49 protein-coding genes and 8 pseudogenes (2 of these 57 cut by a window edge) are annotated in these 57,671 nt (G+C 34.9%); 40 read left to right on the forward strand and 17 right to left on the reverse strand.

The genetic code is table 11. The features are described 5' to 3' along the window. Positions 1-2,020, forward strand: partial view of a S8 family peptidase gene (locus tag C8269_RS09710; protein ID WP_106461523.1) — the 3' portion only. It extends 530 nt beyond the left edge of the window; the window shows 2,020 of its 2,550 coding nt (coding positions 531-2,550); the start codon falls outside the window, past its left edge; its stop codon occupies positions 2,018-2,020. Positions 2,021-2,422: 402 nt separating this feature from the next. Then, positions 2,423-2,590: pseudogene (gene mobC, locus C8269_RS09715) on the forward strand (plasmid mobilization relaxosome protein MobC); the annotation flags it as partial. A gap of 142 nt (positions 2,591-2,732) precedes the next feature. On the opposite strand, the gene C8269_RS09720 reads toward mobC (C8269_RS09715), so the two are convergent. From C8269_RS09720 to C8269_RS09740, 5 genes are read right to left on the reverse strand one after another with little or no spacing between them, the layout of a single operon-like run. Beyond that, positions 2,733-4,112, reverse strand: coding sequence for a sensor histidine kinase (locus C8269_RS09720; protein ID WP_106461525.1), 1,380 nt, complete (start codon positions 4,110-4,112; stop codon positions 2,733-2,735). Beyond that, on the reverse strand, positions 4,103-4,762 hold the full coding sequence (locus C8269_RS09725) for a response regulator transcription factor (RefSeq protein WP_106461527.1): 660 nt from the start codon (positions 4,760-4,762) through the stop codon (positions 4,103-4,105). Before C8269_RS09725 ends, C8269_RS09720 begins: the two co-directional genes overlap by 10 nt. A 32-nt stretch (positions 4,763-4,794) precedes the next feature. After that, a complete protein-coding gene (locus C8269_RS09730) occupies positions 4,795-5,535 on the reverse strand; it encodes a lantibiotic immunity ABC transporter MutG family permease subunit (protein WP_106461529.1) in 741 nt (246 codons plus the stop codon). Beyond that, positions 5,535-6,275, reverse strand: a complete 741-nt coding sequence (locus tag C8269_RS09735; RefSeq protein ID WP_106461531.1) for a lantibiotic immunity ABC transporter MutE/EpiE family permease subunit — start codon at positions 6,273-6,275, stop codon at positions 5,535-5,537. The genes C8269_RS09730 and C8269_RS09735 overlap by 1 nt, the downstream gene beginning before the upstream one ends. 3 nt (positions 6,276-6,278) lie before the next feature. Next, entirely contained in the window at positions 6,279-6,980 is a 702-nt protein-coding gene (locus C8269_RS09740; protein ID WP_106461532.1) for a lantibiotic protection ABC transporter ATP-binding protein, read from the reverse strand. A 256-nt stretch (positions 6,981-7,236) separates the two neighbouring features. Here C8269_RS09740 and mobC (C8269_RS09745) point away from each other — a divergent pair. The 6 genes and pseudogenes from mobC (C8269_RS09745) to C8269_RS09755 form a co-directional block, all read left to right on the forward strand. Next, a pseudogene (gene mobC / locus C8269_RS09745) lies at positions 7,237-7,425 on the forward strand (plasmid mobilization relaxosome protein MobC); the annotation flags it as partial. Positions 7,426-7,435: 10 nt separating this feature from the next. Further along, a pseudogene (locus C8269_RS10925) lies at positions 7,436-7,549 on the forward strand (relaxase); the annotation flags it as partial. Between the two features lie 78 nt (positions 7,550-7,627). Further along, the gene (locus tag C8269_RS11095) at positions 7,628-7,756 is read left to right on the forward strand and encodes an LDCC motif putative metal-binding protein (protein WP_008901864.1); all 129 of its coding nucleotides are present in this window, start codon (positions 7,628-7,630) and stop codon (positions 7,754-7,756) included. Positions 7,757-8,399: 643 nt separating this feature from the next. Then, positions 8,400-8,495 (forward strand): annotated as a pseudogene (locus C8269_RS11160) (relaxase); the annotation flags it as partial. A 114-nt stretch (positions 8,496-8,609) separates the two neighbouring features. After that, positions 8,610-9,059: a CopY/TcrY family copper transport repressor gene (locus tag C8269_RS09750; RefSeq protein WP_106461534.1), complete on the forward strand. Its 450-nt coding sequence runs from the start codon at positions 8,610-8,612 to the stop codon at positions 9,057-9,059. Positions 9,060-9,078: 19 nt separating this feature from the next. After that, positions 9,079-11,199, forward strand: a complete 2,121-nt coding sequence (locus C8269_RS09755) for a heavy metal translocating P-type ATPase (protein ID WP_106461536.1) — start codon at positions 9,079-9,081, stop codon at positions 11,197-11,199. Positions 11,200-11,336: 137 nt separating this feature from the next. Here the strand turns inward: C8269_RS09755 and C8269_RS09760 are convergent, their stop codons facing one another. The 4 genes and pseudogenes from C8269_RS09760 to C8269_RS10830 form a co-directional block, all read right to left on the reverse strand. Then, positions 11,337-11,597: a hypothetical protein gene (locus tag C8269_RS09760; RefSeq protein WP_234025878.1), complete on the reverse strand. Its 261-nt coding sequence runs from the start codon at positions 11,595-11,597 to the stop codon at positions 11,337-11,339. Beyond that, the gene (locus tag C8269_RS11165) at positions 11,581-11,673 is read right to left on the reverse strand and encodes a helix-turn-helix domain-containing protein (RefSeq protein WP_442778142.1); all 93 of its coding nucleotides are present in this window, start codon (positions 11,671-11,673) and stop codon (positions 11,581-11,583) included. The genes C8269_RS09760 and C8269_RS11165 overlap by 17 nt, the downstream gene beginning before the upstream one ends. A 3-nt stretch (positions 11,674-11,676) precedes the next feature. After that, positions 11,677-11,808 (reverse strand): annotated as a pseudogene (locus C8269_RS11170) (helix-turn-helix domain-containing protein); the annotation flags it as partial. A 20-nt stretch (positions 11,809-11,828) separates the two neighbouring features. After that, positions 11,829-11,936, reverse strand: a pseudogene (locus C8269_RS10830) (DNA-binding protein); the annotation flags it as partial. A gap of 594 nt (positions 11,937-12,530) precedes the next feature. Between C8269_RS10830 and C8269_RS09770 the strand changes: the two are divergent. The 29 genes and pseudogenes from C8269_RS09770 to C8269_RS09910 all read left to right on the forward strand — a co-directional run bounded on the left by C8269_RS09770 (position 12,531) and on the right by C8269_RS09910 (position 46,460). Continuing rightward, positions 12,531-13,379, forward strand: coding sequence for a MerR family transcriptional regulator (locus C8269_RS09770; protein ID WP_106461538.1), 849 nt, complete (start codon positions 12,531-12,533; stop codon positions 13,377-13,379). A gap of 413 nt (positions 13,380-13,792) precedes the next feature. Then, complete coding sequence (locus tag C8269_RS09775; RefSeq protein WP_106461540.1) at positions 13,793-14,011, forward strand: helix-turn-helix domain-containing protein; 219 nt, start codon at positions 13,793-13,795, stop codon at positions 14,009-14,011. Between the two features lie 14 nt (positions 14,012-14,025). Then, positions 14,026-14,262 (forward strand): DNA cytosine methyltransferase, encoded by a 237-nt coding sequence (locus C8269_RS11020; RefSeq protein WP_267895203.1) that lies wholly within the window; start codon positions 14,026-14,028, stop codon positions 14,260-14,262. Between the two features lie 152 nt (positions 14,263-14,414). Beyond that, positions 14,415-15,038 carry an HNH endonuclease gene (locus tag C8269_RS09785; protein ID WP_199792199.1) on the forward strand — a complete coding sequence of 208 codons (624 nt, stop codon included), beginning with the start codon at positions 14,415-14,417 and terminating at the stop codon, positions 15,036-15,038. Between the two features lie 239 nt (positions 15,039-15,277). Next, a pseudogene (locus C8269_RS11025) lies at positions 15,278-16,060 on the forward strand (HpaII family restriction endonuclease). Between the two features lie 44 nt (positions 16,061-16,104). After that, entirely contained in the window at positions 16,105-17,715 is a 1,611-nt protein-coding gene (locus C8269_RS09795; RefSeq protein WP_106461543.1) for a DUF4435 domain-containing protein, read from the forward strand. 215 nt (positions 17,716-17,930) lie between these two features. Continuing rightward, a pseudogene (locus tag C8269_RS09800) lies at positions 17,931-18,404 on the forward strand (cation-transporting P-type ATPase); the annotation flags it as partial. Between the two features lie 136 nt (positions 18,405-18,540). Then, complete coding sequence (locus C8269_RS09805; protein WP_106461544.1) at positions 18,541-19,848, forward strand: aspartate kinase; 1,308 nt, start codon at positions 18,541-18,543, stop codon at positions 19,846-19,848. Positions 19,849-20,024: 176 nt separating this feature from the next. After that, positions 20,025-20,363, forward strand: a complete 339-nt coding sequence (locus C8269_RS09810) for an ArsR/SmtB family transcription factor (protein WP_106461546.1) — start codon at positions 20,025-20,027, stop codon at positions 20,361-20,363. Positions 20,364-20,376: 13 nt separating this feature from the next. After that, positions 20,377-20,601: a cation transporter gene (locus C8269_RS09815; protein ID WP_106461547.1), complete on the forward strand. Its 225-nt coding sequence runs from the start codon at positions 20,377-20,379 to the stop codon at positions 20,599-20,601. Continuing rightward, the gene (locus C8269_RS09820; protein WP_106461548.1) at positions 20,602-22,464 is read left to right on the forward strand and encodes a heavy metal translocating P-type ATPase; all 1,863 of its coding nucleotides are present in this window, start codon (positions 20,602-20,604) and stop codon (positions 22,462-22,464) included. It begins immediately after the preceding gene. A 136-nt stretch (positions 22,465-22,600) separates the two neighbouring features. Next, positions 22,601-24,559, forward strand: coding sequence for an excinuclease ABC subunit UvrB (gene uvrB, locus C8269_RS09825; RefSeq protein WP_106461550.1), 1,959 nt, complete (start codon positions 22,601-22,603; stop codon positions 24,557-24,559). Between the two features lie 1,035 nt (positions 24,560-25,594). Further along, positions 25,595-28,411, forward strand: a complete 2,817-nt coding sequence (gene uvrA, locus C8269_RS09830; protein WP_106461552.1) for an excinuclease ABC subunit UvrA — start codon at positions 25,595-25,597, stop codon at positions 28,409-28,411. A 139-nt stretch (positions 28,412-28,550) separates the two neighbouring features. Next, positions 28,551-29,585 carry a hypothetical protein gene (locus C8269_RS09835; RefSeq protein WP_106461554.1) on the forward strand — a complete coding sequence of 345 codons (1,035 nt, stop codon included), beginning with the start codon at positions 28,551-28,553 and terminating at the stop codon, positions 29,583-29,585. Between the two features lie 4 nt (positions 29,586-29,589). Continuing rightward, positions 29,590-30,126, forward strand: a complete 537-nt coding sequence (locus tag C8269_RS09840; protein ID WP_106461556.1) for an FIVAR domain-containing protein — start codon at positions 29,590-29,592, stop codon at positions 30,124-30,126. A 73-nt stretch (positions 30,127-30,199) separates the two neighbouring features. Beyond that, positions 30,200-31,288, forward strand: a complete 1,089-nt coding sequence (locus C8269_RS09845; RefSeq protein ID WP_106461557.1) for a transglutaminase domain-containing protein — start codon at positions 30,200-30,202, stop codon at positions 31,286-31,288. A 130-nt stretch (positions 31,289-31,418) separates the two neighbouring features. Beyond that, positions 31,419-31,691, forward strand: coding sequence for a hypothetical protein (locus tag C8269_RS09850; RefSeq protein ID WP_106461559.1), 273 nt, complete (start codon positions 31,419-31,421; stop codon positions 31,689-31,691). Continuing rightward, complete coding sequence (locus C8269_RS09855; protein WP_106461561.1) at positions 31,681-31,986, forward strand: nitrous oxide-stimulated promoter family protein; 306 nt, start codon at positions 31,681-31,683, stop codon at positions 31,984-31,986. Before C8269_RS09850 ends, C8269_RS09855 begins: the two co-directional genes overlap by 11 nt. A gap of 12 nt (positions 31,987-31,998) precedes the next feature. After that, positions 31,999-32,538 (forward strand): DUF4256 domain-containing protein, encoded by a 540-nt coding sequence (locus tag C8269_RS09860; protein WP_106461563.1) that lies wholly within the window; start codon positions 31,999-32,001, stop codon positions 32,536-32,538. After that, positions 32,523-33,158, forward strand: a complete 636-nt coding sequence (locus tag C8269_RS09865) for a hypothetical protein (protein ID WP_158698407.1) — start codon at positions 32,523-32,525, stop codon at positions 33,156-33,158. The genes C8269_RS09860 and C8269_RS09865 overlap by 16 nt, the downstream gene beginning before the upstream one ends. 63 nt (positions 33,159-33,221) lie before the next feature. Beyond that, positions 33,222-34,004, forward strand: a complete 783-nt coding sequence (locus tag C8269_RS09870) for a hypothetical protein (RefSeq protein WP_106461566.1) — start codon at positions 33,222-33,224, stop codon at positions 34,002-34,004. Positions 34,005-34,112: 108 nt separating this feature from the next. After that, complete coding sequence (locus C8269_RS09875; RefSeq protein ID WP_158698408.1) at positions 34,113-36,782, forward strand: FIVAR domain-containing protein; 2,670 nt, start codon at positions 34,113-34,115, stop codon at positions 36,780-36,782. Continuing rightward, complete coding sequence (locus tag C8269_RS09880) at positions 36,766-37,227, forward strand: hypothetical protein (RefSeq protein WP_106461570.1); 462 nt, start codon at positions 36,766-36,768, stop codon at positions 37,225-37,227. Before C8269_RS09875 ends, C8269_RS09880 begins: the two co-directional genes overlap by 17 nt. Positions 37,228-37,354: 127 nt before the next feature. After that, entirely contained in the window at positions 37,355-39,454 is a 2,100-nt protein-coding gene (locus C8269_RS10835) for a hypothetical protein (protein ID WP_158698409.1), read from the forward strand. 184 nt (positions 39,455-39,638) lie between these two features. Beyond that, entirely contained in the window at positions 39,639-42,095 is a 2,457-nt protein-coding gene (locus C8269_RS09890) for a hypothetical protein (RefSeq protein ID WP_106461572.1), read from the forward strand. A 170-nt stretch (positions 42,096-42,265) separates the two neighbouring features. Beyond that, on the forward strand, positions 42,266-42,667 hold the full coding sequence (locus tag C8269_RS09895; RefSeq protein WP_106461574.1) for a DUF2752 domain-containing protein: 402 nt from the start codon (positions 42,266-42,268) through the stop codon (positions 42,665-42,667). Positions 42,668-42,679: 12 nt separating this feature from the next. Next, positions 42,680-43,318 carry a zinc ribbon domain-containing protein gene (locus C8269_RS09900; RefSeq protein WP_106461575.1) on the forward strand — a complete coding sequence of 213 codons (639 nt, stop codon included), beginning with the start codon at positions 42,680-42,682 and terminating at the stop codon, positions 43,316-43,318. Then, on the forward strand, positions 43,318-44,247 hold the full coding sequence (locus tag C8269_RS09905) for a DUF4234 domain-containing protein (RefSeq protein ID WP_106461577.1): 930 nt from the start codon (positions 43,318-43,320) through the stop codon (positions 44,245-44,247). Before C8269_RS09900 ends, C8269_RS09905 begins: the two co-directional genes overlap by 1 nt. Before the next feature lie 152 nt (positions 44,248-44,399). Further along, on the forward strand, positions 44,400-46,460 hold the full coding sequence (locus C8269_RS09910; protein WP_267895202.1) for a glutamine synthetase III: 2,061 nt from the start codon (positions 44,400-44,402) through the stop codon (positions 46,458-46,460). A gap of 34 nt (positions 46,461-46,494) precedes the next feature. Here the strand turns inward: C8269_RS09910 and brnQ are convergent, their stop codons facing one another. From brnQ to C8269_RS09940, 6 genes are all read right to left on the reverse strand, one after another. Then, positions 46,495-47,802, reverse strand: a complete 1,308-nt coding sequence (brnQ, locus tag C8269_RS09915) for a branched-chain amino acid transport system II carrier protein (RefSeq protein WP_106461579.1) — start codon at positions 47,800-47,802, stop codon at positions 46,495-46,497. A 678-nt stretch (positions 47,803-48,480) separates the two neighbouring features. Then, on the reverse strand, positions 48,481-49,701 hold the full coding sequence (locus tag C8269_RS09920) for a diphosphate--fructose-6-phosphate 1-phosphotransferase (protein WP_106461581.1): 1,221 nt from the start codon (positions 49,699-49,701) through the stop codon (positions 48,481-48,483). 10 nt (positions 49,702-49,711) lie between these two features. Continuing rightward, the gene (locus C8269_RS09925) at positions 49,712-50,515 is read right to left on the reverse strand and encodes a Cof-type HAD-IIB family hydrolase (RefSeq protein ID WP_106461583.1); all 804 of its coding nucleotides are present in this window, start codon (positions 50,513-50,515) and stop codon (positions 49,712-49,714) included. An 18-nt stretch (positions 50,516-50,533) separates the two neighbouring features. Then, on the reverse strand, positions 50,534-51,340 hold the full coding sequence (locus tag C8269_RS09930) for a Cof-type HAD-IIB family hydrolase (protein ID WP_106461584.1): 807 nt from the start codon (positions 51,338-51,340) through the stop codon (positions 50,534-50,536). 1 nt (position 51,341) lies between these two features. Next, positions 51,342-51,827, reverse strand: a complete 486-nt coding sequence (locus tag C8269_RS09935; protein ID WP_234025879.1) for a PTS sugar transporter subunit IIA — start codon at positions 51,825-51,827, stop codon at positions 51,342-51,344. A gap of 126 nt (positions 51,828-51,953) precedes the next feature. Further along, complete coding sequence (locus tag C8269_RS09940; RefSeq protein WP_106461586.1) at positions 51,954-52,523, reverse strand: DUF3783 domain-containing protein; 570 nt, start codon at positions 52,521-52,523, stop codon at positions 51,954-51,956. 106 nt (positions 52,524-52,629) lie between these two features. Here C8269_RS09940 and C8269_RS09945 point away from each other — a divergent pair, with 106 nt between their 5' ends. After that, a complete protein-coding gene (locus C8269_RS09945; protein WP_106461588.1) occupies positions 52,630-53,121 on the forward strand; it encodes a hypothetical protein in 492 nt (163 codons plus the stop codon). A gap of 43 nt (positions 53,122-53,164) precedes the next feature. On the opposite strand, the gene C8269_RS09950 is transcribed toward C8269_RS09945, so the two are convergent. Then, complete coding sequence (locus C8269_RS09950; protein ID WP_106461589.1) at positions 53,165-53,992, reverse strand: Cof-type HAD-IIB family hydrolase; 828 nt, start codon at positions 53,990-53,992, stop codon at positions 53,165-53,167. Between the two features lie 17 nt (positions 53,993-54,009). Beyond that, positions 54,010-55,392, reverse strand: coding sequence for an alanine/glycine:cation symporter family protein (locus tag C8269_RS09955; RefSeq protein ID WP_106461591.1), 1,383 nt, complete (start codon positions 55,390-55,392; stop codon positions 54,010-54,012). 250 nt (positions 55,393-55,642) lie between these two features. Between C8269_RS09955 and ald the strand changes: the two genes are divergently transcribed. After that, positions 55,643-56,752 carry an alanine dehydrogenase gene (gene ald / locus C8269_RS09960; protein ID WP_106461593.1) on the forward strand — a complete coding sequence of 370 codons (1,110 nt, stop codon included), beginning with the start codon at positions 55,643-55,645 and terminating at the stop codon, positions 56,750-56,752. A 143-nt stretch (positions 56,753-56,895) separates the two neighbouring features. After that, positions 56,896-57,671 carry the 5' portion of a metal ABC transporter solute-binding protein, Zn/Mn family gene (locus C8269_RS09965; RefSeq protein ID WP_106461595.1) on the forward strand. The gene runs 199 nt beyond the window's last position, so only the first 776 of its 975 coding nucleotides appear in the window; its start codon is at positions 56,896-56,898; the stop codon falls past the right edge of the window.

Consider the following 57,671-nt stretch of genomic DNA (forward strand, 5'->3'; position numbering starts at 1 on the left):
AACAGAAAAAGTAGTTGAAGAATTTTTTAACTTATGCAATCAACTTGAAGTTAAATATTACAAAAAATTTGTGGAATTTCCTGAACGTGTTGTAGTATCTATAATGGCAGATATTGGAATTCTAAAAACTATCTTAATGCATAGCGATCATATTGCGGAATTTAGGAAAAAAACTACTCCTGCGAGTTTTTTTATAAAAGAAAATACTAGACAGGAACAAAAAGAATGGGTGGATGAGCTTTTAAAAAGAGCATATTTTAAGGATTCGGATTTGTCTATTTGTATATTAGATAATGGTGTTAATAATGGGCATCCTTTAATAAGTCCAGTTTTAGATGATGGAGATATGCACACAACTTTTGACGATCGTATTTTACAAGATAATAGCTCGAATGGTCACGGGACAGGAATGGCTGGTATATCAACATATTTTAATTTAGAAGAAGCTTTAGAAAGTAATAATAATATAGAAATAAATCATAAATTAGAATCAGTTAGGTTTGTAGATGAAAATATAAAAAATGATGTTGATTTATATGCAGATGTAACATCTAGAGCTATTTCTCTAGTTGAAATAAGTAAGCCTAATAATAAAAGAGTAATTGCTATGCCAGTTACTGCGGGTTTTGATCCTAATGCTGACAAAAAAGACAAAAAATATTTTAGAGGGGATGGCAAACCCACTTCTTGGTCAGCAGGAATAGATAATTTAGCATTAGGAAATTATGGCGCTGAAAATACTGATTCAAGATTAATTATTATCTCAGCCGGAAATACAGAATGTTCTGAAATTGAAGAAGTTGATGATTATAAAGTAGCTGTAGCAACACACTCTGTAGAAGATCCTGCCCAGTCATGGAACGCTTTAACTGTAGGTGCTTTTACAAACAAATTTGGAATGATTGAGGATCCTTCATATAAATCTTTTATACCTTTAGTTGAAAAGGGAAGCTATTCTCCAGTTACCTCTTCTTCATTGATGTGGGAACACAAATGGCCGATTAAGCCTGAGATTGTATTAGAAGGTGGAAACGTAGGTTATAACAAAGACTCTGAAGACTTCAAATATGATAATTTTGAAGATTTAGAACTTCTTACAACTAATAAAAGCTATCATCTTGGAAAGTTATTTACAACGATGAATGGAACAAGCTCAGCCACAGCTCAAGCAGCTAACTTGGCAATAAGAATTATGAATGAATATCCTAATATATGGCCTCAAACTGTAAAAGCTATTATGGTACATTCTGCTAGATGGACCGATTCAATGATAAGACAAGCTTTCGGAGATAAGGAAATTAATAAGCTTACAAAGACAGAGTTAAGAGAATTGCTTCGAATTGTAGGATATGGTAGGCCTAATTTAAATCAAGCTTTATACAGCTTAAATAACTCAGTTAATTTAATTATTGAAGATGAACTTCAGCCTTTTAAAAAAAGTAAAAGTGTGGTAACAATAAATGAAATGAGTTTACATGAAATTCCATGGCCTAGTGAAGTTTTAATTGGTCTAGGAGAAACCCCTGTTAAGATGAGGGTTACATTATCATATTTTATAGATCCATCTCCTGGAGAGATTGGATGGGAGGATAAATATAGGTATCCAGGATGTAGATTATTTTTTGATGTTAATAATACAAATGAAGATAAAGAACATTTTTTATATAGAATAAATAATATAATTAAAGATGAAGAAAAAAGTAAGGGTATATCATACGACAATAAAAACGATAGTAATAGATGGTTATTAGGCACGAATAATAGGAATGTAGGCTCAATACATTCAGATATTTGGGAAGATACTGCAGCAAATCTTGCTGAAAACAGATATATAGCTGTATATCCAGGGGGAGGTTGGTGGAAAGAAAGAGGCTATCTAAAAAAATACGATTCAAAAATTAAATATTCGCTAATTGTAAGTATTTCTACACCTGAAGAAACTATAGACCTATATTCATCAATAGAAAATAAAATAAATATAGCCAATAAACTTAAAGTAGAAACACCTATTAATTTTTAAATAATATACCTTTGAATTGATTAAACAAATAACATGCACACCTAAAGAAAATAAAAACTTTAGGTGTATTTTTTGCCTTAACAAGTAGAGTTGTACGAAAACATATCATGAACGAGACTCTCATTAAAAAAATAAATAGTTATAGTACCAGGACATAGGGAGCATCTTTTTTATTTTGTCGCTGAATGGTCTTGAAAATCACGAAGTGATTTTCAAGTAATCTAAAGTCCAACTAAGACGAAGCAAAGCTGAGTCCGAAAAACTAAGCGAGAAAACTCAGGAGAGTTTTCGAGAGGAAAGTTGTAAAAAAATGGCTATTGATACTCAAATGGTACTGGAAGCGAAAAAGAATAAATTGAATAATAGTTCCAAGTACTTTACATGAGGATAAAAAATTAGACCGTACTTTCAAATGTAACAAATAACATAAACCAGATCGCAAAGGCAACTAATATAACTGGCCTTATTTACAAGAAAGATATTGATTATACGAGAGAAAAAATAGAAAAATTATCAAAAGAAATATGGCAGATTCATTCTTTACTGCTTAATAAATCAAAAGAAAGTTAAAGTAATTAGTATGGCAATTATAAAAATATATCCTATAAAATCAACTCTAAATTTAGCAATAGATTACATTATTAAGAGTAAAAAAACTGATACAAAAACATAGTATTATCATATATAATTTATGAATACAAAAAAGAATACCCTATATAAGAGTATTCAAGACAGGTAATAATATGGTGACTTTTGCGCCTATTGTATCAGTCCTATTTTCTAAAACAAGATTTCCTCCATGCATCTTAATAATTTGTTCGGCAACAAATAATCCGATACCATAGTTTTCTTTTGAATGCCTACTTTTGTCTCCTTGATAGAATTGATCTGTTGCATATAATAGGTCTTCACCTGTAAATCCATGCCCTTGGTCTAATATTGATATTTGAAGCTTATCAGCTTTTGAACATATAACTAACTCAATGGTTGAGCTTTTGGGACTTTGCTCCTCGGCATTACTTAAAATATTTAGAAAGGCTCGTTCAAAATTTTTTAAATCTACTATTAAAATACCATTCTCATAGTTAATATCTTCTAAAAGATTTAACTTATAAGTTGATGTGAATTCTTTAGCTAGTTTTTCAATGTTTTCTACAAATTCTTTTGCTCTAATTTGGGTAAAGTTTAATTCATTTGCTTGATTAGATTTATTAACAAGCATTAAAGTTTGGATATATTTATCAATACGGCTTGTGTTTTTTCTAATATAATTTAGATATGTTTGCTGTTCTTCTGTTAGGTCTGTTTCTCCTAATAATTCTGAGTTTCCCTTTATAATTGAAAGAGGAGTCTTTATATCATGGCTTAATGCTGAAATCTGATTTCTTTTTTTCTCTTCCTCTCTCCAATTTGTTCTTAAAGATTCACTTAACCCTAACTTTATTTTTTCTAAACTTTCTAATATGACATTAAATTCCTGAACATTTGATTTTTTAACTTGGAAATCTAAGTTTTGTTTCCTGATTTCTTCCGAAGCTTCTAGCAAAGGATTTAATTCTCTCGATATTTTCTTTGCCCAAATTAATGTGATAGTAATAATACTAATAAAACAAAATATTATCAGTAAGATTAGTAATAAAGTATTTATTTGTGGTAGATTTTTTTGCATCCAAGGACTTTTATAAAAAGGCTTTAAGTCATAAGCTACAAGGACATATCCATCTAATCTTTGTATTTCCATAAAGGATAAGTTGGAATTAGAATTACCAGACCCCTTATGATAGCTAAAGGCTATATCTTGGATATTCTTATTCATATTTGTTTCTACAACTTTTTCGTCTTTTGATAAAAATAGATAAGATGTATTATTTGGTAGCAATGATTTATCGAAATTTTTTGAAGTGGCAATATCTGTCCTTTTTTCAAGAATTAAACTCTCAGTATAATTTGCTGGAAATATCCACTCAAACTTATAAGAAGCAGATATAAAAGCTAGGATTAGTCCGACGGAGAGTACTAGCCCTAGTCCAATACTTAACAAATATTTAAAAAGTATATTTTTAAGAGATTGACCTTTTGTTTTTAATTCCATTTATATCCGATCCCCCATACTGTTTCAATTGGATTTTCCCCATATTTTTGAAATTTTGCCCTAATATTTTTTATATGTTCTGATATTGCAGATGCATCTCCTATACCATCAAATCCAAAGATAAGCTCATATATTTGCTCTCTTGAAAATACTTGTCCTTTTCTTTTGGCTAGTAATTCTGAAATTTGATACTCAGATTTTGTCAAATGAACTTTTTCATCTCCTACAAAGACTTCATTGGAAGATAAATCAAAACGAATCTCGCCGAGATTTAAGCTAGTGTGTCGTTCTCTTTTTTCTCGTCTTAAATGTGCCTCTATACGAGCTAGGAGTTCTGCTGCACCGAATGGTTTTGTGATGTAATCATCACCACCAATTAATAAGCCTTCAACTATATTTTCTTCCATGGTTTTTGCTGTTAGAAAAAGAATAGGGCAGTCTACTTTAGCTCGAATATCCTTACAGAAACTGATTCCGTCAATACCTGGCATCATAATATCAAGTAGAATCAAATCATATTTACTAAGTTTACTATTATCAACGTCTAAAGGATTTTGATATACATCGACTTGATGGTTGTTCTTTTTCAAAATGTTTTTTATTAGATCAAGCATATCTAGCTCATCATCAACTGCAAGAATTAAAGACATTTTATCACCTCCTAATTTTAAATTAAAAACTTTTATTCACTAACAGATTTCCCATCCCACTTATTAAACCAAATAATTGAGGAAATAAATAAGATTAAGATAATAAACAAGGATACAAAACTCCAAATTCTAAACTCTTTATAAAAATAGGAAGGATCCGAAACTTTGCTCATCGTTATATACATTGCAGGAAGCCTGGAGCCCCAAGTACAAGGTATAAAATACCAAATACTATCACCGATGGCAGTCATTGAAAGTAAAGCAATCATTGTTTCTAGAAAACCCAATCCTATAGAAGCACCACTACTTAATTCAATTGATACCCAAAGATGAATCATGTATAGAGAAAGGCTGCTAATAAGAATTAAGAAAAATTCAATAAGCCAATCTAAGATGTGTTGATATCCTGTTAATAATGCAAAAATCACAACAGATAAAGATAGCGAAATAACAAATCCCAATTCTAGCACAAGGAGTTTTCCTAAATAAGCTTTAGTTCTAGATTTTGTAGTAGATAAGAGCACTTGAAATTTCCCAGCACCTATTTCCATATCAACAACTTTTGAACTTATAAAACTTAATATTATTGGGATTACCGCTCCTAAAAGTACAAAATAAGTTTGTACTATATCACTTTCTTCAAAATTTTCTAGTCCAGTGGTTTTTGATGCCAGATAAAATAATAAAGAATAGGCTGTAGGTAAAACTATGTGAATCCAAGGAAGCCATGTGCCTTTGATTTTATATATTTCGGATTTTATTATCTTTATCATTATTTTACCTCTTGATTTGAAAACCATTTTGCACTTATAATTGTCAGTAATATAAATATACATATAGATAAAATACAAGGAATAAGTAACGATGTGTTTGATATCATTGGATTTGATGATTCAATTAAAACACCACTTGGTAGAATATGCATAACAGGAATCATTAATCTAATTCCCCAAGAATATGGACAATAAATCCAAAAAGCACTATCAGATATCAAGATTCCTAAGGCTAGACCTAATACTGCATTTATTGTAATACTAGCTATAAAGCCAAATTTTTTTGCCAAGAAAAAGCATAGAGGGACTTGCCAAATGTTGGTAATTATTAGTAAGAAACTTGCAAATACCAATGTTGAAAATCCATAGTTTGGTGCTAATTGCCCTCCAATTAAAAATTGAAAAATATACACTCCTAGCATATGAATTATAGCAGCAATACTCATATAAATAAATGCTGTAATTATTTTTGAAACCCATAACTTTTCAAGCTTAATATTTAGAGGAAAAACTGCTCTGTAGTTTAATTTTCTACTTTCTTTTCTATCCATCATTGCTGGGATTAAGGCAAAAGTTGCAGGCATTATTATGACGTACCACCAGTTATAGGAATTAGTAGTGAAATAACTTGGCATAAGAAATAATGACAATAAGATTAAAGTTATTGGCATAATAACTAATAACTTCTTCAAGAAAGTGCCCTTATGTTTTAAATTTTCTGCAAGAATATAAGATATCATTTTTTACACTCCCATTCCACTTTTTATAACATTCATAAAAAGTTCTTCTAAATTGTCATCATGATTAATAATGTTTTGATATTGCAATTTTCCATTATTAATAATCCCAATATGATCAGCAGTTTGTTCAACTTCTGCTAAAATATGACTAGACAAAATAACGGTTATTCCTTTTTCTGGGAAAGATCTTATTAAATCACGTAATTCTTGAATTCCAAGAGGATCAAGTCCGTTTGTTGGTTCATCTAAAATCAAAAGCTTAGGATTATTTAACAAGGCAATGGCGATACCTAACCTTTGTTTCATTCCTAAAGAAAACTGACCACTTTTCTTTTTTCCAGTATCTTTTAAACTAACTATTTCCAAAACTTCATCAATCCTAGAATCTGGTAACCCTAGTAGGAGTGTCCTTACTTTTAAATTTTCCCTAGCCGATAAGTTCTCATACAAGGCAGGCATTTCTATTAAGGCACCAATATCCGACAAATCATCACGACTCCACCCATGACCTTCAAAAAAGATTTGACCAGATGTTTTATGAATCATTCCAGTAATCATCTTCAATGTAGTCGATTTACCAGCCCCATTAGGTCCTAGCAATCCATAGATAGAATTTTCTTTTATTTTTAAAGAAATATTATCTACAGCTTTTTGATTACCAAAGGTTTTAGTAAGATTTTTTGTTTCTAATATCAATTTGTCCATAAATGAACCTCCTCTTCATTTTATAAACTTAGTATAAAATACAAATTTAAGGATTCCATAAGGAAGATAAGTTTCTTTAAAGTTAATAGATTACTTTTACCTTTATTGTCCGGTACTGGTACTCAAATGGTACTGGAAGTAAAAAAGAATATTTAAAATAATAGTTCCAAGTGGTTTAAATTTGGACAAAAAATTAGACCGTAGTTTCAAGCTGCGGTCTTTTTGCCTACATATTATGAGTATTAATTTATTTTGACATCTCCAATGGCTACTTTCAAATGCAACAAATAACATAAACCAGATTGCAAAAGCTACTAATACAACTGGTGTCATTTACAAGAAAGATATAGATTATATGAAAGAAAAAATAGAAAAATTGGCAAAAGAAATATGGCAGATTCATTCCCTACTTCTTAATAAATCAAAAGAAAGTTCTGGTGATTAGTATGGTAATTACAAAAAAGAATACCCTTATGCAAGAGTATTCTCTGAATAAAGAACAATTTTCTGACCTTGTTCAGTATAGGAAAAACTATAAAAATTATTATGGGAAGGAAGTGGAGAGATAAAAAATTGAAAAAATAATTTTTTTCTGGTATAAACATTATTGTAGAAAATTTACAAATAATTACCCGAGGAGGTAAAATATGAAAATCTTTGAATCAATAAAAAATAGATGGAAAAAATTCTTGAAAAATCTAGCAGAAGAAAATAAAAAATCTTTTGGAAATGAAAGATTAGATTGTTGTTCAATGAACAAAAGAGAATATAAATAAAGAAAAAAATGACCATGGCGGAGACTGTGTAAAATTTTGTGTATAGAAACCTCCTGATTAGGGTAAGTAAAAACTAATCAGGAGGAATTTTTATGCCCAAAAAAGACCAGAAACAAAAAAAGCAAAAATGTTAATTGAAGAATATCAGCCTCAAAGCGTACAAGATATTCAAGAAGCTCTAAAAGACCTTCTAGGCGATACAATGGAAGAACTTTTGAAAGCAGAACTAGATTAGCATTTACACTATGAATATGGAGAAAAACCACTATCATTAAATACAAGAAATGGTACTAGTAAAAAATAGTTAAATCATCATATGGACATATAGAATACGAGGCTGGGATCAAATCTTATCCCAATTATCAACCCTTACCCTTATATCAGGATTTAGGTTGATACACAAAATTATTTACAGACCCGCAAAAAGGGGCTGTTGCAGAATGAATAAATCGTCCCAAATCGCTAGAGGAACCTTGTGAAAAATTTTGCCTCCACGAGCCGGCAGGCTAGGCCAAAAATTTCTCACAAGAACCCTCTAGCGATGGGACGATAGTTATTCATAGTTTTGCAACAGCCCCTTCTACTTGCCACCTAAAAGACTCTCTAAATCAGTTTTCTAAAATCCCTAATTCAATGAGCCTTTATGCAAGAGTATTCCTTAAATAAAGAACAATTTTCTGACCTTGTTCAGTATAGGAAAAACTATGAAAATTATTATTGGATAGAAGTGGAGAGATAAAAAGCTATAAGCGTTGCTTACATTTATTAAAAATACTTGACAATATAAGTTTACAAGAGTAAACTTATATTAAGTATTAAGTCTACACTCGTAAACGATAAGGAGGGAAAGACAATGGGTGTAATAGTATACAATACTCATATCACAGATGCTGAATGGGAAGTTATGCGTGTGGTTTGGGCAAATGATCGAGTAACTAGTAAAAAAGTTATCTCCGTATTGCAAGAAAAAATGGACTGGACACAGTCCACTATCAAAACGATCTTAGGTCGATTAGTTGAAAAAGGCGTACTAAATACAGAGCAAGAAGGTAGAAAGTTTATTTACACTGCCAATATTGAAGAGAAAGAAGCCGTAAGGGATTATGCAGAAGATATTTTTAACCGTATTTGCAATAAGAAAGTCGGAAATGTAATAGGAAGCATCATTGAAAATCATGTTTTAAGCTTCGATGATATAGATAGACTAGAAAAAATATTAGAGATGAAAAAATCTTCCGCAGTAGAAGAAGTGGATTGCAATTGTCCAGAAGGACAATGCGAGTGTCATTTACATCATCATTAGGCATAAGGAGGAATTTAAAATGAACAATAACAACAAACATTCATCCCACAGTCACCATAATCATGGCGACATGGATCATTCAAAACATGAGCACATAAGCACGGAAGAACATGGAGACCATAAAAATCAACATCACGACCATCATGCTGGTCATGATCACAGTGGGCATAGTGGGCATGATCGCAGCGGGCATAGTGGGCATGACCACCATCATCACGGTAACTTTAAGGAACTTTTCTTAAAATCATTGCCACTAGGAATCATTATTATGCTCTTATCCCCTATGGCTGGGTTTGACCTACCATTCCAGTTTACTTTTCCATATTCTGATATTGTAGTAGCTATTTTATCTACTATATTAATTATTTATGGTGGACGTCCATTCTATCAAGGGGCAGTTGACGAATTTAAACAAAAAGAACCTGGAATGATGGCTCTCGTTTCTTTAGGTTTAAGTGTTTCATATTTATATAGTATTTATACTGTAATAGCAAGCTACGTAACAGGTGAACAAATTATGGATTTTTTCTTTGAATTTGCTTCATTACTATTAATCATGTTATTAGGTCACTGGATTGAGATGAAAGCTATTGGAGAAGCAGGAGACGCACAAGCAGAATTGGCTAAGTTAGTGCCGAAAGATGCTCACGTTGTGTTAGAAGACGATTCAATTGAAATACGTCCAGTTGCTGACTTAAAGGTAGGTGATTTAATTCGAGTTCAAGCTGGAGAAAATGTGCCAGCAGATGGAACTATCGAGCGTGGAGAATCACGTCTAAATGAAGCTCTTTTGACTGGAGAATCTAAATCAATTAAAAAAGGTCCTGGCGATGAAGTAATCGGAGGCTCAACAAATGGAGAAGGGGTTCTTTATATTAAAGTGAATGAGACAGGCGATCAATCCTTCATCTCTCAAGTTCAGAATTTAATCAGCCAAGCTCAAAGTCAGCCTTCCAGAGCAGAAAATATTGCTCAAAAGGTTGCAGGGTGGCTCTTCTATATTGCGGTCATTGTCGCACTAATAGCTTTTGTAGTATGGATGCTTATATCGGACATCCCAACGGCAGTAAAATTTGCTATCACAACATTAGTTATAGCTTGTCCTCACGCTTTGGGTCTAGCTATTCCATTGGTCACCGCTCGTAGCACAAGCTTAGGGGCAAGTCGAGGTTTACTAGTAAAAGACCGAGAATCTTTAGAAATAGCTCAAGATGCAGATGTGATGATTTTAGATAAGACAGGTACTTTAACAACAGGTGAGTTTAAAGTATTAGATGTAAAACTTCTTAATGAAAAATATACAAAAGAGGAAATCATTGCCTTACTGGCAGGTATTGAAGGAGGGTCTAGTCACCCTATTGCTCAATCAATTATAAGCTTCGCCGACCAAGAAGGTATAAGTCCAGTATCCTTTGATTCCATTGATGTAATTTCCGGTGCTGGCGTAGAAGGTAAAGCCAATGGGCACCAATACCAATTAATCAGTCAAAAAGCATACGGACGTAATCTAGATATGGATATTCCAAAAGGAGCAACCCTCAGTGTCTTAGTAGAAAACGATGATGCCATTGGTGCAGTAGCTTTGGGGGATGAATTAAAAGCAACCAGTAAAGAGTTAATAGAAGCTCTTAAAAATAACAATATAGAGCCAATTATGGCAACAGGTGATAATGAAAAAGCGGCTCAAGGCGCGGCAGAAGACTTAGGGATTGAATATAGATCAAATCAATCACCACAAGACAAATATGAGTTAGTTAAAACACTTAAAGATGAAGGAAAGAAAGTTATCATGGTAGGTGACGGTGTCAATGATGCTCCTTCTCTTGCCTTAGCAGACGTTGGTATAGCTGTAGGCGCTGGAACCCAAGTGGCATTGGATTCAGCTGATGTCATCTTGACTCAATCTGATCCAGGAGATATTGAATCGTTCATTGAACTAGCACACAAAACAACTCGTAAAATGAAACAAAACCTCTTTTGGGGAGCCGGTTATAACTTTATAGCTATCCCTCTAGCTGCAGGAATTTTGGCTCCTTTTGGCTTCACATTAAGTCCTGCAGTAGGAGCAATTCTAATGTCTGTGTCAACAGTCTTAGTTGCAATTAATGCTATTTTATTAAAATTAGATCCGAAAAAATGACAATTAACATATAGAATAATTGAAACTCCTTAAAGTATCAAGATACAATAGTTTTACAGGAGAAAAAGAGATGTAAGTACTGGCTCTTTGTAAAATCGTGTTGGTAGAAGTAGACGATTTTTCTACCAACACGATTTTTAATTTATTATAGAATTGATTTCTTTTAAAATCATAAAAGCACCTATTTCAACACTTTTATAGCTTGTTATTCTATTTTCTTGTAGAATATCAATTAAATTATTCATGTTAGAATATGACAAATGGTTTTCTGGCTCTTCAATTAAAATTATTTTATCTTTATTTGTATTAATATTATTTAAAGCAAGCTCAGTTTTTAATAAGCATTGTAGCCCTCTACCATCATTGGAATATGGAATACTATCAAATTCTGTTATCATACTTGATTCCCATTGACTTATATTCAATAATATCTCCAATATCACATTGAAAATACTCACAAATCTTTCCTAATATTTATAGACTTACATTTTCGTCTCTTCCTATTTTTGCTATTGTCTTTGGTGTTGTTGGGATTGAACATTGTAAGTCTGTTTTTTTCATATTTTTATATATTAATAATTTCCATAATTTGTTATATGAAAATCCCATATCATTTTTCAATTCTATATTTTACCTTTGTTATCAATGCTTGTTTTTACTTGACCAAATATTTTAACAAAATCTCCTTTCTTCATATTCTCTAAATCTTTTGTCTTATATCCATAGGCTGGATAATTACCAAGTAATATATTTAGATTTAAACCCACAAAGCAAAAAGTAAAAATGAAGTAAATTCGAAGTGAGATTAATTTGAAAACTGGATAAACAAGATTAACAGATATTATATTAAAACAATATTTCTCCGGTACTGGGACTGGGAAGGGACTAAAAATTTGAAAACGTCCTATAATTAGGTGGATTTAGTTATATTAGAAGAAATAAAATCTAGTATTCTGAATGGGCTTGAAAATCACGGAGTGATTTTCAAGTTTGATAGCGACCCACTCAAATGGTACTGGGAGTAAAAAGAATAAATTGAATAATTCTTCCAAGTACTTTACATGAGGACAAAAAATTAGACCGTAGTTTAAAAACTGCGGTCTTTTTGTGTACATATTTTATATAACTTAGCAAACAAATAAATAATGCGACAATAAAATGCCGGTTTGAGTGTCGGTTTGAATAAGAATTAACAGAAAAAAACAAACACTTCGTAAAAATGTTGAGCTATAGTTTTGCTTTATAGATAAGTGGGAATTTTATATAATATATAGGGCTTGACATGTACGTTGGGGACCGTGTTATCCTTTAATCAAAGGAGGTAGATAATCATGTTAAGAAGTGAAATTCAAAAAGAAACGGGACTAACTAGGAAGGCAATAGAGTATTATGAGGAAAAAGGACTTATCCATCCTCAGAAATCTGAGAATGGTTATAGAGACTATAGTACTAAGGATTTAGAAATTCTGAAAAAGGTATCTATATTTAGAAAATTGGGAATGAGTATCTCAGATATTTATCAGTGTATATCGTCAGGTGGCCATACTCTGTCTTCTGTTTTAAGGGAAAAACAACATCAATTGGACCTTGATAGAAAAAGAAAAGCAATACTAGAAATGGTTTTTAAAGGTGAAAGTAATCAACTTATCAATGATAAAATTTCATTACTTGAGGCGGAAGAAACTATCTATGAAAAACTAGAAATTGCTTTTCCAGGATATTTTGGACAAATGTTATTTGCTGCTTATCAACCATTTCTAAATGAACCACTAGAAAATGATGGTAAGAATTCTTTTTACAAATATATAGATTATCTTGATAGGCTTCCTTCGTTTGAATTAACTGCAAAAGAGAAAAAATATATTGAGAAGATTAGCTCACCCTTTGTTATGAAAACCTTAAAGGATTTAAATCAGGCTAAACTCGATGCTGTTGAAAATCTAGAAAAGTGGATGAAAGATAATGAAGATGCAATCTCTTCGTATGAAACCTATAAAAATAGTGAAGAGTATCAAAATAGCTTGATGAAACAGATCCAGGATAAGCTTAAAAACTTTATGAAGGAAAATCAATATTATGAAATAGCAATTCCACTTATTAGAAAATTTAGCAAGTCCTATGATAATTACTATAAGAAGCTCCTAAAGGCAAATGAACAGTATCTAAATAATAAATATTAATAATAATAGGTAAGCACTTACTTATATTAAATACTAAGTAGGTGCTTTTTCTATACCCTAATGTAGAGAGCTTCAGGGTTAAGAGTAATAGTTCAATTTTATCAAAGACGGTTAAAAACTAGACATGTATTGAGGATATGAGATAGGGACGGGACTAAATGAGAAAATTTATAAAGAAGAGTAAACCGAATAATAGTTCCTAGTGGTTTACATTTGGTCAAAAAATTAGACCGTAGTTTTAAGCTGCGGTCTTTTGTGTGTATAAGTTTTAGGCAAGATGTGATACGAGTTTAGACATGATTTAAAGAAATTTAAAGAAATTAACAATCTTAGACCTGTAAGAAGTTTTTAAAATATGATATAATATAATTAATTGAAATGCCTATTTTTAAAATTACAAGGGAGAGGAATTTATGCAAAACTTTGGCAAAATTATTTTTAAAATAGACCAAGTTTTAGAAGAAAAAAATATAAGCAAAAACAAATTAGAAAAAGAAGCGAATCTTCAAAGGACGCAACTTAATTCTTATTGTAATAACAAGGTTAAAAGAATTGACTTAGAAACTATAGCAAAGATTTGTTATGTTCTTGAGTGTAAGGTTGAAGATATAGTGGAGTATTTAGGTGATTAATAATGTTTAAATAAATAGATCTATTCGCTGGAATAGGTGTATTTAAGCTTGGTTTTGTTCAAGCATTTGGTAATGATATAGAAACAGTTTTTGTATCCGAATGGGATAAGAAAGCTCAAGAAATATATATAGCTAATTTTGGAGAAAAACCTAAAATTTTTGGGGATATAACAAAAATCGATGAAATTGATATACCTATCCATGATATATTATTAGATGTATTTTATTTCCAAGAAAGGGAAAATAATTGAATTTACAAAATATACGAAGAAATTAGACAAGAGAAGAAACAATTATTGCATTTTATGTATATTGCATTATTCCGTTTGAAAGTAGCAGCAAAACGAATCCGACTGTATTTCATTATTCAAACTTAATCTCAAGAACCCCATCTGCACTGAATATGAAGATTGGGAATATTGGGCGCCTTGATCCTTATTTAAAAAAGAAGGGAATTACAGGTTTAACTCATGGAGCAAAAATGGAAGAAGTTGTTTGGGATGAGTTTAATAGTGATAGAGAAGGACTTGTATATGAAGCAGAAAAAATAATTGATAAGTTGTCAGATAAATCAGTTGAGGATGTATATCTAAAATCTTATGAGATAGATTATTCAAGTGAATATAAAAGAAGGCTAGTAAAAACTAGAATTAACCAAGGATTCTTCCGCTCTTCTGTTTTATCAGCCTATAACAATACTTGTGCAATTACAAATATAAAAATTAATGAATTTCTGGTAGCAAGCCATATAAAGCCTTGGGCAGTAGATAAAAAAAATAGATTAAATCCACATAATGGAATATGTTTAAATTCTATTCACGATAAAGCTTTTGATAAAGGTTTAATAACTATAGATAATAAATTTAGAATTATTATATCCAGTAGGCTGAAAGAATACTATTCAAATAAGTTTATCGACGATGTATTTAAGAAATATGATTATCAGAAAATATTAATTCCAAAAAAATTTAAACCATCTTCAGATTTTTTAGAATATCACAATGATGTTATATTCAAGGGTGTGTAATATATTTTCTTCATGTATTTAATAACGTATTTTCTAAAGACGACATTAAATTATATTTTCATATCATAAAGATTATCAGAGAGGAAATATCTGGAGAATTAACAGAATATACAACAGGAAACTTAATAGATATTTATATTAACGATAAAAAAATAAAATCAGTTGATAGAAATGAGTTTAAAAAAGAATCGGAGCAGCTTTTTGATGAAATTTGTAATGCAAAGGGTTCTGCATTTTAAATAGAAAAAACTGAGAATTTTATGAAAGGAATATCTTGTTATAAATTATCTGCACCTGCAAGAGATATAAGTGATATTACCATGAAAATAGTTGATATAAATACAGGATATTCTCCAATAGTTGGATTTTAAATCAAATCAGAATTAGGTTCTTCGCCTACTTTATTGAATGCTGGAAAAACAACAAATTTTATTTGTGAAATCATTCATGATAATCCCTTATTGGTAAAAGAAACTAAGGAAATTTACAAAGTTTCAAAAGGTAAAAGACACACTGATGTTAGGGGAAGAATTAAAAGCATAATTGAAGACAATGGACAAGTCGAATATATCGAGATGCAAAATCAAACTTTTTCTGATAATTTAGTGCTGATCGATAGTTCAATGGATAATATTATTGCAGAAACTATTTTATATTTTTACAGGGATGGGATTAATAATTGCATAGATATGGTAAAGAAACTGGAACTTGAAGATCCAATGAACTATGGAAATGTTAATGCCTATAGATATAAATTTAAAAAGTTTTACAGCAGGGCGTTAGGTATGAAACCAGCAACAGTTTTGGATGATATCGATGAAGCTGTTGAATGATAAATAATTGTAACTAAATAAGGGGATGTATTAGCATATCATATTTATAATCGAAATTATTTTGAAGAATATCTTCTTAAAATTACAAAATATGAAATAGCATCCACATCAAGACATGATTTTGGAGAAGTTTATAGTGAGGATGGAGAAGATTTTATTAAGTTAAATCTTCAAATTAGGTTTAGATAAAACTATTTAAAAAAAATCAAGATAAATTTTAAAGGATAAGCGATATGTTGAAGAATTTGAAAAGTTATAAATATAAGCTACCTAAAACTAATGGTGGTATTGAAGAACACACAACAAATAATAATTCAATAATTATTATAGGGGCAAATGGTAGTGGAAAAAGTAAATTAGGTGCCTGGATTGAAGGTGAGGATCTATTAGATGTTCATAGAATAGGAGCACAAAGAAATCTTAACTTTCAAAAAAATATACCCTTAAGCAATTATGATTACGCTAAAAATAGAATTTTTTTTGGAACTGATAATGAATATGCCATCGAAAATAAAGATAAGAGCTCTAGATGGGATTATGGAGAAGCATATACAACTAAACTTTTAAATGATTTTGATATAGTGTTAGCGGCATTAATTGCTTTATATAACAATGAGACGTCGAATTATTTTAATGATTGTAAAATAGCTGAAAAAAATAACTATACTAAACCTAACACTCCATTTACAGTTTTGGATAAGTTAATAAATATTTGGAATAGCATATTTCCACAAAGAACACTTATATTTGAAGATTCAAAGTTCTTTGCTTATGAAAGAAACAAACCAACTGAAAAGTATTCTGCAAATCAAATGAGCGATGGAGAAAGAGCTGTTTTATATTTAGCATCACAAGTTCTGGTTGTACCAGATAATAAGACTTTAATAATAGATGAACCTGAATTGCATCTTCACAGCTCGATAATGAATGTTTTATGGGAACTGTTAGAGAACTATCGTCAAGATTGCTTGTTTATTTATATAACACATGATACAAATTTTGCTGCTTCTCATAAAAATTCAGAAAAGATATGGATAAAGAGTTATGATGGTGAAAATTGGGATTTAGAAAAAATAATTTTTAATGAATTACCAGAAAAGTTGCTATTTGATATTCTAGGGTCACGTAAAAATATTTTGTTTGTAGAAGGAGAAGAAAATAGTTTTGATAGTCAATTATACTCTATCTTATATCCTAACTATTTTATTATTCCTTGTGGAAGCTGTATGCAGGTGATTATGAGAACAAAATCCTTTAAATCAACTCAAAACATTCATAATAATAATGTTTATGGAATAATTGACCGTGACTTTAGAACACAAGATGAAATAAATAAATTAGAAAAATATAATATTTACACACTAAAGGTTTCAGAAGTGGAGAATTTATTTATTATAGAAGAACTAATCAGTTTTTTAGCAGATTATTTAGCCAAGAATTTTAATGATGTTTTTAGTAATATTAAAAATTATATTATTAAAGAAAGATTTGGTAATCAAATTCGTAGTCAGGTTAAGAAAAATGTAATCTCTCAAATGAAATATGAATTATCTATGGTTGAAATCTCCGAGATTAATACAAAAGAAAGTTTTACTAATGCTATTGAAAATATTAATTTTGATAGTATTTATGAAGATACATTAAACTCATATGAAGAAGCATTGTTAAGTAATGATTATAAAAAAGTGTTAGAAATGTTTAATGAAAAGGGATTATCTAAATCAATAGGTCGATATCTTGGTATTCAAAACAATGATTACTTAAATACTGTTATTTCTATCTTGAGAAATAAGGAACAAACAGAAGTATTAGAGATATTCAAAAATTATGTACCTAAACTATAAAATTAAAATGCAATATCAATTTAGCTCAAAACAATAATATTCTCTGTTACTGGTACTGGGACGGGACTAAAAATTTGAAAATGCTCTATAATTAGGTGGATGTTGTGATAATCTAAAAAATATAAAATTATACCAGCTTAGTTCTAAAGCTAAACTGGTATTTTTAATTAATTTTTATTACCTTGGGGATATATTTTAATTGACTAGGAGGCAGTATAAAAGATTTTTGGTCATATGATAAAGATTATGTTTTAAAAAGTTTAGATTCAAGAAAGGTTGGCTTAACAAGCAGGCAAGCTTCTGATAGGATTAATTCTTATGGTAAAAATGTTTTTGATTAGAGAAAATCGGCGTCTAAATTTATGATTTTTTTATCTCAATTTAAGAGCCCCATGAACTATGATTTTAATCTTTGCGGATATCTTGTAGATTTTTATGAAGGATTATTCAGATGGGATTATTATCTTGATTATTATAATGAATTTTTCTTTTTTGAGCTATCGTCACGAAAGTAAGGCGAAGGAGGCTGTAAAAAACTCCTATCTTCTGTAAATGTTACATCTTCTGTCCTAAGCGATGGAGTTTTTGTTGAGATTGCTAATGCAGATTTGATTCTTGGTGATATTATTTGTGTAAAAACTGGTGATATGATTCCTGCTGATTGTTTACTCCTTGAGGATAATTCTCTTTTATCGCTTTAACAAAGTTATCTAATAATTGACAAGTGGAATTATAAATGTATAATTTTTTTAATTGCTTTATCATACTATTTGGATGTATGATTTTAATTTTGATTAAATTATTTTTTATATTAAGGGGAAGAAGATGAAAGTTGTTAAATTTGGGGGAAGTTCTTTGGCTGATTCTACTCAGCTTAAGAAGGTTAAGGATATTATTTTTGCAGATAGTGACCGCAAATATATTGTTGTTTCTGCGCCTGGTAAGGGTGTCAATAACAACCACAAGGTCACTGATCTATTGGCTATGTGTCACCAGCTAAGTGACCATGATTTAAATTTTAATGAGGTTTATAGGATTATTGAGGATATCTATAAAAATATTGTCGATGACCTGGGCCTTGATATTGATATTGACGCTATTCTTGCTGAGGTGAAGGAAGAGATTACAAATGGGGCTTCTTATGATTTTGTTGTTAGTCGTGGGGAGTATATGAGTGCTAGGGTTTTGGCTGCTTTTATTGGCTATGAATTTGTGGATGCCAAGGATTTGATTACTTTTAATGATGGTATTTTGGATTTGGAGAGGTCCCAGGCTGATATTAAAGATATTTTGGCTAAGCATGATAGGGCTGTTATCCCTGGATTTTATGGTCAGGAAAATGGCGAGATTATGACATTTTCTCGTGGAGGGTCTGATGTGACGGGCTCTGTTATTGCTTCAGCTGTTGATTGTAAGATGTATGAGAATTTTACTGATGTGTCTGGATTTTTGGTTGCTGATCCTAGGATTGTCAAAAATCCAAAGCCTATTGGTACCATTACCTACAAGGAGCTTAGGGAGCTATCTTATATGGGGGCTAATGTCCTTCATGAAGAGGCGATTTTCCCTCTTAGGGATAAAAATATTCCAATTAATATTAAAAATACTAATAAACCGGATAAGCCTGGAACTCTTATTGTTTCAACCTGTGATGTCAAAAATAAAAACATCCTTACAGGTATTACTGGCAAGAAGGACTTTACTTCTATTACCCTAGAGAAGGTAAATATGAACAGTGAGAAGGACTTTTTTAGGAAACTTACCACTGTTTTTGAGTCTAACGATATTTCAATTGAGCATATGCCTTCGGGTATTGATACGGTTTCTGTTCTTGTGGCAGATTCCTATATTACCCCTAAGCTAAATAAGGTCCTTGAAGAATTACAAATCTATTTGGATGTCGATAGCCTATCTTGGGAGAGGGATATTTCTCTTATTGCAGTAGTTGGCCGAGGCATGATTAATGAGAAGGGTGTTTCAGCCAGGACTTTTACCGCTCTTGCTAAAGAAGGTGTTAATATCAAGATGATTAGCCAGGGCTCTAGCGAGCTTAATATTATTATCGGCATAGAAACTCAAGATTTTGAAAGGGCAATCCGCTCTATCTATGATGAATTTTATGGAGAAAAGTAAGACAATTTAGAATTTGTCTTCGTATATAGTTGATTAGTTTTAAATAAATTTTAACTACCCCCACTAAGACCATTTTGGCCTTGGATGGGGGATTTTTTATTGTCTTTCTATTGACTTTTATTTTATATATGCTATAATATTCATATGAACAAACAAACATATGAAAGGTGACTAATATGAATATTAAAAATATCTCGGATAACATTTTGGCTGATTTGGCCGATTTGTTTAAGATTTTCTCAGACTCTACCAGGATGAGGATTATGTATAGGCTTTTTGAGGGGCCTGTGAGTGTGGGGGATATTGCTGAAAGTCTTGATATGAGCCAGTCAGCTATTAGCCACCAGCTTAGAAATCTTAAGGAGAATAATCTCGTTAAGGCCGAGAGGGATGGCAAGTCTATGATGTATAGCTTGGCTGATGACCATGTCAAGATTATCATTGCGACTGGCCTTGACCATGTTTGTGAAGATGATAAGAATTGTGCAGAGTGCGAAGAAATTTGTGAAGAATAATTAGGAGGATTTTATGAAGAAGAAATATATTATTGAAGGTTTGGATTGTGCTAATTGCGGAGCTAAGATTGAGGAGGCCATCTCTAAGATGGATGGGGTTAATTCTGCTAGCGTGTCTTTTTTGACTGAGAAGGTTAAGCTTGATTTGGCTGATGATATAGACCTTGAAGCTTTCCTTAAAGAGGCTAATGAGATTGCCGATAGGATTGAACCAGGGTCTGTGATTAAGGAGAAATAGATGTTTAAGTCAATGACTAAGGACCATAAGAAAGAGCTTTATAAGCTGATTCTTATTGGCCTTGCTAGTTTTGGGCTTGCCTTTGCGACAGGCCATAAGCACAATGATATTGGCCATCCTAATTGGGGTGTGCTTTTAGCTTTTCTTCTCTTATATTTAATAGCGGCTGCTGATGTTTTAAAGGCTGCCTTTGAGGGAATTAAGAGGGGCCAGGCCTTGGATGAGAATTTCCTTATGACCATCGCTACCCTTACAGCCTTTATCATAGGAGATTATGTCGAAGCCATTGCCGTTATGGTTTTTTATGGCTTTGGAGAGCTATTTGAAGAGATTGCTACCCACCGTTCTAAGGAAAATATCAAGGACCTGCTTGACCTAGTGCCTGATCTTGCTAATAGGGTTCTGGAGGATGGATCTATCGAAGAGATTGACCTTGATGATGTAGAAGTGGGCGATGTGCTCATGGTTCGTGATGGTGAGAAGGTCGGTGTCGATGGCTTTGTAATCGAGGGCAGGGCCCTGGTTGATACTTCTTCTGTGACAGGTGAGTCTATGCCTGTTGAAATTGAGCCAGGTAGCGAAATTATTTCCTCATCTATTGTCACAGATGGGATTATAAAATATAGGGCAGAGAAGGAATTTGACGATTCTGTAGCTGCCAAGATTATAGAACTTATTGAGGATTCACACACAGCAAAATCTGATAGCGAAAAGCTTATTACAAGATTTGCCAGGATTTACACACCAATTGTAGTCGCCCTTGCAGGCTTAGTTGCCATTGTTCCACCACTTTTCATGGGTGGGGCCTGGTCAGACTATCTCTTTAGGGCAGCGACCTTTTTAGTATTGTCCTGTCCATGTGCCCTTGTCTTGTCCGTCCCACTTTCCTTTATGTCAGGTCTGGGACTTGCTAGTCGTGAGGGGATTTTGGTTAAGGGAAGCCAATACTTTGAAGATTTGAAGGTGGCTGATATCCTTCTTACTGATAAGACAGGGACCCTAACTACAGGAGAATTTGTAGTTAAGGACATAGTTTATTATGATGTTGATGATAAGGATGAGCTTTTAGATTTTATTTATAATCTAGAAAAGATGTCTACTCATCCACTTGCCCAAGGCATAGTAGCTTCTCTTAATCGAGAAGAAAATCCTGATTTATTTGATGATGTTGAAAATGAAAAGGGCCTTGGAATTAAGGCTAGGACTAAGGATGGTAGACAAATAAAAATTGGATCAGCAAGGTATGTAGCCTATGAGGGCGATGTAACCGATAGGGCTGTATTTTTAGCCATAGATAGTAAGCTTGCTGCAAAGATTATCGTAGAAGATGAGATAAAAAAAGGTGCTAAGGAGACTATTAACTTTCTTAAGGGTCAGTTTAAGGAAGTTGGAGTTGTATCTGGAGATAGCGTCTTTGCTGTAAAAGACTTGGCTGACAAACTTGATATTGATATTTACCATGGTGAGGTTATGCCAAAAGATAAGCTTGAGATAATGAAGGCCTACCAGGATGCTGGCCACAAGGTCGTTTTTGTTGGTGATGGTATAAATGATGCACCAGTTCTTAAAAATTCTGATATAGGTATTTCAATGGGAGAAACTGCATCAGATCTTGCCATAGAATCATCAGATATCTTGGTTGCAAATGGTCAATTTAGCCAACTTGAAAGGCTGATGAAGATTGCAAATCTTACTAATTCGACAGTTATACAAAATATCTTCTTTATAATGACTGTTAAAATTTTAATCTTAATCCTGGGCCTATTTGGATACGCTTCAATGTGGCTAGCCATAATCGGAGATGTGGGAGTGTCAATTGCCGCCATCCTCTGGGCCATGAGGATACTTAAAAAGAACCTTTAGGGGTTCTTTTTTTGACCACAGAGCTAAGTCTTTCAATCATTGAAAACTTCCTATTTCCTAGTATAATACAAGGGTATAAATGTATGAAATTTAAAGGCCTTTTAGGTCTTTTCCTTTATAAAGATTGAGAGATGTTATGAAATTTAAGCTTAATTCAGAATACAAACCACGTGGAGACCAGCCGGAGGCTATTAGAGAGCTTTCTGATGGGATTCTTGCTGGCAAGAAGGACCAGATCCTAAGAGGGGTAACAGGCTCTGGTAAGACCTTTACCATGGCCAACATTATCGAAAAGGTCCAAAGACCTACCCTAGTCCTTGCCCACAACAAGACCCTTGCCTACCAGCTTTTTACAGAATTTAAGGAGTTTTTCCCAGACAATGCTGTAGAATATTTTGTTTCCTATTATGATTATTACCAGCCAGAGGCCTATGTGGCCGCAACTGACACCTACATTGCCAAGGATTCATCCATCAACGATGAGATTGACAAGATGCGCCACTCTGCGACCATGGCTCTTTTTGAGCGTAGAGATGTTATAATTGTGGCATCTGTCTCCTGTATTTATGGTCTGGGAGATCCGATTGATTACAAAAAGCTAGTCGTATCCCTAAGACCTGGCCAAGAAATAAGCCCGGCAGGGGTAATGAAAAAGCTTATTGACGTCCAATATGTGAGAAATGACGTGGACTTTGACAGGGGGACCTTTAGGGCTAGGGGCGATATCCTTGATATCTACCCAGCAGGTTTTGACCAAAAGGCTATCAGGGTTGAATTTTTTGGAGATGAAATCGATCAGATTTCAGAATTTGATCCCCTAACAGGCAAGGTCTTATCAAAGCTTTCCCACGGCTATATATATCCTGCCAGCCACTACGCCACCACAAGTGAAAAAACTGAAAGGGCAATAGTTACAATTGAAGAAGAGCTAGAAGAGAGAATCAAGGAATTTGAAAGCGAAAATAAATTATTAGAGGCCCAAAGAATTGAGCAGAGAACTAGGTATGATATTGAAATGCTTAAGGAAATCGGATTTTGCTCAGGGATTGAAAATTATTCTGCCCACCTATCTCAAAGACCAAGAGGGTCAAGGCCTTACACCCTAATAGACTATTTCCCAAAAGATTTCGTCCTAATGGTAGATGAGTCCCACGTATCAATTCCTCAAGTAGGAGGCATGTATGCAGGGGACAGGTCCAGAAAGCAAAACCTAGTAGATTACGGCTTTAGGCTTCCATCAGCCTTAGATAATAGGCCACTTAAATTTGAAGAATTTGAAAAGCTAATCAACCAAACAATCTATGTTTCAGCCACTCCTGGCCCATATGAGATGGAAAAAACAGGGGGCAAGATTGTCGAGCAAATAATAAGGCCAACAGGACTACTAGACCCACTTGTAGAAATAAGGCCAACAGAAAATCAAATAGATGACCTCATAAATGAAGTCTATAAGACCATTGAAAAGGGAGACAGGGTCCTTGTCACAACCCTAACCAAGAAAATGGCCGAAGACCTCACAGACTATTTAACAGAAAAGCAAATCAAGGTCAAATACCTCCACTCAGACATAAAGACCATCGAAAGAAGCGAGATAATAAGAGAGCTAAGGTTGGGAGAATTTGACGTATTAGTAGGCATCAACCTCCTAAGAGAGGGATTAGATATACCAGAAGTATCCCTAATAACAATCCTAGATGCCGACAAGGAAGGTTTCTTAAGAAGCGAAACCTCCCTAATCCAAACCATAGGAAGAGCCGCCCGTAACTCAGAAGGCAGGGTAATAATGTATGCCGACCGCATAACAGGATCAATGCAAAAGGCAATAGACGAAACAGAGCGTAGAAGAAAAATCCAAGAAGCCTTCAACAAAAAACACAATATTACCCCAACCACCATCAGGAAAAACATAGGCGAAATAATCCAAGTAACCAAAAAAGCAGAAGATGTAGAAGAAATCCAAGAAATAAACAGGGTAGAAATAGAAACAATCCTAATAAACATGGAAGCAGAAATGTACAAGGCTGCAGAAGAGCTTGATTTTGAAAGAGCAGCAAAATTACGAGACCAAATTAAAAAGATGAGAGAGAATTTCTAATCCAAGATAAGAATATTTCTAATCCAAGATTAGAATATTTTAGGGGATTTTCCCCTAGAACCCCTTCTTTTCTTATACAATATGAGATTATTATTTACTATTATCCTTCGTAATTTTGTCTTATAATAAATGTTTGTCATCAAGCTGATGACTTCGCCAAAGGGGGAGGGCCAAGGACCCTTTCGCATGGGTCCCCATCGCCCTCCCCCTTACACCCCCTCTTCGTTACACCCCACAAGCGGCCCCTAAAGCGGGGAGCATGATTAGAAGCTTGCCTGCGGCAAGCCACTCTTTGTAGACAGAACACCTTGTATTAGCTATCCCTATCCTTAGTGATTTTGACATTCCGATGCCTAAAAATCTCAATCTAGCCCAAATATTTGTACTGTATCCACTCTACATCTCAGTAATTACAGAATTATTATTTATACTCGTGCGTCAGGAGATTTTCTTAACGACATCTCCATTTACAAAATCTCCTGACCTTGGGAGAATTATTCTGTATTCTGAGAGGATATTGACGACAAAGCAGGTCTTTAGCTCGTTTGCTCTCGCAAACATTGCGGTTGATGGGTCTAGGGAAGAGAGCTTTAAGATATACTTAATTAAAATCGTCAATTACTTTAAATCGAGGAAGCGTTCAAAAATTTTGTTGAGCGTAGCGAATCTAAATTTTTAGCTGACGAGATTTGAAATAATAGAGTTTGCTCCAGGATGAGTAGCAGTCATGTACCAAAAGTTTGCGTAGCAAACATCCTTTTTCCCCGCGAGGGGTCGCTCGGAGGGTGTAACGGAAAGGGGGTGTAAGGGGGAATCCGATGAGGGAACGTGCGAAACGTTCCCTAGGGATTCCCCCTTAAACGAAGGGATATGTTTATAATAATCATTTATTATGATATAAAATAACAAAGAGAATTAGTAAATAAAAATAATTCATTAAGAGATAAAAAAACAATATAATTAGTAAATAACAATAATTCAGAATGAAATAAAGAATAAATAATTTATCTAGGATAAAAAAAGAAAGGAATGTTAATGTCAGAAAAAAACATTATTATTAAAGGAGCAAGGACTAATAATCTCAAAAACATTGACCTGACTTTGCCTCGTGACAAGATGATTGTCTTTACTGGTTTGTCAGGTTCTGGGAAGTCTACTCTTGCCTTTGATACTATCTATGCTGAGGGCCAGCGCCGTTATGTGGAGAGCTTGTCTTCTTATGCTAGGCAGTTTTTGGGTGGGATTGATAAGCCGGATGTTGATGCTATTGAGGGGCTCTCTCCTTCGATTTCTATAGATCAGAAGACTACCAATAGGAACCCTAGGTCTACTGTTGCGACTGTGACTGAGATTTATGACTATTATAGGCTTTTATATGCTAGAATTGGCGATGCTTTTTGTCCAGTTTGTGGCAAGCCTATTGTGGCCCAGTCTGTGGACCAGATGGTTGATAGGATTATGGAAATTGAAGAGGGTTCTAGGATTCAGCTTTTAGCTCCTGTGATTAGGGGCAAGAAGGGTCAGCACAAGAAGGCTCTTGAAAATATTAGAAAAGAAGGCTTTGTCAGAGTCATGATCGATGGAGAAAGATATGAAATCGAAGATGACATCGACCTTGATAAGAATAAAAAGCATGACATTTCAGTAATTGTCGACAGGATTAAGATGAAGCCTGGCATCGAGTCTAGGATTGCTGATTCGCTTGAAACTATTATTGGTCTTGCTGATGGACTTGTGATTGTGGATGTGATTGGAAAAGAAGAAATTCTCTTATCATCCAAGCTTGCCTGTCCTGAAGGCCATGTGTCTTTGCCAGAAATTACTCCAAATATGTTTTCCTTCAATGCACCGATTGGCATGTGCCCAGAGTGTAATGGGCTTGGTTTTCATTTGCAAATTGATAAGGGCCTTATTATCCCTGATTATAGCCTTTCTATCAATCAAGGGGCTATAGATCCTTATGCCGGTTCTGGCAAGGGTACCTACTATTACCAAGTAGTAAGGGCTATTGCTGATCATTATAAATTTGACCACGACAGACCTCTTGAAGATGCTCCGGAGGGGATGATCCACGATATCCTCTATGGAACTGACTATGACCTTTCTTTTATTTTTGATTCTCACTTTTCAGGCCAAAAACGCTATGTGGGGATTTTTGAAGGGGCTATTCAAAACCTTTGGGATAGGTACCAAAGGACCAATTCCGATGCCCAAAAGAAGAAATTTAGGGAATACATGGGTGAAGAGGAATGTAGGGTATGCCACGGAGATAGGCTTAAGCCGGAAGTTCTTGCTATTAAGGTTGGTGGCTTAAATATTTCAGAACTTACCCGCCTTTCTGTGGCCAAATCTATAGAATTTTTCCAAAATTTGGAATTGTCTGAGATGAAGGCAAAGATTGCAGAGCTTATTATCAAGGAAATTAAGGGTAGGCTCAAGTTTTTAGACGATGTAGGTCTATCTTACTTGACTCTAAATAGGGCTGCGGCGACTCTTTCTGGTGGGGAAAGTCAGAGGATAAGACTTGCTACTCAGATAGGATCTGGCCTTGTGGGGGTATCTTATGTCCTTGATGAGCCATCTATAGGCCTTCACCAAAGGGATAATGACAAGTTAATCACTTCTTTACGAAACCTCACTGATATAGGCAATACCCTCATTATCGTAGAACACGACGAAGATACCATGAGGGCGGCAGATTATATAGTTGACATCGGCCCAAGGGCTGGTATACACGGGGGAGAGATTGTCGCTAAGGGTAGCCTTGATGAGATTATGAAAAACAAGGCTTCTATTACGGGAGATTATTTGGCTGGTAGGAAGAAAATCCCTGTACCAAAAGAAAGGCGTAAGTCTGATAAGTTTATAGAAATAATCGGGGCTGGGGAAAATAACCTCAAAAATATTGACGTGAAATTCCCTCTTTCAACCCTCACCACAGTTACAGGTGTATCCGGCTCTGGCAAGTCTTCACTTGTCAATCAAATCCTCTACAAGGTTGCAACAAGGAAGCTTAACAAGACCAAAATCCACGCTGGTATCCACAAGAAAGTTATAGGCCTTGACCAAATTGACAAGGTCATAGCCATTGACCAGTCACCAATCGGTAGAACTCCAAGGTCAAACCCAGCCACCTACACCAAGCTTTTTGACAGCATCAGAGATGTCTTTGCAATGACCAACCAGGCCAAGATGAAGGGCTTTAAGAAGGGAAGATTTTCCTTCAATGTCAAGGGCGGCAGGTGCGAGGCTTGTAAGGGAGATGGGACAATCAAGGTAGATATGATGTTCCTTCCTGATGTCTACGTGCCTTGTGAGGTTTGCCATGGCAAAAGATACAACAGGGAAACTCTCGAAGTAAAATACAAGGGCAAGGATATTTCAGAGGTCCTTGATATGACTGTTGAGGAAGGTATAGAATTTTTCCAAAACCACCCACCAATTGTAAGGAAGCTCCAAACCCTCTATGATGTGGGTCTAGGCTATATCAAAATCGGCCAACCATCCACCGAATTATCAGGAGGAGAGGCCCAAAGGGTAAAGCTTGCAACAGAGCTTGCCAAGGTATCAACAGGCCAGACCCTCTACATCCTAGATGAGCCAACCACAGGTCTTCACACAGCAGATGTCCACAAGCTAATAGAAGTCTTAAATAGACTTGTAGATCAAAATAATACAGTAGTAGTAATCGAGCACAACCTAGATGTAATCAAGGTTTCAGACTACATCATCGACCTAGGTCCAGAAGGAGGAGATGGAGGCGGAGAAATTGTCGCCACCGGCACTCCAGAAGAAGTAGCCAAGGTCAAAAAATCCTATACAGGTAAATATCTGAAGAAAATTCTTAAATAAAATAAAGGCCTCTTGATTAGAAATAATTAAGAGGCTTTTTCTGTGGTTTTTAGGCCCCAAAGGCCAATAATGTTTTTAAATTTTTCAAAAAGGGTATATTATAACAAAGACTTTAATTTGAAAAAAAGAAAGGCATATTATGAAAAAAAATAACTTAAAAAAAGCTATGCTAGCACTTATGATAGCATCTGCTGCCATAGTTCCTAGCATAAAAGAATCACACGCAACAACAACTACATCAACAAGTGTAGATATGGGTACAATTTATTTTAATACCCTAGCAGACTTAAGAAAAAGCATTGAAAATGCAAAAGTTTTAAAGAATAAATACCAATACCTAAATGCAGGCACCTATTACCAACAAAACTTTGATAATAGGCTTAAAAGCGCAGAAGATTTAGAAAAAACTCTACCAGCCTACAGCACAGATGTAGACAAATACGAAAAGATCAAGGATGCTAAGGCTTATCTAGACCAAGCTATAAAAGACTTAGATGGCAAAAAAGTATCAACAGACGATTTAGATAAACTTGTTAAAGATGATTCAAATTTCATGAACTCTGATGCCTACAAAAATGCAAAAAGCACTGAAAAAACAGCCTACATCAATGCATTTAATGAGGCAAGAAGCTTCTTACTTCTTAACACAGATAATGAAAAAATTTCATCATCAAAGCTTTACACCCTCACTAAAAATTTAGAGGATGCAAGAAATAAGATTACAAATGACTATGCACCAATAGCTAACAAAGATGCCTTAAAGGCTGAAATCAAAACATCATCTGCCCTAAGAACAGAAGCAGATAAATACACAAAGGCAAGCTTTGATGCCTTCATCTCAGCCCTAAGACTTGCAGAAACAAGCGTAGAAGATAAGTCTAGCAAGAAAACCGCATCTGAATATAAAGAGCTAACAGAAGCCCTAAAAACAGCAAGAGAAGCCCTTGTTAAGGTAAATAAAAGAAGTGGTGCTTATGAAAGCTTAATAAAGAATCTAGAAGAAGCCATCAAGAGAAACAAAATAGCTATAAGCTCTGCAGAATTTCTTCTAGCAAAGGCTCCAAAACAAGTGGCTCCAGTAAAGGACAAACTAGAAAATCTGCTTAAAAAATCTAAGGCTGATATAGAAAAAGCAGAGAAAAAATTAAACGAACTTAACGGAATAAAAGGATAGGAAAATGAAATTTATCAAAAAATTAGGACTATCAATACTAGTAGCAAACCTAGCCTTAACAGGATATGGACTTGCAAATACAAATCTTGCCTATGCCACAGAAGCTCAGCAAGATGAAACACAAACAGAAGAATACAAAGTTCAAAGACAACAACTAGAATATGCAGTAGGTGATAGGGCAAATGTAGTAAGCTCTGAAGCTTACGTTTCATATGCATCTGAGTCAACTAAAGCAGCCTATGAAAAGGCAATTGCTGATGCTAGGGCTCTTTTACAAACCGAAGCTCCAAAGCAAAACCAACTTGCTGCAGCAACAGCAAGCATCAACCAAGCTAGACAAGCTATAAAAAGAGATGTAAACAAGGTTTTAGCTAGAGAAAGACTAAAAAAAGCTATCGAAGACAATAAAAAAACAGCAGCATCAGCTAGATACCTACTAGAAAATGCTCCTAAGACCGTAGCCAAGGTAAAAGATGTCTTGATAAGAAAGCTACAAAGATCAGAAGAGTTAATAAAATTAGCAGAAGCAAAACTTAAGTAAAACAAAATAAGCATAAGAATAAAGATTTAGCCTAGGCTAGGTCTTTATTGTTAGCTTTTTATAAGGGAGCACAATGAAAATATCAAAAAAGACCCTCTTAATCCTAGCCCTCCTAATATTTCTTCCAAAAAGCACAGCCCTAGCCTATAGCGAGGCCTTTGAGGAAAAATTTATAGGTCTAGACACATCTAGAAATGAAAGAGTCCTGGATGCGGCAGAATCCTACATAAATACTGGTCAAATATCTCCACAAAAAAAGGAAAAGCTCACTGTACTGGTAGCAAATGGCCGTCAAATCATCAAAAAGATAGATAATATAAAGGATTCCTTCAGGGACAATATAAGAATAAGAAAAGACATTAGAGAAAATTTGACAAATAGGAGCTCGTATTTTTCGGTAAAAGTAGATAAGATATCGTCAAACAAAGACATATCTGAGCTTTTCACCCAAGTTGCCAAAGAAGACCCATACTTCTATTATAGCCAGTATGCTTCTTGCAAGATCAATACATCCTTCAACCCGTCCAAGTCCTCAAATGGCAAGACCTATATAGAAAATGCCAACTTTGACGTATCCTACAGGGCAGATATGCACCTAGAATATAATCTAAAAGACTTTGTAAAAGAATGGGTAAGGGAAAATATTGCACCAGACCTTACAGACTATGCCAAGGTAGTAAAAATTCACGACTTTATAGTAAAGAAAAACAACTATAACAAAGGCGATAAAAATGCCATAAGCGGAGGATTTTCAATTTATCACCCATCATCCATAATTTATGGCAATGGTGGAGTTTGCAATGCCTATGCCAGTCTGTTTGACCTAATGGCCAAGGAAGCAGGCCTTGAGACAATATTTCTAACAGGCAAGTCCAAAAGAAATGGCGAAGATCATATGTGGAATATGGTCAAGGTGCTAGGAGTTTGGTACCACATAGACACCACCTGGGATGATCCTGTGATTAATTTTGACCTAGGAGATGTTGAAAATATCGAAGATTTTGTAATCTACGATTATTTCCTAAAATCAGATACAGATATTAAAAATTCCAGAACTATAGACGAATTTAAAAACAGGCCAAAGGCAGAAAGCAATTTTGCCTCCATACCAAACAACTCCAAAATAGAAGAGCACGAAGGCAAATTTTGGGTAATAAATTAAATAAAAGCAGATCCCTAGCTAGGTGCGGCCTAGTTGGGGATTTTTCTTACTAAAGCTAAAAAAATTCTATAGCTTTAAATTCTTCGATAAAAATGTTAAAATATACTTAAGAGAAAAATAAGGAGTTATTATGTTAGAAGCAAAAAATGACAATAAAGATAGAGATGATATAGATATAGTTGATAATACATCAGGCACCGTAGGTTTTGACCCAAAGACAGGTAAGGTTTTCTTTGTAGATGAGCCAAAGGTAGAAAAATCTAAAGCAGAAGAGGAAATAGATGATCTAACAGCCCAGCTTGATAAGGCAAGCGATGAAATAGCAGATCTGCTCAAATCAGTAGGAATCGATGATCTCACAGACATGGATGCCCTTAAAAAATTGGCAGAAAATGAAGACTAAAAGGGTTAAGAATCTTGCCTTAGTTTGCCAGATGATAGACATCTATTACAAAGGCAATCCCGATGAAGATCATGATAAGGATGAATTAAAATCCTATGTCAAAAAAAGGCTAGAAGCCTGTCCCCATGGAGATGACAAGCCTTTTTGTTCAACTTGCAAGATTCATTGCTATGATAAAAAGCACAGGTCAATCATCAAAAAAGTCATGCGATATGCAGGGCCAAGGATGCTTTTTAAAAGTCCAATTTCACTGCTAGCCCATACATTGGCAGAGCTAAGATCTAGGAAATCATGAGGAGGTAGCTTAATGGAAAAATTTGACAAGAAGTTTTTACAAAAATTAGAAGAAAGATTTAAGGCAAATATGCATAGACATAAACACATCAAATGGGATTTTGTCCAAAGCTCACTTATGTCTAACGAAGATCTTTATGAAGCTGTATTTCAGATGGATCAGACAGGTGGAGAACCTGACCTGGTGGATTTAGAAGTCTTTAGGGGCCTAGTATATGTAGATATGGCAAAGGAAAGCCCAGAAGGCCGCCGCAATTTATGCTATGACAAAAAGGCCAGGGAAGAAAGAAAGAAAAATCCACCAACATCATCAGCCTTAGAAGAAGCTGAGAAAATGGGCCTAAGGCTAATAAAAGAAGAAGAATATTATGCCATCCAAGACCTAGAAGACCTTGATACAAAAACAAGTAGCTGGATTGATACACCAGATGCGATAAGAGAATTGGATGGGGCCCTATTTTGTAGCAAAAAATATGACAGAACCTTCACCTACCACAATGGTGCAGATTCATATTATCAATCAAGAGGGTTTAGGGCTTGCGTAAAAATCTAATAGGGATAGTTTGCTTATCAGCCATGCTAGCCTTAAGTGGATGTGAAGATAAAAATCAAGCTGATAAAGCTAAAAGTGAAAGTAGAGAAGAAAGCCTTAATATAGAAAGTGTAAGGCCTATAATTCTTGATAAGCTATGTTTTCAAACCCTAATTAGGACCTATGGCGAAGGCACAGGCCAGACAAAAATAATCTTTGAAAATGATGGCAAATTTAGAGGAGATTATTTCGGGAAAATTGCCGCTGATGGCAAGGATTATGGCCTAAGTGCGACGGCACAGATTTTTTACCATGCAGAAGAAATCCACTCATCAGAATTTATCGGTAAAATCGACCTTACAAAAATGCTAGATGAATATCGCTATGAAGGAAAGCTTCTTGAATATAAGATCACAAGTAAGGAAGGTGCCCACGATGACATCTACTATAATGTAGACTTCGCCCTCGGCCTAGATATGGATGATGAATACATCTTATACAGGCCAGGGGCTCCGATAAAGGATTTGGAAAAAGACGATAGGCTCATAGACCTAGCTAAAAATTCTAGCCAGGATGGTGAAAAAGTAAGGGGCTTTATACTTTATAACAAGACAAAAAAAGAGGTATTCACTCAGAAATAAGTTTAATTTAATGGCTACTTTGTGGGTATAATACCTATAAGAAAATATAGAAGGGAGAAATCTATGAAAAAATACACAAAAATAGCGGCTCTTGCCCTAGCCTTTGCCTTTGTGGGGCCAAATCTAGCCTTTGCGGATACAAAGATAGATCGAAAAATCGAAGAGTTAAAGATCGAAGAAAAAAAGCTTCAAGAAGAATATGACTCAATCTATGAGACTTATTCAAATATCCAAGGCAAATCCAAGGCTTATATAAGCAAGAGTGGTCAGTATGTAACAAACGAAGAAGCCATAAGGGCCAAGCTCTACAATGTTTCTTCACAACTAGATAATTATGTCACAAATGTAATCCCTTCTATAGAATCAGCTATGCTAAGCGTAAACCTAAGCCAGGGAGCAAGGCTAAATGGCTATGAGATAAGGGCAAATAATGCCGAAGACTTATATAAATATGTCAAATCATATTTTGTAATGAAAGAAGGGACCGATAAAGAGGTCTATGACAAGCTTTTAATTTCTTATGTTAATGCCATATCAGATTCTGTAGTCTTGCCAAAAATTGACCAAGCCCTAAAGCCAATATCTGAAAAGCTTCAAAAGCAAAAAGAAAAGCTAGATAGGGTAAGTCTAGAGCTTAAATACTACAAAAGGGAAAAGAACAAAGATTCAATTGAAATGTTAAACAGAGCCATAAAAAAGGCCGAAATCCAATTAGAATCTTGCTACAATCTTATAAAATTTGCACCAAAAACAGTGGCCAAAGTCCGCTATAAGCTAGATGGCCAAATCAAGGACCAAGAAGAATTGATTAAAAAGGCCAAGCTAGCCCTAGCCCAGTATTATTAAAAGCTAAGGAATATTGAAATTTAGGACTTTATTGACAAAAATCATCAAAGACATATAATTATAAGATAAGAATAAATATTTTTTAAAATAGAGTCCATGGAGAATGTAATGAAGAAACAACTACTGACAAGTATTTTGGCCCTAGGCCTAGTCCTAAGTACGCCAATAAGTACTATAAATAACCCTTCCTATGCTTCAGAGGCAAGCAATCAGGAAACAGATACAAAAATCAATGACCTAAAAGCTTATGTTAATGATTATAATAACAAAGTTGCTAGCAATTCTTATAGGCTAGCTAGTGATGAGAGCAAGAAAGCCTATGACCAAGCTTATAGTCAAGCGAATGAATATCTTAAGAGTGAAGATAAAAAAGCAGACCAGCTTGATGATCTTTCTATGAGCTTAAAAACAAGTATTGAAGACCTAGAAAAAAGTGCTAAAGAAAATCAAAAATCTTTGAAAGTAGCGATAATAAAAGCAGGAAAATTATTAGATAAAAATAAAGAAAAGGTCGATGATAAGGACCAAGCCTATATCGATATTAACAAAGATGTGGATAAGGCAAAAGAAATCCTTAAAAATGAAAATCTAGAAAAAGCAGCTGGCAAAGAACTCATAGACTTAAAAGAAGCTATCAATAAGAATTTCTTAGATCTAAAGGAAAAGTATGAAGATAAAGAAGAATATGAGGTAAGCGAAGAAGAAATCAAAGCCCTAGATAAAGAGCTAAATCCTGAAGAAACAAAAGTCAATGGCTTCCAAGATGTCATAGATGATAGGGATAAACTTCTTAATAGTCATGAAGAATTCATAGGCTCAAATCCTTATAAGGAAGCTAAAGCAGAACAAAAAGCTGCCTATAATAAAGCCTACAATACTCTTAAGGATATGGCTATCGATAAGGATGATAATAGCAATGCAGCTTATAACAGAATCCTAGAAGCAGTTAAAAATGCCTATCAAGAAAGATATACTATAGATGGAAAAGATTTAAATCTTAAGACTGCAAAGATAGATAAGCTAGCCCAAGCTAAAAAAGACCTAGATGTCTATATTAATGACAGGGAAAATATCGAAAAAATCCTAAAAGAAGATGCATTTAAAAATGATAGCTTAAAGGATTTCTACAAAGAAAATATCGAAAAAGCTATAAAACTAAAAGAAAACAAAGAAGCCACTTTAGAAGATTATACTAAACTTAATGATAAGCTAAAAGAAATCACAGATAAAATAAAATCAAAAAGCCAAGTTAAGACTGTAGAAGATGCAAGAGCAGCCCTTAAAATCCTAGTTGATAACAAGGATAATATCAAAAAAAGCACAGCCTATACAAATGCTGAAAAAGAAGCTAAAGATGCTTATGATAAGGCCATCAAAGATGGTGAGTATATCCTAAATAAACTTGCAAATGGTGAGAAATTGAGCCTAGAAGAAGTAAAAAAGGCCCATGATAAAATTCTAGAAGCAATCTTAAATTTAGACTACAAGTCATCTGATAAACTCCAAAAACTTGTAAATGAAGATGAAGAGTTTAGAAAAAGTAAGAATTACAAAGACCTTGAAGAAAATTCTAGCAAGAAGGAAATAATAGATCATTACAATAATCTCATCAAATTAGCCAAAGAAGAGCTAGCTAAGACAAGTCCTGATAGAGCTAATATCAACCTATTATTAAAGGCAATCAAGGATAGTAAGGATGAGATAGATGGCAAATTATCAACACCTGCTAGAAAATTAAATTATGAAATCTATATCTCTGATGTATTCAAAGGACTAGCTGCCTATAAAAAACCTAAAGATAAGGATGCAGCAAAGGAATATGATGGCTTCTTGAAACTTGCTAAATATCTAAAAGACTCTGGAAAAGCAGATAGTAAATTAGCAGGTCATATCTTAGAAATCCTTACAAATGCGAGAAAGTATTTGGGTGGGGAAATAAGCAAGGAAAGATACACCATAAATAAAAATTATATCCTTCTAAAGATGGTAAAAGCCGATGAGGATTATAAGAATGTAAATCAAGTATCTAGAGAAAGGCTTGAAAAAGCCCTAGAATTAGCCGAAGACTCAATGAAAAATCCTGACGATAAGGATAAGCAAGCAAAGGCTCTCCAAAGCCTAGGCGAAGTCTTAGAAGACCCATCAATCAAGGCTATTATTAAAAAGATATTCGACAGTAACCCTCTCAAGGAAAGAAAAGACCTACTAAATGAGCTAAATGAGCTTGTTTCAAATGATAAGAAATTAAAAGAAGGCAGCTTTAAATATCAAAAGGCCAAAAAGGTAAATAGGGATGCTTATGACCAAGCCCTTGCAAGCGCAAAGGAAGTCGTAGCTAAGGATAAACCAAGCCTAGATGAGGTTAATAGAGCCCTTACAAATCTAAAAAAAGCTATCGAAAATCTTGATGGCGATAAATTTGAAGATAGTATCAATGCCTTAGCCAAAGAATTTAAGGAAAAGCAAAAGCTAATCCCACAAGATAAGAGACAGGCTATGGCTGACAGGATTAATAGCCTAAATGAACCAGGTAAGACCATGGATGACTATGAAGCGGTCAAAAAAGAATTCTATGATCTAATCAATGATAAGAAGGTAAGTGTGACAACTACAACAGTCGCACCAACAACAAGTCCTGTCCAAACCGTAACAAAAGCAGGATCTCCTGTAAAAACGGGTATAAATGGAATAGCAAAGGTTGCTATAATTTTAGTAGTAGCCGCTATAATATATGTAATTTTGAAGAAAAAAGGAGAAAACAATGAAATTAACAAATAAAAAAATAATAGCTATACTTTTAGCAGCAGCAACACTTACAGCTTGTGATGGACTAAATGGAAGCAAAAAAGAAGCTGAAAATACTGAAAAACCAGCTGTAGAAGAATCTCAAGAAAACAAAGAAGCAGAAACAAAAGAAGAAACAGATGCTGACAAGGCTGATTCAGAAGAAAAAGACGCTGAAAAGAAAGAAGGCGAAGAAGATTCTGAAAATGCTGACCAAGCTGATGCTGATAAAGAAGAAGCAGTAACAGATGCTGGTCAATCAACAAAAGAAAAGCTTGAAGATGCTGTATTTAACAACAGAGTACAAGCAAGAGCAGCAGAAATCCTACTAGAACAAACTCCTGAAACAATTACACAAATCAAGGATAAACTAGAAACTCTAGTAGAAGAATCAAATGCACTAATCGAAAAAGCTGAAAAAGCACTAGAAAGTCTATAAAATATACTAAGCGGGCAGGAATGCCTGCTTTTTATATTTTATAAATTGTCAGTATCTTAAAATTACTATAAAAAAGTCGTTGTAATATTTGTAATCTATGATAAAATATAGGTAAGTGGAGGAGATTATGAAAAAAACACCTATAAAATACGGACTCCTAAGCCTGGCCCTTCTCATATCCTTACCAAACCAAGTAAGAGCAACAGAAGAGCCAGCTGAGCCGATTACAAATATAACTGAGCCTAGCAAAGAAGAAGTGGCTAAGCCAGAAGAAAATAAAAAACTAATAGAAGATAGCGAGATAGACAATACACCAGCCCCAGCCTTGGAAAGTCAAACACCAAGTGTGAATAATACATACCAAGCGCCAAGTGTGCCTAGCCCTAGGATAAATCTCACAACCCCTACTACTAGCCCACAAAATACAAATTACCTAAGCCAAGCAGGCAAGTTTAACCTAGAAGAAGGACCAATCAAGGTCACAGCCATTAAGACTGAACTAAATAAAAAAACAAAGGATGATAAAAACAATTTTACCCTATCATTCATGCTTGGCATCCATGCCAATTCTTTAGACAGCGAGTATACCATATCAGTATTTGCCCTTAAAAATAGCGAAAATAAGACCCTAAAGCTTGCTAATGTCATAAGTGATTCTAATGTTAAAACAGGCAAAAATCTCCTAGATAAGGCAGAACAAATTGAAAGTGAAGATGTCCTAGGTTTTAGGATTAAGACAAACATCTCAGACTATGCGAGCATAAAGGTAGAAGCAAACTTTGATCAAGATGTTAAGCCAGGTGATTATTCTATATATTATATAGTAAGCAAGGGTGAGGATAAAAGTTTTGGCAAGGTAGATGCAAAAGTCACCAAGAAAGATGAAGATGACTTTGAGCTAGATACAAAGCCTGAATTACGAGATTATGAAAATAAAGAATCCAAAAAGGATGACCCTATTACAAAGCTTCCTTACAAGAAATACCTAATCAATGATAGCAAGGAAGAACAAAATTTGGGCGCTTATCTTGACCTAGACTCATCAGACTTAAGCAAGTCTAAATTTGTAATAAATTATATAGATCCAAATCTCCTCGTAGAAAAAACAGAAACAATAGCAAATCCAAAGACCTATCAAATACCAGCCTTTAGCCTAGCTAGGATAGATGTCCTAGATAAGGATAGCAAGGAAGAAGTCAAATCTGCAGCAGTAGGAGTCTATGATTTTAAAGATTCAAAAAGGACAATGGGAGATTTGATAATCAAAGCTGGCGAAAATAAAGATAGGAAAAATGACAAGTCAAAAGAGCTAATCAATTCTTTAAGAACTGCCAATAAGGACATGGAAAAGGCCCTAGAAGCAAGGGTAAGCTCAGCTGTAAGGAAAAATGACGAACCATCTGATGAAGAGCTAGAGCTATTAACAAATAGGCTTCTAAACCACGCAAAGATTATAAATACAATAATAAGACAAGTATTATTAAATAGCGAACTAGAAAGCTTAAGAGAATTAGAGCTAAGCGATAAAGAGGCAGCTGAGGAGGAATATAGAAATATAGCCCTTCTTTTAAAGCAATCACAAGATCTTAAGGAAAAGGCAGCCGATAAGCTTATAGCCTATGATGAAATCGACCTAAAGTCAGATTATGCCGAAGGTAATCCAAGTGAGGCTAGAAATCTAGCCTTAGACTTTGCAGATGATACAGACATAAATTACCTAACAGATTTAACTGATGGTAAAGATAAAAATTATAAAGAATTTTTAGAAGAGTTAAGTTCTAAGCTAGGCCACGCTATGACAAAGGTAGAAACAGTTACAATCACAAGCGAAGAAGACAAAAAAGAACAAGCTAACAAAGAAAACTTAGAAGATAAAAAAGAAGCTGACAAGGAAAAGGAAGCCCCTAACGAAGACGGGGTTAAGGATGAAAAACTTCCAGAAAATAAAGAAGAAGTAAAAGAAGAAAAAGAAACAAAGGAAGAAAATAAAGAAAATCCTCAAAATCCAAAAGAAAAGCAGGAAGAAAAACCTGCCAAAGATGAAAAAGATGAAAAGCAAGACAAAGAAAAAGTTCTTCCAGAAAATCATCTAGAAAAAAAAGATGAAAAGAAGGAAGAGAAAAAGCATGAATCAAAGGTTAGAATCAAAAACTCTTACCCACTATTAGTAAGATACTTAAGAAATCTAAATAATAGGACAAATTTCTTAAATAATCAAAAAAATTAAGAACGAGTAGAGCTAAAAACTAAATAAATTTTTTAAAAGCATCATAAACGGCTAATAATAGCCAAGTGGTGCTTTTTATTTTTTGCAAAAAAATCCTATTTCTTAACATAAATTTAATGATCCATAATTTATAATTAAATAAAAACTTATAAAGTAAAGACAATTAATTATTAAGGAGAATCAAATGAAGAAAAGAAATCTTGCAAAACTTGCCCTAATCACAGCCCTGTCGACAAGTATATTTTTTAATCACATTGAAAGTCCCCTTGCGGCAAAAGAAGATGTAAAAGCAGGCATAAATAATCAAAAAAATGAAGATGTTATCAAAAAACTAGAAAAAGAAATCCAAGAAAAGCAAAGAGAGCTTAATGCAAGAATTAAAGAGAAAACTCGACTTGAAACTGAGATTTCAGATTTAGAGAAGAAATTAGATGAGATAAAAAGTAAATTTGATAAAGAAAGCAAGGCTGATCTAGCCAAGCTAAATAAACTAAAAGAAGAAAAGAAAATCGCAGAAAAGGCCCTAAAAGACCTTCAATCAGAGAAAAAAGCAGTCGAGCAAAAGAAAACAGAACTAGAAGGTAAAATACAAGCTAATAATGAAAAAATCGCTGAATTAAAATCTACAGACAAGACCCAAGTAGAAAAAGATATAAAAGAAGCAAAAAGTTCAAAGTCTAAAGATGAAAGCGCAAAAACAGCCTTAGAAGAGAAATTAGCAAAAGAAGTAAAAGCTCACGAAGATTTACAAAAAGAATACCAAAAAAATAAGGCATATAGCGAAAGACTTGATATAGATATAAACTCAAAGAAAAATACCCTAAATGAATTAAAGGCAAATCTTGATAAAACACAAAATGAAATCAAGAATGCTAAGGACAGAGATCAAGATATTGACAAAATAAAAGAAGAATTAGCAAAAGCAAATAAAACAATAGAAGATTATAAAAAAATTGAGAGTAAACAGCTTGATAAAATTAAAGAAAATGAAGTCAAGATAGAAGCTCTTAAGAAGAAAAACCCTTCTTATAAGCCTGAATTAGAACAAAAGATAGATGAATTAGAAGCTCAATTAAAGGAACTTGAAGAGAAACAAAATGCTTTACAAAAAGAAATTGATAGCTTAATTTCAAAAAAACAAGGTCTTGAAAGTAAGAAAATTGAAGCCCAGGGAGAATTTGACAAACAAAAGTTAGAAGCAAATGGCTTAGATGACGAAATTAAAGAAAAAGAAAGAAATATTGGGGATCTTGAAGTAGGCATTGAAAATGCTGAAAATTCTAATGATGCCAATAAAGAAGAGACTTTAAAAGAGCTTAAGAGTAGGTTGGATAAGACTAATAATGAAAAAAACACTCTAGAATCCCTAAAAAATGAAGCGGAAAACAAAGCAAATGAAGCTAATTCAAAAATAGAAGCTTACAAAAAAGAAATTCAAGATACTCTAAATAGTATAAGAGAAAAAGAAGAAGAACAAAAAACAAATGCAATAAAAATAAATTCTATAACAAGTGAACAAGAAAAGTTATTAAGAGAAAAAGAGCAAAATAATATAAATTCTGATGATATAGATGAGATAAAGAGATTAGAGGCAGAGAATTCTGCAATTAGAAATAATATAGACAAATCAAAAACACATATAAATCCATTCTTAGAAGCAAAGAAAAAATATGAGAAGCAAATAGAAGAATACAATAAAATAACTGAGGAACTTAAAGAGTTAAACACTAAAAAGGAAGAATTAACTAAGAAAATTGAAAAGCTTAATATTGAAATCTTAGATAATGAAAATACAAAGAAGACTAATGATCTTAAAGTAGAAAAAATAAAGAAGCAATTAGAAGCTTATTTAAAAGCAATAAACGAAACAAAGGCTGATATCAAGGCAAAAGTAGCAGTTATCAAAGGTTATGATGAAAAAATAAGAGCTAAAGAAAAACTTCTTAAAGAAATTGAAGATAAAGAGGCTAGTAAAAAAGCTCTTGAAGCTGAGAATGTAGAATTAAATAAAGAACTTGCAGCAAATAAAAATAAGCTATCAAGCCTTGAAAATAAAAAGAAAGACCTTGATAATGAGGATAAAAAGCTAGATGAGAAAATTAAGACACTTAAGGATAGCTTAGATAAAAGAGTTGCTCCAGAAATGGCTAAAGACTACAAGGAAATAAAGGCAAAGCTTGATCAAAAGAAGATTTCTCTAAGACAAATCCTTGAATCAATCAAAAAAGATGAAAAGACCCTAAATGATAAAAAAGTCGGCCTAGAAGTCCTAAAAAATAAAAAGGCAAAAGAAAATCAAAAGCCAGAAAATAAGGATCAAAATAATAAGCCAAGCTCACCATCAGATAATAAGTCAAATACTAATAATAAAGCAAATACTAATGATAATAAGTCAAAGGATGACGATAAGACAAGTGAGGATGCAGAAAAGATTAAAAATGAGAAATTTAGAAAAGCTCTAGTTAATCTTAAAATGGCTTATAAGAGAGCCTTAGCTGTCCTAGAAAGAGCAGAAAACTATATGAAAACTGCCAAGATGCCTAAAGCGAAAAGAGCTAAGCTTGAAGTTTTAGTAATAAGACAAAAACTTATCTTAGAGAAGGTAAGAATCCTAATAGAAAAGCTAGAAGCCAAAGCTTAGATAAAAATTTTAATAATATTAAAATACCAAGTCAAATCTGACAAGATAGACTTGGTATTTTTTTGTTAAATTCCAAAGAAAAATCAAAGAAAACTAGTAAATAATAGAATTTCACTTATTAATATGATATAATAATAATATATCATTTGTTAAAGTATGAAAGGACAGCGATGAAGGATAAAACCAAGGATTTTATATTTTTTATATTAGCAATTATAATTTTTTATGCATTGCTTTTTGCACTTGGTTTTACCTGTCCAATCAAGGCGCTGACAGGGATTTCCTGTCCAAGCTGTGGTATGACGAGGGCTTACTTTTCCCTACTTAGGCTTAAGCCGTCTTTGGCCTTTGCTTACCATCCACTTTATCCCCTACCAGCTATTGTCTTAGTGGCTTATATATTTAGGGGAAAACTATCAGATAGATTTAAGAAAATTTCCATCATTTTGGGACTTATCTTAGTATTTGCTGTTTATTTTATAAGGATGGCTGATCCTAGCGATGATATAGTAGTATGTAGGCCTAGGGATTCGATAATTTATAAGGCCTATGAGAATCTTATTAAAAAATAAAAAGGAGTTGAGATGTTTTGTAAAAATTGTGGGGCTGAGCTAAAGCCAGGCGCTAATTTCTGTGCCCAATGCGGTAGCCCAGTTGACCAAGAAAAAATTCAACCAGCAAGCGAAAAAGTCGAATTAAATCTTGATGAGAAAAAAGAAGAATTTTCAGAAAAATTTGACGAGAAAAAGCAAGAGGCTGCTGAAAGATTAGAAGAAGTAGGCAAAGATCTAGGAGAAAAGGCTGAAAAAGTCAAGGAATCTGTAGAAGAATCCCTTGATACAGCCAAGGAAAATATTGAAGATACTGCTCAAGAAGTAAAAGAAACTGCCCAAAAGGCTGAAGAAACTCTCGATCAAACAGTTGAGGATATCAAGGAAGATGTTGAAGTTAAGCCAGCTAATAATTTATTTGAAGAAAAAGCTAGCAGTGATGCAATAGATGGATTTTCCAATGATGAAAATAGGGTAGACAATGAGCCTATCTTTAAAAGCATGAAAGATATGGAAAAAGACGCATCTAATGAAGCAAGCATCGAGATAAAGCCAAGTGGCCTTGTGAAAATCATTGCCCTAACAGGCCTTGGAGCAGCTTCTGTTTGTGCAATTCTTTTTGCAATTGACCTACTTAGGTTAGTTATATTTACTATAGGAGGTATTTTCTAATGTTAGGATTTTTATTTTCAATGGCATTTAACCTATTGGCCAACCTTCTTTCTTTAGTTTCTGTAGTATTTTTTGGATATGGTTTATATACAGTTGCTAGACAGTGGAACAAAACTGATAACCAAGACCTTTTTAACCTTACTGTTATAAGTGGAGCATTTATGATTATAGTAAGGATAATTGACCTAATAATAAGAAAGGTAACCTATTATGATTTCTTCTTTAGGCCAATTGTAAGTGTGATTCTAATACTCTTAGCTATTGGGGCACCAGTTTTAATATACCTAGTAGCTATGTCTGCTGGTGATGTAATCTATGAAGATGGATATTTTAACAAATTAAGCGACACAGAGTTTTTAAAATCAGAAATAATGGCTGCCTTTGGTCTATTTATGACTGAAATAGGAAAGATAAGCTCAAAATTTGCTAAGGATGCTGATGGAGCCGCAAAGGCAAAAAGCGGAGCAAATGGAGCTTACCAAGATTCAGATGCCTTTAAATATACAGGAGATTCAGGAGATTTTCACGGAATGCTACCAGAAAGAAGATCATTGATATTATTCTTACTATTAAATTTAATTACTTGCGGATTATATAGTCTATATTTTGTCCACACAGTATCAAGAGATGTAAATATTGCTTGCGCAGGAGATGGAGAACACACTAGTGGTGTATTAAAATATCTAATTTTAACAATCCTAACTTGTGGTATTTATGGTATTTATTGGGATTATGCCCTAGCAAATAGAACTGCAGCAAATGGTCATAGATATGGCTACCATATCCAAGAAAATGGAGCAAGCGTGATATTATGGCTACTTCTTGGTTCATGGATATGTGGACTTGGATATTTTGTAGCAAGAAATATTACAATCAAAAACGTAAATAAGGTATGTAGAGGCTACAACCAAAAAAACCCAATTTACTAAAATTAAAAAATCATAGCTTGTGATGAGGTCATAAGCTATGATTTTTTTTGTGAAATCTTACTAAGAATAATTATTTAGGTCCATTTATAATTTTTCTTTACGCAGGTATAATGAAAAAGTAAATTTGCTAAAGAAAATTAGGGAGTAATATTTTGGAAAAGTTTGGAAATATGGCCTTTGATAAGAAGACTATGAAGGAAAATGTGCCTTATCCAGTTTACCTAAAATGGAAAGAGGCAGCAAGAGGAAATGCAAACCTAGACAGAGAGACAGCTGATTCTATCGCTCATGCCATGAAGGCCTGGGCTATTTCTAAGGGTGCTACATCCTACACACATTGGTTTCAGCCCCTAAATGGCAAGACTGCAACAAAGAAAACCGCCTTTTTGAGCAGGGATGATAAGCATAATCCTATTTATAGGTTTTCGGGTAAGGAACTAATCAAGGGAGAGCCTGATGCTTCATCCTTTCCATCCGGTGGAATGCGTTCAACTTTTGAAGCCAGGGGCTATACATATTGGGATTTGACAGCCAATTCCTTTATCTTAGACAAGGTCCTCTACATACCATCAGTCTTCGTTTCATTTTATGGGGAGAAATTAGATAAGAAGCTACCTCTAATAGAGTCAATGAACATGGTAAGCAGTGAATCCTCTAGGATTTGCAATCTTTTTTTGAAAGATGAAAAAACCTATAGGGTCAAGGCGAAACTTGGTCTTGAACAGGAATTTTATCTTATCGATAAGAAATATTTTGACAAGAGAATTGACCTCGAATATTCGGGCATGACCTTAATTGGCTCAGAGCCGATGGTTGAAAAAGAGCTGGTTTCCCATTATTTGGGTGCTATTCCTCAGAGGGTCAATGATTTTTATGAAGATGTCAATAAACAGCTTTATGACCTAGGAATCTACATGGAAGCAGAGCACAATGAGGTGGGTCCAAACCAATTTGAGATAGCGATAATGTTTGAAAATGCAAATATTTCTGTGGATAATAACCAGCTTTTGATGTACATTTTGGAAAGAACTGCCCTCAAGCACGACTTGGTTTGCCTTCTTAAGGAAAAGCCTTTTAAGAATATGGCAGGATCAGGCAAGCACAACAATTATTCCCTTGCCACAAATTATGGTAAAAACTTATTTTCACCAGGCAAGGACCCAAAAAATAACATGACCTTTCTCTTGTTTTTGGCAGCCATGATAGAGGTTTGTAACGAGTGCCAAAAGCTAATCAGGATAGCTTCATCATCTGTCACCAACGACTATAGGCTAGGAGGCGATGAGGCCCCACCAGCCATTCTTTCTGTCTTTGTGGGACTTGATTTAGAAGAAATCCTAAAGGCCATAGCCAGGGGAGACTTTGAAGGACAAGTTCCATCTAACAAGGTTAAAATACCTCACCTGGGCGAGCTAAAAACTGATTCATCAGACAGAAATAGGACATCGCCAATAGCCTTTACCGGCAATAAGTTTGAATTTAGGATGCTTGGCTCATCCAAATCTGCAGCAGACTTAAATACAGTCTTAAATATTGCCATGGCAGAATCTTTAAAGAAAATCGCTGATAGGCTAGAAAAGGCCGATGAAAAATGGCGAAAAGAAGAGGCTTATGCCATAATCAGGGAAATCTATGAAGCCAATAAGAGGATTTTATTCCAGGGTGATGGCTATTCAGAAGAATGGAAAAAAGAAGCTAGTGACCGTGGTCTTGATAATTATCCAAGTTTTCTAGAAGCCCTAAAGGCTGCAAAGGAAGATGGGGCCTACGATATATTTGAAAGAGCGGGAATCTTTACAAGCAAGGAAATTGAATCTATAATTAATGTTGAATTTGAAGAGGTGATCAATTTCTTCTCTTCCCAGCTAGAGATTTTAAATAATATGATCCAGCAAGAAATCCTCCCATCAGCCATGAGGGAAATCAAGGAAATCAGGGATTACCTGGCCTTTGTGGACAATGATAAGCTTAAGGCAAGGGCTAATAAGATTAATGAAGAAGTAGGAGAGCTTCTTGATTATAGCGAGAAAATCATAAATATCTTAAAAAAATCTGAATCTATAAAAGATAGAGAAGACAAGGCTTTTTATTTGCAAAATCAGACCAGGAGCCTAGCAGAGAAGATAAGAGAAATCTCAGACTGCCTAGAAAAATTAATATCAAGAGAAAATTACTCCATGCCAAATTATGTGGACATGCTAAAATCCTTATAAAAAAGGCGAGCAATATGCTCGTCTTTTTAAGTATTTACTTATAGGTCACTTTCTTGCCTAGGCCAAGCCTTCCTAAAATTATGCCAAGGATGAAGCATATTAGGGAAGGGATGAACCAGGTGAAGCCAAATTTTGCTAGGGGTAGGTTTTGTATAAGGTCTACAAGTCCTATAAGGCCAAATTTTTTGCCAAAAGTTTCTATGACAGCTGTTATAATTACTGCTGTAACCATGAGGATGTAGGCCATGTTGTAAGGGACTTTTTTATCAAAAATCATATAAAAGGCCAGGCAAATTATGATTGGATAGCCTATATTTAGGACCGGAGCGGCAAGATTTATTATAGCATCCACACCCAAAGATGAGATGAGAAAGCTTGCTAGGGTTACAAAGATTGCTGTGTAAAGATATTTTATCTTGCCATTTGTTAAGTTTTCGATAAAATTACCAGCTGATGAGGTAAGGCCAATGGCTGTTGTAAGGCAGGCTAAGCTTACTGAAATGCTTATAGCAAATTTGCCGAAATTTCCTAGGACCATGTAGACTAGGTTTATTAGGATTTCTACACGGGAGTCTGCCTGGGAAAATATCCCACTGGCATTAGCCCCTAGATAGGTAAGTCCTCCGTAGACTAGGGCTAGAAAGACTGATGCCACACAGCCTACAGCTATGATAAAAGACATTTTTTCCTTTTGATTAGTCTTGCCATAGCCCTTTCTGATCATGTCTGTTACGACAATACCACTAAAAAGGGGAGAGGCAAAGGCATCGATTGTTTGGTAACCTTCGTAGAATCCTTTTACGAAAAATCCATCCTTAACATCGCTAGAAACTGGCATTCCTATTGGACTAATAATAGCCTTAACTATTAATACAAATAGGAAAAATAGGAGGAAGGGTGTTATATATTTGCCTATGATATTTACTACACTTGTTTCCCTAAAGGAAAGGATAAAGGTGATAGCAAAGAATCCTAAAGTTACAGTCCAGATAGGTAGGTTTGGGAAAAAGGACTTAAAGCCTACCTCATAGGTAGTGGCTGCTGTCCTAGGGATGGCAAAGGCAGGACCTATGCAGATGATAGATGCTATAGTTAAAATGTTAGAAAAGTTGGGGCCCACTCGCTTGCCGATATCTACAGCACGCCCTCCAGCAAAGGCTGTCATGATTACTGCAAAAATCGGAATAACAGGGTCTGCTAGCAAAAATCCTAGCATGGTAGAAGCCCATCCATCTCCAGTTATGACACCCAAATAGGGTGGAAAAATTAAATTGCCCGCACCAAAAAATATAGCGAAAAGGGCAAGTCCGCTAATAAGTATGTCTTTATTTCTCTTGTTCAAAATTGTCTCCTTGTATGTAATTCAGACTATCATTATACCTTAGCTTTTAAAAATTCAAAAAAATGTTTATTTTTTAATTAGTGGAGGATGAGAGAATTGAAAATTGTAATAGAGTTTTTATTTAATGAGTATAGAATTTAATAAAATAGTTAATATAAAAGTTCTTTGTTTCGAGCTAAAGCTCGACCACTCTGCCTCTGCACCAGTCCTTCCTCAATCTTCTTACAGAAGATTGGGATAGGGCTTCGCGTGGGGCTCCTCAGCTACGGCATCAAGCCTACCAACCATTTGCTTCACAAATGGGGTTAGGCATAGATACGCGCCGGAGGGGCGTGTCTCCATGAGCCGACGGGCTTGTTTCCTTATCTCGAGCTTGTCGAGAGATCTATTAGTTCTGCTTGGGTGTTTGAATTACTTTGAGCAGGTTTTTGCTAATTTTTTTATCCCTTTGAATATTAACGGATTGTTGTTCTTGGGTTTTTGTTGACTACGAAATACCCTGTTAGGCTTCTCCACGTTGGTCGAAGCAAGGGTGGAGTGTCTTTAGGCTTGTTTCCTGGAGCCGACGGGATTTTCTCGCTTCGCTCGAGATGAAGTTTGCAAGGCGTCTTTACTCTAGATAATTTTAATGATTTTATAGTAAAAACTCCTACAGCTGAAAGCCATAGGAATTTGTTTTTATTTTATAAAATCTTCTTTCTCAATAAAGACTGGCATGCCGTCTTGGTAGGTCTGGGCTATTTCTCTCTGGATTAGTGGGAGGCAATAGTTTATCATTTTTTCTTCTAGGGTTTTCTTATCACCTAGCCAATCTACAGGAATCATCATCTCTCTGTTGGCTATTTCTGATGGTTTGACCTCTGTGTAGGTGACTTCATAATTATCATTATTTGCTCTTCTTAGGACTGGGACTAGGTTGGTGTGGTCGATTCCTAGCTCTGTTGCCCTATAGCCTAGTTTGTAGGCTTCTTCTGCATCTGTCTTACTTATTAGGGTGTTGGTCCTTTGGACTGTGTTTAGCTCTATTGCCCTGGATTTGACTCCTAGCCTTTCTCTAACCATAGTTGCTAGTCTTTCGCCAACTCCTGCCACTACAGGGTGGTTGAAACCGTCCTTACTATTTGAAAAGACTTCTTCGTTTAGCTTATCTTCTAGGTCCCTAAAGCCTTCAGCTAGGGCTACTATGAGGTTGTTTTCAGCCTTTAGGGCCTCTTTTATTTCATCAAAGATATCATCTAGATATTTCTCATCTTCTGGTATATAGAGGAGGTTGACCTGATCTTTTTTGGCCTTGTGGTTGGCCACAAGAGAGCTTGCTGCAAGCCAGCCTGCGTGGCGGCCCATGATTTCCACAAAGGTCACGCTTTCTAGGTCATAGATATCGACATCTGTCCTGATTGTCCTGATTGTGGATGCTATGTATTTGGCAGCTGATCCGTAGCCTGGGGAGTGATCCATACCCATTAGGTCGTTATCAATTGTCTTAGGGCATCCTATGACATGGATGTCTTCGATTTTCTTCTCTACCATGTATTTATTTAGTTTTGTGACTGTGTCCATAGAGTCGTTGCCGCCAATATAGATAAAGAGGTCGATGGCGTTTTTCCTTAGGACTTCAAAAATTTTGGCATAGTCTGGGTGGTCTAGATCATCTGATAATTTATACCTGCAGGAACCAAGTATTGATGATGGCCTGGCCATAAGTTTTTTGCCGCAATTGTCCTTGGCAAAGATTTCTTGGTCGACTTCTTCTATATGTTCTTTGAGGATGCCTTCGATGCCGTTATTTGATAGGTAGATATGGTTAAAGTCATTGTCTATGCCACCTTCAATAGCACCTGCAAGAGATGAGTTTATTACTGATGTAGGTCCACCGGATTGGGCTATTATTACATTCATTATCTTCTCCTTAAAATAAATATTCTTCTAGGTAGGCTGCTATCCCGTCTTCATCATTTGATAGGGTGATGTGATCGGCGATTTCCTTGATATGGTCAACTGCATTGCCCATGGCAACCCTTGTTCCGCCGATTTCAAACATTGTTATATCGTTCATTTCATCGCCAAAGATTAGGATATCATCTGTACCTATGCCTAGGATCTTGGCTGCTTCTAGGACAGAATTGCCCTTTGATAGGCCAAGGGGCATGACTTCGTGGTAGAACCTCAATGATTGGACTTGGACAGTCCTGTCAGCAAATTTTTCTATTAATTTTTGGCGAGGCTCGTCAATTTTTTCTGGGTCTGCTGCGAAGAGGAACTTATTTGGCTCAAAGTCAATGCTATCTCTGATGGTCTTATCTTCCTTAAGAGGGACACCTAGGTTTTGGGCTTCCCAATTGCTATAATGCTTGCTAGCATCATCTGTTATTATGTAATCTCCCTTTGGCACCATTAGCTCTAGGTCAAGATTTTTGGAAAATTTTAGGATTTCTTTGGCAAGACTTAAGTCCATTGGATGGTTGGCTAGTATCTTCTTTTCTTTATAATCATAGAGCATGCCACCATTAAAGGATGAGATAAGACCACCAAATTCGTCAAATTTGAGGGCGCTAGCTAGGGCATAGATTCCAGAAGTAGGCCTTCCTGAGGCTATCATGACCTCATGTCCTTCTTTGCTTGCCCTTATTAGGGCGTTTTTTGTCCTTTCTGTAATTTGACTCTTGCTATTTACAAGTGTTCCGTCTACGTCTACTACAATTAGTTTCGTCATTTTCTTCCTTTCTTTTCCTTACAAAATATTCTTTTCTAAATATAGGGCTATGCCGTCATCATCGTTTGTCGGGCAGATATCATCGGCAAGATTTTTGATATAATCACTGGCATTTGCCATGGCAATTCCAGTGCCTGCCATCTCTATCATGGTTTCATCGTTGATTTCATCGCCAAAGGCTAGGGTATCCTTGTGGTCAATTCCATAAAAGTCAGCTATTTCCAAAAGGCTCCTGCCCTTGTGAATACCAGCTGGCATGCAGTCTAGAAATTGGGGCATGGAATGGATCGGGTTTACCTTACCCTTAAATTTTTCTTCAAAATCTGACTTTACCTTTTCAATAAGACTAGGTTTTGCCGAAAATAAAAGTTTGTTTAGGTCAAAATCAAGTTTATTTGCTAAATCTTTTATGATTTCTACTTCTAGCTTGTTTTTCTTTGAGAGAAAGTCTAGGTCGTAGGCATCATCTTTTTCTGCAAGGATTTTATTATCGTGATAAATTAAATAATCAAGGCCAAGGCTTTTGCCATAAGCAATCATTTCTTTTACGATTTCTCTTGGGATGGTGTGGTTTATGACTGGCTTATCTTTGGCAAGGTCAAAGACTAGGGCGCCATTGGAGCTTGCTACAAGGCCGCCTTCATGCCTATTAAAAAGCTCTCTTGCGACCTTGATCGATCCGTAAAAGTCCCTACCAGTGATGATTACGACCTTATGGCCGAAATCTAGGACTTTTTCTATGGTTTCTTTACTTTTCTTACTTATGGTATTTGTGCTTGTTAGTAGGGTCCCGTCCAGGTCTACTGCAATTAATTTTTTAGTCATCTTATAGGCTAAAGAGCTCGTCTCCTACTTCTACATTTTTTGCTTCTGATAATTTAACTTTTTTGATGGTTGGATTAGTGATAACTACTGGGGATTCTAGGCTATAGCCAGCTTCTTTAATCGCATCAAGATCAAATTCTAGAAGGAGGTCGCCTTTTTTGACCTCTTGGCCAGATTTTACGAATGCATTAAAGCCCTTGCCTTCAAGCTCAACTGTCCCTATGCCAACATGGACTAGGACTTGGATGCCTCTTTTACTTTCAACTCCAATAGCGTGTTTGCCGTGGGCAACCATCGTAATCTTGCCATCGCATGGGGCAAAGACCTTGCCCTCATCGGCTATGATAAGAGCACCAGGTCCTACGATTTGTTCAGAAAAAATTAGGTCGCGGCAATTTTTTATTTCTGTAATTTCCCCCTTGATTGGGGCATAAAATATCTTGTCTTCTTTGGTAAATATATTTTTTATGTCATCTATTATTGACATTGGCTCACCTCTTTTTATGTATGCAAAACTGTCTCTTAATCACTATACCACAAATGAAGTCTTTGTTAGCTTTATATGTATAAGTTAAAAAACTAGCAAATAAAAATTCACTAGTTTTTCTTATGATTATTTATTTTCGTTTTCTACCCTTATATTTTCATCTAATAATTTTAGGTAGTAGGTCTTGGCCATCTCTATGCTAAAGATAGATGAATCCTTGAAAAAGGCCTTAATTTCATCGATTAGGGCCTTGGTTTTGGCATCTTCACCATATTTTTCCTTAAGGTCTGAGGCCTTTTCTAATTGGCCATTTATCTTATGGATAAGGCCCATGGTCCTTGCTTCTCTGTCATTTTCTATTAAAAGCTCTCTTAGGGACCACTTGATATTATTTTCTGTAACTCCTGCCTTGTGTTGTACATTGACCTGATTATTTCTAAGGGCATCGATTACATCAAACATCTTTTGATTGTCAAAATTAGAAAATAGGATGAAGTCAAAGTCGATATTTGCTTCTTCATCTATTACTTCCTTTTTGCTTTCATCAAAGTCCTCAAGGCCTAAAAGGTAGCCAACTAGGTGGTCTACTTCCTTTTCGTCTACTTCTATTATGTTTACATCGTGAGAGTCACAAATTTGCTTAAATTTATCAAAATCACTATTTAAGTGGGATTTATAGTATAAAATATCTGCCATTTTTTCCTCATTTCTTTTACTAAATACATATAAATTATACTAATCATAAAATTTTGTTCAAATTTCAAAAAATGGGTATAAATTATTTAAGAACCTAGGAGGCTATATGACTGAAAGAGTAATTAATTTAGAAAAAAAACTAGTTAAGACTGATAAAATTTTAAGAAAGGTGCGTCAGACTAGGGCTATTGTGATTAAAAGCCTACAGTCTATTGACAATAAATATGATTTTTCTGCAAGCTCCTGGCTTAGGGGCAATTTCCTCGGTAATTTTATAAGGGGATCAAAGATTGATAAGATGAACAAAAATATCGACAGGGTCCAAAAGTCTATGCTTAAACTTGAGGCTGACCTCATGGTTTATGATATTGATAATGACACAAATCTTGCGGGATTTTTAAGGCTCCCATCAAAGATGAGCGAATCGGGCAAGGTGACTAATAAATTTACCGATATTGGCCTTAGGGCTTCGATGAGATTTAGGCAATTTGATGTAGTTGTAAGCCTTAGAAATCTGGAAACTCTTATAAAAAGGCTTGAAGAAATTAGACATGAACTTAAAAATGACCTTAAAGGATCTATGGGTTATTTAAAATGAAAAAAATGACTAGGCAAAAGTTAAACTTTCGCTTAGTCATTTTTTATTCAAAAATTTCTAAATTATTGTCAATTAGCTTATTTATAGCATAGGCTACACCATTTTGTAGGTTAGACTTGGTGATGAATTTGGCGTGTTTTTTTAATTCATCGACTGAATTTGCCATGGCAACTGGAAAGCCAGTTTGCTCTAGCATTGGTATGTCGTTTTTCTCATTGCCTATGGACATGATTTCATCAGGAGTGATATCTAACATCTCCGCCATAAGCTTTACAGCGTGGCCCTTGTTGGCCTTTTTGTTCATGACCTCTATGAGGAAGGGTGCGGTTTGGACTGCATAATAATCTTCATTAAGGATTTTTAGTTTGTTTTTAAGTACCTTATTTATACTTGCTCTTGAGCCTAAAATCAGAAATCTACCGAAGTCCTTGTCTTTGGCTACTTTGTCGTAGTCAATCTTAGTTAATTTTAGCTGGTTGATTGCTGCATCCATTTGAGTATAAAAATTTGGTTCTTTATGCCTTGAATAAAAACCTATATCATCCATAGCGGATACTTCTACATCATAAGGAGTCATTAGGTCATCAAGTTTTTTAAGATCATCAATAGTTTGGAAATTTCCGCCAATTGCTTTGCCGGTCGCATTATCAAAGATATATGAACCATTCTGGCAGACTGTAAAATGCCCCTTTCTATTTAGGCCTAGCCTTCTTATATATTTTTCCATTGAATGATATGGCCTGCCGCTGGCTAGGGCTATATGGACTCCCATATCCCTTGCCCTATCGATTGCTTCTATGTTTTTTTTGCTGAGTCTCTTAAGTGGGGTAACAAGTGTACCATCCACATCAATAGTAATTAATTTGATCATACTACTATTATACTATATTATTTTCTATTTAAGAGGTCTTTGTACTCATCAGGTGATTTACGAATCCTTGTTGGGTCTTTAAAAAAGTCATCCGCAAGCCTTTTAACTACAGGGCTTAGCATGATTAGGGCATAGAGGTTTGGAAGAGCCATTAGGCCGTTTAGGATATTTGAAACAACCCAAACAAGGCCTAGGTCGACATTTGCACCTACAAATACAAATATTATATATAAAATCCTATAAGGGATTACAATCTTATCTCCAAAAAGATAGGTGAGGGCGGTTTCTCCATAATAAGCCCAACCCATGATTGTGGATAGGGCAAAAAGAGTTAGGCCAATACTTACTACATAAGACCCGTAATTTGTGGACTTGGCAAAGGCATTTGCCACAAGGCTTGAGGCATCAGAGCTAGATGTCCATGATATTTGGCTAGTTATTATAACAAGGGCTGTAATGGTACAGATAATAATTGTATCGACAAATACTTCGCTCATCCCCCAAAGACCTTGGCGGCAAGGGTGGTCTGTAGAGGCACTTGCATGGGCTATAGGTGAAGAACCAAGACCTGCTTCGTTGGTGAAAACACCCCTAGCAACACCGGCTGAAATAACTTGTTTAACTGTAAGACCCACGAATGAACCTCCAAGGCTAGCAGGAGAAAAGGCTCCTAGGAAAATTGCCTTGAAAGCTGGTATTATATATGCCCTATTTAAAAATAAAAGATAAATAGAACCTAGTATATAAAGCAGGCTCATAAGAGGGACAAGCTTTGATGTAACCTTGCTTATGGATGAAATCCCACCTACTATTACAAAGCCAACAAGAGTAGCTAAAACAAGACCTGTGATAAGAGGGTTGATATTGTAATTGCTCTTAAGGACACCAGCTATAGCGTTTGATTGGGTAGAATTACCTATACCAAAAACAGCAATACCAGCAAAAAGGGCGAAAGTTTTGGCAAGGCCATTCTTTCCTAGACCATTTTTTATATAATACATAGGTCCACCCACAAAGCGTCCGTTTTTATTTTCCCTAAAGGCAAGGGCAAGGCTTACTTCGGAAAATTTGGTAGCCATACCAAAAATAGCGGCCACCCACATCCAAAAGATAGCCCCAGGTCCACCTAAGATAATGGCAAGGGAGACACCTACGATATTGCCAGTGCCAACAGTAGCAGCAAGGGCAGTAGAAAGGGCCTCAAAAGGTGAAATATCCCCATCGTGTTCTTTGTGTGATTTATCAAAAACTTTAAGTAGGGTATTCCTAAGGGCAAAGCCAAGTTTTCTAAATTGAAGGCCAGATAAAACAAGAGTTAAGATAAGGCCAGTGCCAATGATTCCGACAATGAGGGGAGCACCCCAAAGTATCTTATCAATAGCGACGAAAAATTCTTTCATATGTATCTCCTTTCATAAATAGTATTTTATTATTTTATCCGCATTTTTATGATTTACAAAAATAAATATTTTCTTGTCAATCTACTCGCAAAGCCCTAAAACATCGCTAAATTTATTTCGATAAACTTATAAATTAACAAGGAAATTAGCATATTTTATAAAAAAATTATAAGAAGAATTTATTCTTAGGCCTAAAACCGGTATAATGTAGAAGTAAAGACGAGTTTAACAGATTAAGAAAGGATATAAAATGATTATAGGAATACCTAAAGAGATTAAAGACCAAGAATCTAGAGTGGCTGTAGTACCAGGTGCTGTGGCTGATTTAGTTAAAAATGGAAATGAAGTTTTAATAGAAAAGGGAGCGGGCGTTGGCTCTGGAATTAGCGATGAGGATTATGAAGAAGCAGGTGCAAAAATAATTGATAAGGCTGCTGATGTATGGGAGAAGGCTGAGATGATCTACAAGGTCAAGGAGCCTCTTAAGGAAGAATACAAATACCTTAGAGAAGGACTAATCCTTTATGCCTATCTCCACCTAGCTGGTAATGCTGAGCTTACAGAAGAATTACTAAAGAAAAAGGTAACTGCAATTGGTTTTGAAACTGTAGAGAAGGATAGAAAGCTACCACTTCTTCAACCAATGAGTGAGATTGCTGGTAGGATGGCTGTCCAAGAAGGGGCAAGATACCTAACTAAACCAGAAGGCGGCAAGGGAATCCTCCTTCAAGGTGTGCCGGGAGTAAGACCTGCCCATGTTGTAATTGTAGGAGCTGGTACAGTTGGTACAGCAGCAACAAGGATAGCAGTAGGTATGGGAGCTAGGGTAACAGTTCTAGATGTAAATATCGATGCCCTAACCAAACTTCACAACCTCTTCCCAGATAAGATTGAAACCCTTTATTCAAACCCACTAAATATAGACGAGGCAGTAAGTGGGGCGGACCTAGTTATTTCTACAGTCCTAATCCCAGGTAGACGTGCTCCTCAACTTGTAAAGGTAGATACAGTCAAGAAAATGAAGGAAGGTTCTGTAGTAGTGGATGTGGCTATAGACCAAGGTGGTTCTACAGATATCACAAAAGATCACGCAACAAGCCACACTGATCCAGTATTTAATAAATACGGCGTAATCTTCTATGCTGTAGCAAATATACCAGGTGCAGTAGCTATGACATCAACCTACGCCCTATCAAATGCCACAACCCTCTATGCTAAGGCAATAGGCAAGGAAGGACTTGCGGCAGCTGTTGAGAAATTCCCAGAACTTAAGAGTGGAATCAACCTCTATGACGGCAAGGTAGTCCTTGAATCAATAGCAGAAGATACAGGTCACGACCTAGCTGAATTAAATCTTTAATAAAAATAAAAAGCCAGGGAAACTTAGATTTTCCTGGTTTTTTATTTGCTTGAATATATTTTTAGGTATACCTAAAAATATATTTTGACAAAATAAATAAAGATGTTATAATAAACTTAAGAAAAATTTTAAAAGGAGTTATTATGACAAGGAAAATATTATTTAGCCTCTTAGCCTTACTTGTATTTGCAGGCTGCGGAGCTAAAACAAATAATACTGACAAAAGTGCAGAGACAAAAGAAGAAGTAAAGAGCGAAGAGAGTTCAGATCCTTCAAAGAAAAACATCACAGCTACAACTACTTTTATAGCTGATATGGTGAAGGAATTAATAGGTGATAGGGCTAATCTTTCAATGATTATCCCAGCTGGCGAAGACCCACACCTTTATGTTGCAAAGCCTGAAGATTATAACAAGATAAAGGATGCCGACCTAGTTTTATACCATGGACTTCACTTTGAAGGCAAGATGGTAGATGCCCTAGAAGCAAGTGGCTATGCAGTAACCGAAACCTTCCCTAAGGATAAGATTGGTCAAATGGACCAAGATGGGGAGACTATAGTAGACCCACACTTCTGGTTTGATATAGACCTATACAAGGAAGCCTTCACTAATACAGCTAACAAGTTAAAAGAGCTTTATAAAGATGATGAGGAAGTGATTAAAGAAATTGACAAAAACCACGACAGGTATATAAAAGAGCTCGATGATCTTGATGAATATAACAAAAAAGAGCTTGCAAAAATCCCAGAAGAGTCAAAATATTTAATCACCCCACATGATGCCTTCAATTATTTCTCAAGAAGATATAAGATTGAAGTATTAGCCCCACAAGGAGTTTCAACAGATTCTGAAGTATCAAATAAGGACCTTGAAGACACAGCAAGCTTTATAGCAGACCACAAGATTAAGGCAATCTT

Source organism: Anaerococcus sp. Marseille-P3915 (assembly GCF_900258475.1).
Classification (GTDB): Bacteria; Bacillota; Clostridia; order Tissierellales; family Peptoniphilaceae; genus Anaerococcus; species Anaerococcus kampingae.

Bases quoted from the DNA above. Each gene is read 5' to 3' on its own strand.
- C8269_RS09720 (WP_106461525.1), bottom strand. From the start codon at position 4,112: ATGGAATTAAAAACAAAAGGTCAATCTCTTAAAAATATACTTTTTAAA.
- C8269_RS09725 (WP_106461527.1), bottom strand. From the start codon at position 4,762: ATGTCTTTAATTCTTGCAGTTGATGATGAGCTAGATATGCTTGATCTA.
- C8269_RS09730 (WP_106461529.1), bottom strand. From the start codon at position 5,535: ATGATAAAGATAATAAAATCCGAAATATATAAAATCAAAGGCACATGG.
- C8269_RS09735 (WP_106461531.1), bottom strand. From the start codon at position 6,275: ATGATATCTTATATTCTTGCAGAAAATTTAAAACATAAGGGCACTTTC.
- C8269_RS09740 (WP_106461532.1), bottom strand. From the start codon at position 6,980: ATGGACAAATTGATATTAGAAACAAAAAATCTTACTAAAACCTTTGGT.
- C8269_RS11095 (WP_008901864.1), top strand. From the start codon at position 7,628: ATGAAAATCTTTGAATCAATAAAAAATAGATGGAAAAAATTCTTGAAA.
- C8269_RS09750 (WP_106461534.1), top strand. From the start codon at position 8,610: ATGGGTGTAATAGTATACAATACTCATATCACAGATGCTGAATGGGAA.
- C8269_RS09755 (WP_106461536.1), top strand. From the start codon at position 9,079: ATGAACAATAACAACAAACATTCATCCCACAGTCACCATAATCATGGC.
- C8269_RS09760 (WP_234025878.1), bottom strand. From the start codon at position 11,597: ATGATAACAGAATTTGATAGTATTCCATATTCCAATGATGGTAGAGGG.
- C8269_RS09770 (WP_106461538.1), top strand. From the start codon at position 12,531: ATGTTAAGAAGTGAAATTCAAAAAGAAACGGGACTAACTAGGAAGGCA.
- C8269_RS09775 (WP_106461540.1), top strand. From the start codon at position 13,793: ATGCAAAACTTTGGCAAAATTATTTTTAAAATAGACCAAGTTTTAGAA.
- C8269_RS09785 (WP_199792199.1), top strand. From the start codon at position 14,415: ATGAAGATTGGGAATATTGGGCGCCTTGATCCTTATTTAAAAAAGAAG.
- C8269_RS09795 (WP_106461543.1), top strand. From the start codon at position 16,105: ATGTTGAAGAATTTGAAAAGTTATAAATATAAGCTACCTAAAACTAAT.
- C8269_RS09805 (WP_106461544.1), top strand. From the start codon at position 18,541: ATGAAAGTTGTTAAATTTGGGGGAAGTTCTTTGGCTGATTCTACTCAG.
- C8269_RS09810 (WP_106461546.1), top strand. From the start codon at position 20,025: ATGAATATTAAAAATATCTCGGATAACATTTTGGCTGATTTGGCCGAT.
- C8269_RS09815 (WP_106461547.1), top strand. From the start codon at position 20,377: ATGAAGAAGAAATATATTATTGAAGGTTTGGATTGTGCTAATTGCGGA.
- C8269_RS09820 (WP_106461548.1), top strand. From the start codon at position 20,602: ATGTTTAAGTCAATGACTAAGGACCATAAGAAAGAGCTTTATAAGCTG.
- uvrB (WP_106461550.1), top strand. From the start codon at position 22,601: ATGAAATTTAAGCTTAATTCAGAATACAAACCACGTGGAGACCAGCCG.
- uvrA (WP_106461552.1), top strand. From the start codon at position 25,595: ATGTCAGAAAAAAACATTATTATTAAAGGAGCAAGGACTAATAATCTC.
- C8269_RS09835 (WP_106461554.1), top strand. From the start codon at position 28,551: ATGAAAAAAAATAACTTAAAAAAAGCTATGCTAGCACTTATGATAGCA.
- C8269_RS09840 (WP_106461556.1), top strand. From the start codon at position 29,590: ATGAAATTTATCAAAAAATTAGGACTATCAATACTAGTAGCAAACCTA.
- C8269_RS09845 (WP_106461557.1), top strand. From the start codon at position 30,200: ATGAAAATATCAAAAAAGACCCTCTTAATCCTAGCCCTCCTAATATTT.
- C8269_RS09850 (WP_106461559.1), top strand. From the start codon at position 31,419: ATGTTAGAAGCAAAAAATGACAATAAAGATAGAGATGATATAGATATA.
- C8269_RS09855 (WP_106461561.1), top strand. From the start codon at position 31,681: ATGAAGACTAAAAGGGTTAAGAATCTTGCCTTAGTTTGCCAGATGATA.
- C8269_RS09860 (WP_106461563.1), top strand. From the start codon at position 31,999: ATGGAAAAATTTGACAAGAAGTTTTTACAAAAATTAGAAGAAAGATTT.
- C8269_RS09870 (WP_106461566.1), top strand. From the start codon at position 33,222: ATGAAAAAATACACAAAAATAGCGGCTCTTGCCCTAGCCTTTGCCTTT.
- C8269_RS09875 (WP_158698408.1), top strand. From the start codon at position 34,113: ATGAAGAAACAACTACTGACAAGTATTTTGGCCCTAGGCCTAGTCCTA.
- C8269_RS09880 (WP_106461570.1), top strand. From the start codon at position 36,766: ATGAAATTAACAAATAAAAAAATAATAGCTATACTTTTAGCAGCAGCA.
- C8269_RS10835 (WP_158698409.1), top strand. From the start codon at position 37,355: ATGAAAAAAACACCTATAAAATACGGACTCCTAAGCCTGGCCCTTCTC.
- C8269_RS09890 (WP_106461572.1), top strand. From the start codon at position 39,639: ATGAAGAAAAGAAATCTTGCAAAACTTGCCCTAATCACAGCCCTGTCG.
- C8269_RS09895 (WP_106461574.1), top strand. From the start codon at position 42,266: ATGAAGGATAAAACCAAGGATTTTATATTTTTTATATTAGCAATTATA.
- C8269_RS09900 (WP_106461575.1), top strand. From the start codon at position 42,680: ATGTTTTGTAAAAATTGTGGGGCTGAGCTAAAGCCAGGCGCTAATTTC.
- C8269_RS09905 (WP_106461577.1), top strand. From the start codon at position 43,318: ATGTTAGGATTTTTATTTTCAATGGCATTTAACCTATTGGCCAACCTT.
- C8269_RS09920 (WP_106461581.1), bottom strand. From the start codon at position 49,701: ATGAATGTAATAATAGCCCAATCCGGTGGACCTACATCAGTAATAAAC.
- C8269_RS09925 (WP_106461583.1), bottom strand. From the start codon at position 50,515: ATGACGAAACTAATTGTAGTAGACGTAGACGGAACACTTGTAAATAGC.
- C8269_RS09930 (WP_106461584.1), bottom strand. From the start codon at position 51,340: ATGACTAAAAAATTAATTGCAGTAGACCTGGACGGGACCCTACTAACA.
- C8269_RS09935 (WP_234025879.1), bottom strand. From the start codon at position 51,827: ATGTCAATAATAGATGACATAAAAAATATATTTACCAAAGAAGACAAG.
- C8269_RS09940 (WP_106461586.1), bottom strand. From the start codon at position 52,523: ATGGCAGATATTTTATACTATAAATCCCACTTAAATAGTGATTTTGAT.
- C8269_RS09945 (WP_106461588.1), top strand. From the start codon at position 52,630: ATGACTGAAAGAGTAATTAATTTAGAAAAAAAACTAGTTAAGACTGAT.
- C8269_RS09950 (WP_106461589.1), bottom strand. From the start codon at position 53,992: ATGATCAAATTAATTACTATTGATGTGGATGGTACACTTGTTACCCCA.
- C8269_RS09955 (WP_106461591.1), bottom strand. From the start codon at position 55,392: ATGAAAGAATTTTTCGTCGCTATTGATAAGATACTTTGGGGTGCTCCC.
- ald (WP_106461593.1), top strand. From the start codon at position 55,643: ATGATTATAGGAATACCTAAAGAGATTAAAGACCAAGAATCTAGAGTG.